60 protein-coding genes (2 of these 60 running past the window's edge) are annotated in these 55,063 nt (G+C 66.9%); 34 read left to right on the top strand and 26 right to left on the bottom strand.

Annotation, left to right across the window (positions count from 1 at the left end; translation table 11 throughout):
• The 3 genes in view from ispH to rnhA are tightly spaced (at most 9 nt apart) and all read left to right on the top strand, a layout consistent with a single transcriptional unit that may run on beyond the window.
• Positions 1-562, top strand: partial view of a 4-hydroxy-3-methylbut-2-enyl diphosphate reductase gene (ispH, locus tag IFT82_RS06205; RefSeq protein ID WP_192125450.1) — the 3' portion only. Its footprint begins 398 nt before the window's first position; the window shows 562 of its 960 coding nt (coding positions 399-960); the start codon falls outside the window, past its left edge; its stop codon occupies positions 560-562.
• 9 nt (positions 563-571) lie between these two features.
• Positions 572-1,528: a homoserine kinase gene (gene thrB / locus IFT82_RS06200; protein WP_192125449.1), complete on the top strand. Its 957-nt coding sequence runs from the start codon at positions 572-574 to the stop codon at positions 1,526-1,528.
• Positions 1,497-1,952, top strand: coding sequence for a ribonuclease HI (gene rnhA / locus IFT82_RS06195; protein ID WP_192125448.1), 456 nt, complete (start codon positions 1,497-1,499; stop codon positions 1,950-1,952). Before thrB ends, rnhA begins: the two co-directional genes overlap by 32 nt.
• Positions 1,953-2,067: 115 nt before the next feature.
• Here rnhA and IFT82_RS06190 read toward each other — a convergent pair whose 3' ends face one another.
• Positions 2,068-2,772: a DMP19 family protein gene (locus IFT82_RS06190; RefSeq protein WP_207105741.1), complete on the bottom strand. Its 705-nt coding sequence runs from the start codon at positions 2,770-2,772 to the stop codon at positions 2,068-2,070.
• A gap of 318 nt (positions 2,773-3,090) precedes the next feature.
• Complete coding sequence (locus IFT82_RS06185) at positions 3,091-4,173, bottom strand: NAD(P)/FAD-dependent oxidoreductase (RefSeq protein ID WP_192125446.1); 1,083 nt, start codon at positions 4,171-4,173, stop codon at positions 3,091-3,093.
• A gap of 98 nt (positions 4,174-4,271) precedes the next feature.
• Between IFT82_RS06185 and IFT82_RS06180 the strand changes: the two genes are divergently transcribed.
• Genes IFT82_RS06180 through IFT82_RS06145 form a run of 8 tightly spaced genes read left to right on the top strand, consistent with a single transcriptional unit; the run spans position 4,272 to position 11,658 of the window.
• Positions 4,272-4,736, top strand: coding sequence for an A24 family peptidase (locus IFT82_RS06180; protein WP_342355062.1), 465 nt, complete (start codon positions 4,272-4,274; stop codon positions 4,734-4,736).
• Positions 4,737-4,785: 49 nt separating this feature from the next.
• Positions 4,786-5,826, top strand: coding sequence for a Flp pilus assembly protein CpaB (gene cpaB, locus IFT82_RS06175; protein ID WP_192125445.1), 1,041 nt, complete (start codon positions 4,786-4,788; stop codon positions 5,824-5,826).
• 13 nt (positions 5,827-5,839) lie between these two features.
• On the top strand, positions 5,840-7,324 hold the full coding sequence (locus IFT82_RS06170; RefSeq protein WP_192125444.1) for a type II and III secretion system protein family protein: 1,485 nt from the start codon (positions 5,840-5,842) through the stop codon (positions 7,322-7,324).
• 23 nt (positions 7,325-7,347) lie between these two features.
• Positions 7,348-7,986 (top strand): CpaD family pilus assembly lipoprotein, encoded by a 639-nt coding sequence (locus IFT82_RS06165; RefSeq protein WP_192125443.1) that lies wholly within the window; start codon positions 7,348-7,350, stop codon positions 7,984-7,986.
• A gap of 1 nt (position 7,987) precedes the next feature.
• Positions 7,988-9,268 carry an AAA family ATPase gene (locus IFT82_RS06160; protein WP_192125442.1) on the top strand — a complete coding sequence of 427 codons (1,281 nt, stop codon included), beginning with the start codon at positions 7,988-7,990 and terminating at the stop codon, positions 9,266-9,268.
• Positions 9,269-9,276: 8 nt separating this feature from the next.
• Positions 9,277-10,242 carry a type II secretion system F family protein gene (locus IFT82_RS06155; protein WP_192125441.1) on the top strand — a complete coding sequence of 322 codons (966 nt, stop codon included), beginning with the start codon at positions 9,277-9,279 and terminating at the stop codon, positions 10,240-10,242.
• A 14-nt stretch (positions 10,243-10,256) separates the two neighbouring features.
• Positions 10,257-11,252 (top strand): type II secretion system F family protein, encoded by a 996-nt coding sequence (locus tag IFT82_RS06150; protein WP_192125440.1) that lies wholly within the window; start codon positions 10,257-10,259, stop codon positions 11,250-11,252.
• A gap of 43 nt (positions 11,253-11,295) precedes the next feature.
• Entirely contained in the window at positions 11,296-11,658 is a 363-nt protein-coding gene (locus IFT82_RS06145) for a hypothetical protein (protein ID WP_192125439.1), read from the top strand.
• A 61-nt stretch (positions 11,659-11,719) separates the two neighbouring features.
• Here the strand turns inward: IFT82_RS06145 and ppdK are convergent, their stop codons facing one another.
• The 4 genes from ppdK to IFT82_RS06125 form a co-directional block, all read right to left on the bottom strand.
• Positions 11,720-14,383, bottom strand: coding sequence for a pyruvate, phosphate dikinase (gene ppdK, locus IFT82_RS06140; RefSeq protein WP_192125438.1), 2,664 nt, complete (start codon positions 14,381-14,383; stop codon positions 11,720-11,722).
• 67 nt (positions 14,384-14,450) lie between these two features.
• Positions 14,451-16,691 carry a glycine--tRNA ligase subunit beta gene (glyS, locus tag IFT82_RS06135; protein ID WP_192125437.1) on the bottom strand — a complete coding sequence of 747 codons (2,241 nt, stop codon included), beginning with the start codon at positions 16,689-16,691 and terminating at the stop codon, positions 14,451-14,453.
• Positions 16,688-16,951 carry a hypothetical protein gene (locus IFT82_RS06130; RefSeq protein ID WP_192125436.1) on the bottom strand — a complete coding sequence of 88 codons (264 nt, stop codon included), beginning with the start codon at positions 16,949-16,951 and terminating at the stop codon, positions 16,688-16,690. The genes glyS and IFT82_RS06130 overlap by 4 nt, the downstream gene beginning before the upstream one ends.
• On the bottom strand, positions 16,921-17,817 hold the full coding sequence (locus IFT82_RS06125; protein ID WP_192125435.1) for a glycine--tRNA ligase subunit alpha: 897 nt from the start codon (positions 17,815-17,817) through the stop codon (positions 16,921-16,923). The genes IFT82_RS06130 and IFT82_RS06125 overlap by 31 nt, the downstream gene beginning before the upstream one ends.
• Positions 17,818-17,915: 98 nt before the next feature.
• Between IFT82_RS06125 and IFT82_RS06120 the strand changes: the two genes are divergently transcribed.
• The 4 genes from IFT82_RS06120 (at position 17,916) to IFT82_RS06105 (ending at position 20,610) form a co-directional block, all read left to right on the top strand.
• On the top strand, positions 17,916-18,797 hold the full coding sequence (locus IFT82_RS06120) for a TraB/GumN family protein (protein WP_244646540.1): 882 nt from the start codon (positions 17,916-17,918) through the stop codon (positions 18,795-18,797).
• A 120-nt stretch (positions 18,798-18,917) separates the two neighbouring features.
• Positions 18,918-19,607, top strand: a complete 690-nt coding sequence (locus tag IFT82_RS06115; protein WP_192125433.1) for a 50S ribosomal protein L25/general stress protein Ctc — start codon at positions 18,918-18,920, stop codon at positions 19,605-19,607.
• Between the two features lie 87 nt (positions 19,608-19,694).
• Positions 19,695-20,267: an aminoacyl-tRNA hydrolase gene (gene pth / locus IFT82_RS06110; protein ID WP_192125432.1), complete on the top strand. Its 573-nt coding sequence runs from the start codon at positions 19,695-19,697 to the stop codon at positions 20,265-20,267.
• A gap of 151 nt (positions 20,268-20,418) precedes the next feature.
• Positions 20,419-20,610: a hypothetical protein gene (locus IFT82_RS06105; protein WP_192125431.1), complete on the top strand. Its 192-nt coding sequence runs from the start codon at positions 20,419-20,421 to the stop codon at positions 20,608-20,610.
• A 294-nt stretch (positions 20,611-20,904) separates the two neighbouring features.
• Here IFT82_RS06105 and IFT82_RS06100 read toward each other — a convergent pair whose 3' ends face one another.
• Positions 20,905-21,207, bottom strand: coding sequence for a polyhydroxyalkanoic acid system family protein (locus IFT82_RS06100; RefSeq protein WP_192125430.1), 303 nt, complete (start codon positions 21,205-21,207; stop codon positions 20,905-20,907).
• 2 nt (positions 21,208-21,209) lie between these two features.
• On the bottom strand, positions 21,210-21,632 hold the full coding sequence (locus IFT82_RS06095; protein ID WP_192125429.1) for a VOC family protein: 423 nt from the start codon (positions 21,630-21,632) through the stop codon (positions 21,210-21,212).
• 98 nt (positions 21,633-21,730) lie between these two features.
• Here IFT82_RS06095 and lnt point away from each other — a divergent pair, with 98 nt between their 5' ends.
• The 7 genes from lnt (at position 21,731) to IFT82_RS06060 (ending at position 28,202) form a co-directional block, all read left to right on the top strand.
• Positions 21,731-23,254, top strand: a complete 1,524-nt coding sequence (gene lnt, locus IFT82_RS06090) for an apolipoprotein N-acyltransferase (protein WP_192125428.1) — start codon at positions 21,731-21,733, stop codon at positions 23,252-23,254.
• 40 nt (positions 23,255-23,294) lie between these two features.
• On the top strand, positions 23,295-24,515 hold the full coding sequence (metK, locus tag IFT82_RS06085) for a methionine adenosyltransferase (protein WP_192125427.1): 1,221 nt from the start codon (positions 23,295-23,297) through the stop codon (positions 24,513-24,515).
• Positions 24,516-24,682: 167 nt separating this feature from the next.
• Complete coding sequence (locus tag IFT82_RS06080; RefSeq protein ID WP_192125426.1) at positions 24,683-25,075, top strand: hypothetical protein; 393 nt, start codon at positions 24,683-24,685, stop codon at positions 25,073-25,075.
• A 47-nt stretch (positions 25,076-25,122) separates the two neighbouring features.
• Entirely contained in the window at positions 25,123-25,725 is a 603-nt protein-coding gene (locus tag IFT82_RS06075) for a TIGR02466 family protein (protein ID WP_192125425.1), read from the top strand.
• A gap of 90 nt (positions 25,726-25,815) precedes the next feature.
• Positions 25,816-26,916 (top strand): redox-regulated ATPase YchF, encoded by a 1,101-nt coding sequence (gene ychF, locus IFT82_RS06070; RefSeq protein ID WP_192125424.1) that lies wholly within the window; start codon positions 25,816-25,818, stop codon positions 26,914-26,916.
• A gap of 28 nt (positions 26,917-26,944) precedes the next feature.
• Positions 26,945-27,640, top strand: a complete 696-nt coding sequence (locus IFT82_RS06065) for an HAD family hydrolase (protein ID WP_192125423.1) — start codon at positions 26,945-26,947, stop codon at positions 27,638-27,640.
• Positions 27,641-27,749: 109 nt separating this feature from the next.
• A complete protein-coding gene (locus IFT82_RS06060; protein ID WP_192125422.1) occupies positions 27,750-28,202 on the top strand; it encodes a MaoC family dehydratase in 453 nt (150 codons plus the stop codon).
• A gap of 21 nt (positions 28,203-28,223) precedes the next feature.
• Here the strand turns inward: IFT82_RS06060 and IFT82_RS20765 are convergent, their stop codons facing one another.
• From IFT82_RS20765 to petA, 4 genes are all read right to left on the bottom strand, one after another.
• Positions 28,224-28,838, bottom strand: a complete 615-nt coding sequence (locus IFT82_RS20765) for a hypothetical protein (protein ID WP_244646539.1) — start codon at positions 28,836-28,838, stop codon at positions 28,224-28,226.
• Positions 28,839-29,026: 188 nt separating this feature from the next.
• Positions 29,027-29,875: a cytochrome c1 gene (locus tag IFT82_RS06050; protein ID WP_192125421.1), complete on the bottom strand. Its 849-nt coding sequence runs from the start codon at positions 29,873-29,875 to the stop codon at positions 29,027-29,029.
• A gap of 19 nt (positions 29,876-29,894) precedes the next feature.
• Complete coding sequence (locus IFT82_RS06045) at positions 29,895-31,181, bottom strand: cytochrome b (protein WP_192125420.1); 1,287 nt, start codon at positions 31,179-31,181, stop codon at positions 29,895-29,897.
• 11 nt (positions 31,182-31,192) lie between these two features.
• Positions 31,193-31,777 (bottom strand): ubiquinol-cytochrome c reductase iron-sulfur subunit, encoded by a 585-nt coding sequence (petA, locus tag IFT82_RS06040; RefSeq protein ID WP_192125419.1) that lies wholly within the window; start codon positions 31,775-31,777, stop codon positions 31,193-31,195.
• 165 nt (positions 31,778-31,942) lie between these two features.
• On the opposite strand from petA, the gene IFT82_RS06035 reads away from it, so the two are divergent.
• The 3 genes from IFT82_RS06035 (at position 31,943) to IFT82_RS06025 (ending at position 34,026) form a co-directional block, all read left to right on the top strand.
• Entirely contained in the window at positions 31,943-32,413 is a 471-nt protein-coding gene (locus tag IFT82_RS06035; protein ID WP_192125418.1) for a tRNA (cytidine(34)-2'-O)-methyltransferase, read from the top strand.
• A 76-nt stretch (positions 32,414-32,489) separates the two neighbouring features.
• Positions 32,490-33,347, top strand: a complete 858-nt coding sequence (hemF, locus tag IFT82_RS06030; RefSeq protein ID WP_192125417.1) for an oxygen-dependent coproporphyrinogen oxidase — start codon at positions 32,490-32,492, stop codon at positions 33,345-33,347.
• Positions 33,348-33,411: 64 nt separating this feature from the next.
• A complete protein-coding gene (locus IFT82_RS06025) occupies positions 33,412-34,026 on the top strand; it encodes a GNAT family N-acetyltransferase (protein WP_192125416.1) in 615 nt (204 codons plus the stop codon).
• Here the strand turns inward: IFT82_RS06025 and IFT82_RS06020 are convergent.
• On the bottom strand, positions 33,993-34,799 hold the full coding sequence (locus IFT82_RS06020) for a hypothetical protein (protein WP_192125415.1): 807 nt from the start codon (positions 34,797-34,799) through the stop codon (positions 33,993-33,995). The genes IFT82_RS06025 and IFT82_RS06020 overlap by 34 nt on opposite strands.
• Before the next feature lie 193 nt (positions 34,800-34,992).
• Between IFT82_RS06020 and lipB the strand changes: the two genes are divergently transcribed.
• The 3 genes from lipB (at position 34,993) to IFT82_RS06005 (ending at position 36,920) form a co-directional block, all read left to right on the top strand.
• The gene (gene lipB / locus IFT82_RS06015; protein ID WP_199860357.1) at positions 34,993-35,643 is read left to right on the top strand and encodes a lipoyl(octanoyl) transferase LipB; all 651 of its coding nucleotides are present in this window, start codon (positions 34,993-34,995) and stop codon (positions 35,641-35,643) included.
• A gap of 88 nt (positions 35,644-35,731) precedes the next feature.
• Positions 35,732-35,998 (top strand): hypothetical protein, encoded by a 267-nt coding sequence (locus IFT82_RS06010; RefSeq protein ID WP_192125413.1) that lies wholly within the window; start codon positions 35,732-35,734, stop codon positions 35,996-35,998.
• A 259-nt stretch (positions 35,999-36,257) separates the two neighbouring features.
• Positions 36,258-36,920 carry a hypothetical protein gene (locus IFT82_RS06005; RefSeq protein WP_244646538.1) on the top strand — a complete coding sequence of 221 codons (663 nt, stop codon included), beginning with the start codon at positions 36,258-36,260 and terminating at the stop codon, positions 36,918-36,920.
• 96 nt (positions 36,921-37,016) lie between these two features.
• Here IFT82_RS06005 and IFT82_RS06000 read toward each other — a convergent pair whose 3' ends face one another.
• Complete coding sequence (locus IFT82_RS06000; RefSeq protein WP_244646537.1) at positions 37,017-37,901, bottom strand: outer membrane protein; 885 nt, start codon at positions 37,899-37,901, stop codon at positions 37,017-37,019.
• Between the two features lie 156 nt (positions 37,902-38,057).
• Here IFT82_RS06000 and parE point away from each other — a divergent pair, with 156 nt between their 5' ends.
• Positions 38,058-40,037 (top strand): DNA topoisomerase IV subunit B, encoded by a 1,980-nt coding sequence (gene parE / locus IFT82_RS05995; RefSeq protein ID WP_192125412.1) that lies wholly within the window; start codon positions 38,058-38,060, stop codon positions 40,035-40,037.
• 152 nt (positions 40,038-40,189) lie between these two features.
• Here the strand turns inward: parE and queE are convergent, their stop codons facing one another.
• From queE to IFT82_RS05965, 6 genes are all read right to left on the bottom strand, one after another.
• Positions 40,190-40,822 carry a 7-carboxy-7-deazaguanine synthase gene (queE, locus tag IFT82_RS05990; protein ID WP_192125411.1) on the bottom strand — a complete coding sequence of 211 codons (633 nt, stop codon included), beginning with the start codon at positions 40,820-40,822 and terminating at the stop codon, positions 40,190-40,192.
• Positions 40,823-40,826: 4 nt separating this feature from the next.
• Complete coding sequence (gene queC, locus IFT82_RS05985; RefSeq protein WP_192125410.1) at positions 40,827-41,525, bottom strand: 7-cyano-7-deazaguanine synthase QueC; 699 nt, start codon at positions 41,523-41,525, stop codon at positions 40,827-40,829.
• Between the two features lie 152 nt (positions 41,526-41,677).
• The gene (hslO, locus tag IFT82_RS05980) at positions 41,678-42,598 is read right to left on the bottom strand and encodes an Hsp33 family molecular chaperone HslO (protein WP_192125409.1); all 921 of its coding nucleotides are present in this window, start codon (positions 42,596-42,598) and stop codon (positions 41,678-41,680) included.
• A gap of 112 nt (positions 42,599-42,710) precedes the next feature.
• Positions 42,711-43,628: an ornithine carbamoyltransferase gene (gene argF, locus IFT82_RS05975; RefSeq protein WP_192125408.1), complete on the bottom strand. Its 918-nt coding sequence runs from the start codon at positions 43,626-43,628 to the stop codon at positions 42,711-42,713.
• A 61-nt stretch (positions 43,629-43,689) separates the two neighbouring features.
• Complete coding sequence (locus IFT82_RS05970) at positions 43,690-44,880, bottom strand: aspartate aminotransferase family protein (RefSeq protein ID WP_192125407.1); 1,191 nt, start codon at positions 44,878-44,880, stop codon at positions 43,690-43,692.
• A 122-nt stretch (positions 44,881-45,002) separates the two neighbouring features.
• Positions 45,003-45,737, bottom strand: coding sequence for a GcrA family cell cycle regulator (locus IFT82_RS05965; RefSeq protein WP_192125406.1), 735 nt, complete (start codon positions 45,735-45,737; stop codon positions 45,003-45,005).
• Positions 45,738-45,800: 63 nt separating this feature from the next.
• On the opposite strand from IFT82_RS05965, the gene IFT82_RS05960 reads away from it, so the two are divergent.
• The 4 genes from IFT82_RS05960 (at position 45,801) to IFT82_RS20530 (ending at position 48,018) form a co-directional block, all read left to right on the top strand.
• The gene (locus tag IFT82_RS05960) at positions 45,801-46,652 is read left to right on the top strand and encodes an ABC transporter permease (RefSeq protein WP_192125405.1); all 852 of its coding nucleotides are present in this window, start codon (positions 45,801-45,803) and stop codon (positions 46,650-46,652) included.
• Positions 46,653-46,756: 104 nt separating this feature from the next.
• A complete protein-coding gene (locus IFT82_RS05955; RefSeq protein WP_192125404.1) occupies positions 46,757-46,975 on the top strand; it encodes a hypothetical protein in 219 nt (72 codons plus the stop codon).
• Positions 46,976-47,155: 180 nt separating this feature from the next.
• Positions 47,156-47,617 (top strand): hypothetical protein, encoded by a 462-nt coding sequence (locus IFT82_RS05950; protein WP_192125403.1) that lies wholly within the window; start codon positions 47,156-47,158, stop codon positions 47,615-47,617.
• Positions 47,618-47,622: 5 nt separating this feature from the next.
• The gene (locus IFT82_RS20530; protein ID WP_207105740.1) at positions 47,623-48,018 is read left to right on the top strand and encodes a hypothetical protein; all 396 of its coding nucleotides are present in this window, start codon (positions 47,623-47,625) and stop codon (positions 48,016-48,018) included.
• Positions 48,019-48,030: 12 nt separating this feature from the next.
• Here IFT82_RS20530 and IFT82_RS05940 read toward each other — a convergent pair whose 3' ends face one another.
• The 3 genes from IFT82_RS05940 to IFT82_RS05930 are packed head-to-tail and all read right to left on the bottom strand — an operon-like array spanning position 48,031 to position 50,434.
• Entirely contained in the window at positions 48,031-48,831 is an 801-nt protein-coding gene (locus tag IFT82_RS05940; protein ID WP_192125401.1) for a LysR family transcriptional regulator, read from the bottom strand.
• On the bottom strand, positions 48,828-49,226 hold the full coding sequence (gene apaG / locus IFT82_RS05935; protein ID WP_192125400.1) for a Co2+/Mg2+ efflux protein ApaG: 399 nt from the start codon (positions 49,224-49,226) through the stop codon (positions 48,828-48,830). Before apaG ends, IFT82_RS05940 begins: the two co-directional genes overlap by 4 nt.
• Complete coding sequence (locus tag IFT82_RS05930; protein ID WP_192125399.1) at positions 49,226-50,434, bottom strand: trans-sulfuration enzyme family protein; 1,209 nt, start codon at positions 50,432-50,434, stop codon at positions 49,226-49,228. Before IFT82_RS05930 ends, apaG begins: the two co-directional genes overlap by 1 nt.
• A gap of 109 nt (positions 50,435-50,543) precedes the next feature.
• Here IFT82_RS05930 and IFT82_RS05925 point away from each other — a divergent pair, with 109 nt between their 5' ends.
• A complete protein-coding gene (locus tag IFT82_RS05925; protein WP_192125398.1) occupies positions 50,544-51,779 on the top strand; it encodes a phospholipid carrier-dependent glycosyltransferase in 1,236 nt (411 codons plus the stop codon).
• A gap of 3 nt (positions 51,780-51,782) precedes the next feature.
• Here IFT82_RS05925 and leuB read toward each other — a convergent pair whose 3' ends face one another.
• The 3 genes in view from leuB to IFT82_RS05910 are tightly spaced (at most 30 nt apart) and all read right to left on the bottom strand, a layout consistent with a single transcriptional unit that may run on beyond the window.
• Positions 51,783-52,829 carry a 3-isopropylmalate dehydrogenase gene (gene leuB, locus IFT82_RS05920; protein WP_192125512.1) on the bottom strand — a complete coding sequence of 349 codons (1,047 nt, stop codon included), beginning with the start codon at positions 52,827-52,829 and terminating at the stop codon, positions 51,783-51,785.
• A gap of 28 nt (positions 52,830-52,857) precedes the next feature.
• The gene (gene recO, locus IFT82_RS05915) at positions 52,858-53,592 is read right to left on the bottom strand and encodes a DNA repair protein RecO (protein WP_192125397.1); all 735 of its coding nucleotides are present in this window, start codon (positions 53,590-53,592) and stop codon (positions 52,858-52,860) included.
• 30 nt (positions 53,593-53,622) lie between these two features.
• Positions 53,623-55,063, bottom strand: partial view of a DUF3857 domain-containing protein gene (locus IFT82_RS05910; protein WP_192125396.1) — the 3' portion only. Its footprint extends 1,358 nt past the window's final position; only the last 1,441 of its 2,799 coding nucleotides appear in the window; the start codon falls outside the window, past its right edge; its stop codon occupies positions 53,623-53,625.

Here is a 55,063-nt window from a genome sequence, read left to right as displayed (position 1 = left end):
TCCGGAGGTGATCGGCACCTTCGGGCAGGTGCCCGAGGGCGCGATGTCGCTGATCGAGACGGTGGCGGACGCCGAAAGCTTTATGCCACCCGATCCCGCCAACCTCGCCTTCCTGACGCAGACGACGCTGTCGGTCGACGATACCGCCGCGGTGGTCGCGACGTTGCAGCGCCGGTTTCCGCTGATGCAGCCACCGCGCGGCGAGGATATCTGCTATGCCACCTCCAACCGGCAGGCAGCGGTGAAGGCGATCGCCGCGCAGTGCGACGCGATCCTGGTGATCGGCGCGCCCAATTCATCCAACTCGGTCCGGCTGGTCGAGGTGGCGGAGCGCGAGGGCGTGCCGGCACGGCTGATACAGCGCGCGGTCGATCTGGACTGGGACTTTCTGACCGGGGTCGGCACGCTGGGTCTGACCGCGGGCGCCTCCGCCCCCGAACTGCTGGTCCGCGAACTGGTCGACCGGCTGTCCGAACGCTTCGCGGTGACCGAGCGCGAGGAGGAAACCACGCGCGAGACGATCGCCTTCAAGCTGCCACGCGGGCTAGACGCGGCGGCCTGAGGCACCCCTATGGCCGTCTATACGCAGGTGTCCGCCGAGGCGCTGACCGATTTCCTCGCCCGGTACGATCACGGCGCGCTTGTCTCCGCCAAGGGGATCGCGGAAGGGGTCGAGAACAGCAACTACATGGTCGACACCACCGCCGGCCGCTACATCCTGACCCTGTACGAGCGGCGCGTGGCGGCGGGCGACCTGCCGTTCTTCATGGCGATGCTGGATCATGTCGCGGCGGACGGTAACCTCGTGCCTCGCGCCTTCGCCGACCGCGATGGCCGCATCATCCAAGAACTGGAGGGGCGCCCCGCCTGCCTGATCGAGTTCCTGTCGGGCGTGTCGGTGACGCGACCGACTCCGTCACAGGCGCACGCCGCCGCCGCCGCGATGGGGCGGATGCACCACAGCCTCGCCAACTTTACCAGCCACCGCGCCAACACGCTGGGCGTGGACGACTGGCGGCCGTTGCTCGACCGCTGCGGCCGGTCGCTCGACACGATCCAGGCGGGGCTGTTCGACCGCGTCGACACCGCGCTGGCGGCGGTGGAGCGGGATTGGCCCCGCGACTTGGCCGTAAGCGTCATCCATGCCGACCTGTTTCCCGATAATGTGCTGATGCTGGACGACCGCGTCACCGGGTTGATCGACTTCTATTTCGCCTGCACCGATATCCGCGCCTATGATCTGGCGGTGATGCATTCGGCATGGGCGTTCGATCCGGCGGGCGAGCCGCTCGACCCTGCGGTCGGGCGGGCGCTGGTGGCGGGGTATGACGGCGCGTTCGGCCTGTCTGCGGCGGAACGGGCGGCGCTGCCGGTGCTGGCGCGGGGCGCGTGCCTGCGCTTCCTGCTGACGCGGGCATGGGACTGGCTGAACACCCCGGCCGATGCGCTGGTGACACGCAAGGACCCCTTGGCCTATGCGCGCCGGCTGGATTGGTATGAGCGGAGCGACGGATTTGACGCCGGTTGAGATTGCGACGGACGGGGCGTGCAAGGGTAATCCCGGCCCCGGCGGCTGGGGCGCGCTGATCCGCGCGGGCGGGCAGGAAAAGGAACTGTCGGGCGGCGAGAAGCTGACCACCAACAACCGCATGGAATTGATGGCGGCGATCGAGGCGCTGAACGCCCTCACCCGCCCCTGTCAGGTCACGCTGTCGACCGACAGCCGCTATGTGATGGACGGGCTGACCAAGTGGATTCACGGCTGGCAGAAAAACGGCTGGCGCACCGCGAGCCGGCAACCGGTGAAGAACGCCGAACTGTGGCAGGCGCTGCTGGCGGCGGCCAAGCCCCACAAGATCGACTGGAAATGGGTGAAGGGCCATGCCGGCCACCCGGACAACGAACGGGTCGACAAGCTGGCGAGCGATGCGGCGGTGGTGGCGGGGCGGTAGGGGTACTGCCTGATTGCGATCGATAGGATGGCGATATCTGGTGGTGAGCAGCCCATCTGCTTTGCAGTTGCGTGATTGGGATAGCTGCCGTCAGATCGGGCGCGATTCTCCGTCGTCAGATCGGCCGATAAAGCTGGTCGCGATGTCTCACGATAAATTCATGAACATAGAATGCCGATGCTGCCTTAGTATCGTCAGTGTAAAACCAGTCGTCGAACGCGTCAAACTCATCGCTGGGCGGTGAAACGAAGTCGAACAGGCGTTCGCCGCCGCTCCGCAACTCCCCAGAGGCCACCATCATTTGATACTTCAGTTCGACTTGCCACTCTGCGTCGAATCGTGCTTCGACAAAGGCAAGATCGCGCGCCGTGGTTGGCTGCCACCAGCGCTTGCCTCGACGCGCAAGGTAGCGAAGCAAACGCTTGCGACTTACCCGCCATTTCTCGGGATCGTCGCTGAGCGAAAGCGGCTGTAGCCGCCGGGGCTCGTCCGCATTACCCGCCTGTTCCGTCATCGCGCGCCTGAACCGCTCACGCAACTCGGCCCAATCCAGCGCGTCGACCGCAGCAAGCCCAGCCGCAAGGTCGTTGACGTAATTGTCACAGAATTGGTCGAAGCCGCCATTACTAACCTGCCCCACGACATCCGACCACATCATCAGGGTACGCTGCGCTGACGTGAGCAGCATATGCCCGGGATGACCGTAGAAGTTCCAACCCTCCACGTTCATGACCGATGGAACATGGATTAAGTTTTCGCCGGTCATCCACGATCTGTCATCCACATAGCTCGCGGCTTGCTCAAATTCGGCATCGGTCATAGTTGGACGGGTATCGGTCATATTCGCTCGAGATAGGCACTTAATCGCGTAACATGCCACATCCAAGGAGATTCTCAAAGTCCCGCAGGCACCTTACAATACTAAACAAACGAGCATTGGCTTTGAATAAGCATCGCGCCGCATCGGAACGCCGAATCCGGGTGCTTCCAGCACGCTCGCAAGCGTGAGCCTTTACAACGGCCTATATACCACAATGAAAAATTGACGAGATTTGATCAACACCACAGCTACATCATCCAAGTCGCAAATCTTCTGCCGCCCGCTGTCGCGATGGCTAAACCGTCAGCGCCATCCCCCCTACCTGAACCGCCCCGGCGCATAGCGATCGGCATCCACCCCCGTCACATCCGGCATCTGCCCCAGCACCAGCGCTGCCGCCATCGCCGCCGCCGCCGGGGCGGTCTGGATGCCGAAGCCGCCTTGGCCGGCGCACCAGAAGAAGCCCGGTTCCGCAAAGCCGTACACCGGCAGGCGATCTGGCGCGAAGCTGCGCAGGCCGGCCCAGCGCCGCTCGACTGCCGCGACGCGCCAGTCGAGCGCCTGTTCGAACCGGTCGATCGCCACTGCCACGTCGATCTCCTCCGGCGCGGCGTCGCACGGGTCGGTCGGAATTTCGTCGTGGGGCGACAGCCATAGCCGCCCACCCGCCTCCGGCTTGAAGTAGAAGCGGCCAGCGATATCGGCGACATGCGGCATGTCGGCGGGCGTGGGTGGATCGGTGCGCAACTGCACCATCGTCCGGCGATAGGGCCGGATACCGATCGGCCGCACCCCGCAGCGGATCGCCACCTCGTCCGCCCAGGCGCCTGCCGCGTTCACCAGCACGGTCGCGGCGAAACACCCGGCGGGCGTGTCGATCGTCCACCCGCCGTCCTGCCGCACCGCCGACTGGATACCGGCATCGGTGACGATCGTCGCGCCACCGGTTCGTGCGGTCTTCAGGTAATGGCCATGCAGCCCGGCGACATCGATATAGGCGCAGCTCGGCTCCATCACGCCGATGGTCCAGTCGGACCGCAATCCCGGAATACGGCTGGCCGGATCGATCCGCATCAGTTCCACCGCACTGTCCGCGAATTCGGCGAGGAAGGCGTCGGCCGCCGCCGCGTCCTCCTGCCGGCCGATATGCAGCGATCCCAACGGTTCGAGGAAGCCCCCGTCGCGCAGCGCCGCGCCCGAAGCGGTGGTGAGCGGCTGGATCGCCGGGCCACCATAGGTTTCCGACCAGAACGCCGCCGAGCGGCCGGTGGCGTGCAGGCCCGGCATCGCCTCCGCCTCCAGCACCACCACGCGGGCATGGGGAGCAAGCGCGGCGGCGAGGCTGGCGCCGGCGATGCCGCCACCCGCGATCGCGACGTCGTATCGGGCGGCACTGGTCATGGCAGCGGACGAGGCAGGGGAAAGGATCTGGTCATCGTGTCCGGCGGTTACGGTTTTGCAAGTCATGCTCCCTACAACGTCCGGCGATGGAATGGGACATGATGCGTATCGGCCTCGCGCTCGCCGCGGTGGCGCTGTTGCTGTCGGCGGGGATCGAGGATGCCCGCACGCGGCTGATCGCCAATCGCAAGAGCGTGGCGCTGGTGCTGCTCGCGCCTTTGTGGTGGTGGGCCAACGGCGCCTCGCTGTGGCCGGGGGTGGCGATGCAGCTGGCGCTGGCGATCGTGACGTTCGCGGTGTTCGCCGTGGCGTTCCATGTCGGCGCGATGGGCGGCGGCGATGTGAAGCTGATCGCGGCCCTGTCGCTGTGGCTGCCGCCGATGCTGCTGATGGCGATGCTGGTGACGATGTCGCTGGCGGGCGGCGTGGTGACGCTGGCGATGCTGGTCGACAAGCGCTGCCGCCGCGATGCCGGCCCGGTCGAGGTGCCGTATGGCGTGGCGATCGCGATCGCCGGCATCCTTACCCTGCGCGAACCCATCCTTAACCAGTTCGGGTCATGATTAATGCCTGATCCACCACGCGATTCGGCAAAAGGCGCAAGAACGAGCAATGGATAGTCGCAAGGTCATTCTGCTGATCGGCGCGCTGATGGTGGCGATCGTCACCGCCGTCATGGCCCGGTCGCTGATGGCGGGCAGCGCCGCCCCTGCCGCCGCCGCCGGCCCGCCGGTGCCGGTGATCGACGGGCCGGAGGTGCTGGTCGCCACCCGCGCGCTGCCGATCGGCACCATCCTCGACGCCTCCGCGCTGAAGTTCCAGCCCTGGCCCAAGGAACTGGTCGACGGCGCCTATTATCTGAAAGCGCAGACCAATCTGGCGAAGCTGCAGGGCACGGTGGTGCGCAACGCGATCACCGCCGGCCAGCCGGTGACGCAGGGCGCCCTGGTGAAGCCGGGGGATCGCGGTTTCCTGGCCGCCGCACTGGGGCCGGGGATGCGCGCGGTCACGGTGCCCGTATCGGCGCAGGCCGCCGTCGCCGGCTTCGTCTTTCCGGGGGATCGCATCGATCTGGTCCTGACCCAGTCGGTGACGGGCGGTGGCGACGGCCAGCCGCTGCACGTGTCGGAGACGATCCTGCGCAACCTGCGCGTTCTCGCCACCGACCAGCGCACCGACAATCTGGTCGGTGAAGACGGCAAGACCGTGGTCCGCACCTTCTCCAATGTGACGGTCGAGGCGACGCCGAAGATCGCCGAGCAGATGGCGGTCGCGCAGACGCTCGGCAGCCTGTCGTTGTCGCTGCGGTCGATCGCGGACAATTCGAGCGAGTTGGAGGAAGCGATCGCCAGCGGTGCGGTCAAGGTGCCGGATGGTGATCCCCGCATGGAAAAGGCGATGCTGCTGCGGCTCGCCGGACAGCCCCAGTCGGGCGCCACCGGTTCCACCACCGGTGCCGACGTCTCCCGCTACCAGCGGCGCAGCGTCCCCGGCCGGGGGCTGGATACCGGATCGGGCATGGTCGGCAACGGGCCGATGAATGCGATCGCCAACGTACCGGCCGGCAGCATCCCCGCGCCCGTGTCCACCGGGCCGCTCGTCCGGGTCGCCCGCGGCAACAACGTGACCGCCGTCGCGGTCGGGGGAAAGTGACATGCGACGTTCGATGATCGCCCTGATGCTGGCCGCTGCCGGCACACCACTGGCCGCCGAACCGATCCCCGCCAGGGTACCGGCCGCCGCCTCTGCCCCCGCGCCCGTCCCGGTCGGGGCGGTGGTGCAGGTCAACACCGGCCGCGGCCGGCTGGTGACGCTGCCGCAGCCGATGAGCGATCTGTTCATCGCCGACGACGGGATCGCCGACGTGCAGGTCCGCTCGCCCACCCAGCTGTATATCTTCGGCAAGAAGACCGGGGAGACGACCGTGTCCGCCACCACCAAGGGCGGTCAGGTGGTGTTCACCACCACCGTGCGGGTCGGCAACAATCTCGGGTCGGTCGGCGATATGCTGGCGCTCACGATGCCGGATGCGAAGATCGTCGCGACGCCGATGAACGGCATGATGCTGCTGACCGGCACCGTCGCCGCCCCCGCCGACGCGGCCGAAGCCGAACGGCTGGTGCAGCTGTTCGTCGGCGACGGCACCAAGGTGCTGAGCCGCCTGCGCACCGCCACGCCGATGCAGGTGAACCTGCAGGTACGGTTCGCGGAGGTGACCCGGGGCTTTTCCAAGAATATCGGCGTCAATCTGACCAGCCGTGGCAACGGCAGCAGCGGCCTACTTTTCGGGATCGGGCAAGGTCGCCAAGGCACTATCTCGACGGTACCGGGCGTCATCGGAGTACCCGGCGCACCGGTCGACGCCAATGGCGCTCGCCCTGGCGATACGCTGTACGGTTTTCCTTCGAACGGCCCGCTCGGCACGACATTGGGATTGGCAGGTTCGCTGCTTGGCATGGACCTGCTCGCAGCCATCGATCTCGGCGAGAACATCGGTCAGGTCACCACTCTCGCCAATCCGAATCTGACGGCAATATCCGGGGAGACGGGCAGCTTTCTCGCAGGTGGCGAAATCCCCATCCCATTGGCTCAGGGCTTTGGCACCGTATCGGTCGAGTTCAAGCAATACGGCATCAGCTTGGCCTATACGCCCACAGTATTGGCCGATGGTCGCATCTCCCTGCACGTCAAGCCAGAGGTGTCGCAACTCGATTACTCGAACGCCGTAGCAATGAACGGAACGCGGGTACCCGGAATCACTTCACGTCGGGCTGAGACAACGGTTGAGCTGGGATCGGGAGAAAGCCTGATGATTGCCGGCCTTCTTCAAAATACACGCAACAATTCGATCGACAAGGCGCCGGTCCTAAGCGATCTCCCCATTTTAGGGGCATTGTTTCGATCGAATGCGTGGCGTCGAAACGAAACCGAACTCGTCATCATCATTACCCCCTATCTGGTGAAGCCGACCAGCAGCCCGTCGCAGGTCGCATTGCCGACTGATGGTGACAAGGCGCCAACCGATGCTGAACGTGTCCTGCTCGGGAAACTCGGCAGCGGCAAATCTGGAGAGAAACGCCCGGTTCCAGTGCTGGCACCACCCGCCATCACCACCTCGCCACGCACCGCCAGCCCGGCGCTCCCCCGATGACCCCCGCCCGAGGAACCGTCGCCATGACCAAGCGACCGATGCTGCTCGCCTGCCTGATCCCCGCACTCACCTTCGCGCTCGCCGGTTGCGGGGGTACGCAGAACGCCGGCGTCGAATCGATTCACCAGCCGGTGGTGACCAAAACCGATCACGTTCTCGCTCTCGACGCGCCGGGCGGGCGGCTCGCGGTGGGCGAGCCGCAACGACTGGCCGGCTGGCTGGCGGGGCTGCATGTCGGCTATGGCGATCGAATCGCGATCGACGATGCGGCGGATGCCGACACGCGCGATGCCGTCGCCGCGATGATCGCCGGCTATGGCCTGTTGCTGGCGGACGGTGGCCCGGCCATCGCCGCCGCCACCCCGAACGACACCGTCCGCGTCGTCGTCAGCCGTGCCACCGCGCGGGTCCCTGGCTGCAACGACTGGTCGCGCGACAGTTCGGTCGACTACGCCCAGAACACCTCGTCCTTCTACGGCTGTTCGGTGAACGGCAACCTCGCCGCGATGGTCGCCAACCCGCGCGATCTGATCCGCGGCGCCAGCGGCGACGGGCTGAACGATCCCGCCGCGGTGTTCAAGGCGATCGACAGCTATCGCAAGGCCGCACCCGGTGGCGGCGGCGGTCAGACCGTCAAATCCGAATCGGCCGGAGGCAAGTGAGATGAACGCTCCCTGGAAACCCGCCGGCTCAGGCATACGCGACCCGTTCGTCGCCTATGTCTGCGACGACGCCACCGCCGATGCCCTGCGCCCCGTCGTCGCGGCGATGGGCTGGACCGCCGACAAGGTCCACAAGGGGGGCCTGCGCAGCGGCATCCAGACGCTGTCGGTCTCGGCCAGCCCGCAGATCCTGTTCGTCGACCTCGCCGAATCGGGCGATCCGCTCACCGATATCAACGCGCTGGCCGAGGTATGCGAGCCGGGCACGGTGGTGATCGCCACCGGCCAGATCAACGACGTGCGGCTGTACCGCAACCTGATCGCCAGCGGCATTCACGATTATATGCTGAAGCCGCTCAACCCCGATATGCTGCGCGATGCCTTTACGCAGGCGCAGGCGATGTTCCATGCCCCCAAGGTCGTCGATCACGCGGCGGAACGTCCGCACTGCTCGGTGGCGGTGGTGGGCGCGCGCGGCGGCGTCGGCGCCTCGACCATCGCGTCGTCGCTGGCATGGCTGCTGGCCGAACAGGACAAGAGGTCGACCGCGCTGCTCGATCTGGACGTCCACTTCGGCACCGGTGCGCTGGCGCTCGATCTGGAGCCGGGGCGCGGCCTGACCGACGCGATCGAGAATCCGAGCCGGATCGACGGACTGTTCATCGAACGCGCGATGGTCAAGGCGTCCGATAAGCTGTCGGTCCTGTCCGCGGAAACGCCGATCAATGCGCCGCTCGTCACCGACGGCAGTGCGTTCTGGCAGTTGCAGGAGGAAATGCGCGCCAGCTTCGAATGCACCGTGATCGATCTGCCGCGCGGCATGCTGGTGCAATATCCGCAGTTGATGGCCGATGTGCAGGCGGTGGTGATCGTCACCGAACTGACGCTGGCGGCGGCGCGCGACACGATCCGGCTGTTGTCATGGATGAAGACCCATGCCCCGCAGGCGCTGGTCCATGTCGTCGCCAACCGGATCGCAGCGGCGGGCCAGCCGGAGATCAACCGCAAGGATCTGGAAAGCTCGATCGAGCATCGCATCGACCATGCCGTCCCGTTCGATCCCAAACTTGCCTGTCTCGCGGCCAAATTGGGCAAGCCGATGGCTGAGGCCGGGCGCGGCGGCAAGACGGTCGCACCGCTGATCGACCTGATGAACACGGTCGTGGGCGCCGTCGCCGCAGGGAACGACGGCAAGATGCCCAAGCCGGGTTCGCTGGTCGGCAGGCTGGGCGAATTGAAGGGCCTGCTCGCGAAGCGCATGCCCAAAGCGAAGGCGAAATAGGCTCGCCGATGCTGCCGCTCGTCCTCATCCTGCTGGGATCCGCCGTCACGCTGGCGATGATGGTGCTGGCAATGTCGGGTCCATCCGCGTCGCGCGCCCAGTCGCGACGCATCGCCGCCTTGCGGGAACGCCACGGCAATGCGGCGTTGATCGTGAGCGGTCCGAGCCGGGGTATCGCCAACGTCCGCGATACCCGGATGGATCTGGCGTTCGGTCGCATCCTGCCCAATCGCGAACTTCTCGCCAAGCGGCTGGCGATGACCGGCAAGACCTGGACGGTCGGCCAGTATGGCATCGCCACCGCCGGACTGATCGTGACGTTGCTGATCGGATTGATCGTGATCGGCCTGCCGGTCGTGATGGCGGCGATGCTGGCGCTGGCGATCGGGGCGGGCTTGCCGCACATGGTCGTCGGGCGAACGATCGCGCGCCGGGTGGGCAAGTTCACGACGCGGTTCCCGGATGCGATCGAACTGCTCGTCCGTGGCCTGCGCTCGGGTCTGCCGATCAGCGAGACGATCGGTCTCGTCGGCCAGGAACTGGAAGGCCCGATCGGCGAGGAGTTTCGCGCCATCGCCGACAAGATGAAGATCGGCCGGACGATGGATGCCGCGTTGCAGGACACCGCCGACCGGCTGGGCACCCCCGAATTCCAGTTCTTCGTGATCACCATCGCCATCCAGCGCGAAACCGGCGGCAATCTGGCCGAAACACTCGCCAATCTGGCCGATGTGCTGCGCAAGCGCGCGCAGATGAAGCTGAAGATCCGGGCCATGTCGTCCGAATCCAAGGCGTCGGCCTATATCATCGGTTCGCTGCCGTTCATCGTGTTCGCGCTGATCTGGTTCGTCAACGGCGACTATATCGGCAAGTTCTTCGTCGACGAACGGTTGATGGTGACCGGCATGGGCGGAGTGCTGTGGATGGGCATCGGCGCGTTCATCATGTCCAAGATGATCAGTTTCGAGATCTGAGGGGGAACGGGGCCATGGGCGCAACCGCTGGGCCGACGCTGCTGGGCGTCGACGTGATCTGGGTGGCGACGATCCTGTCGGGGGTCACCGCACTGGCGGTGATGACCGCGATCTATGCCGTCACCACCGTGCGCGATCCGATGGCGCGGCGCGTGCGCGCGCTGAACGAGCGGCGCGAGCAGTTGAAGGCCGGCATCACCGCGTCCACCAAGCGTCGCGCCAAGTTGGTCCAGCGCAACGAGACGACCGACCGGCTGCGCAGCTTCCTCGGCTCGATGAAGATGCTGCAGGACAGCCAGTTGAAGGACGCGCAACTGAAGCTGCTTCAGGCGGGCATCCGCTCGAAGGAATGGGCCGTCGCGGTGATCTTCGGCCGGCTGATGCTGCCGATCCTGTTCGGCGGGTTCATGGCCTTCTGGGTTTACGGCACCGACAGCTTCGTCGAATGGTCCGCGCTGAAGCGGTACGGGCTGGTCGCGGGTACGCTGATCCTGTCGTACAAGGCGCCCGACCTTTTCCTGAAGAACAAGATCCAGAAGCGGTCCGACGCGATCCGCAAGGGGTTGCCCGACGCGCTCGACCTGCTCGTCATCTGCGCGGAGGCGGGGCTGACGGTGGACGCCGCCTTCCACCGCGTCGCGCGCGAACTGGGCCGGGCCTATCCCGAACTGGGTGAGGAATTCACGCTGACCGCGATCGAGCTCGGGTTCCTGACCGACCGGCGGCAGGCGTTCGAGAATCTGGCGACCCGCGTCGCGCTGGATGCGGTGAAGGGCGTCACCACCACCATGGTCCAGACCGAGAAATACGGCACCCCCCTCGCCTCCGCGCTCCGCGTGCTGTCGGCGGAATTCCGAAACGAGCGGATGATGCGGGCGGAGGAAAAGGCGGCGCGGTTGCCGGCGATCATGACGGTGCCGCTGATCTGCTTCATTCTGCCGGTGCTGTTCGTCGTGATCTTGGGGCCGGCGGCCTGCTCGATCAAGGATGCGATGCTCAGCGGAAACTAAGCGGCGCGGAAAATCGTTGATCCTCCGTAACAGGAGAGATTCGATGCTGTTTTCCACCCCGACCCAGTTCGCGGTATTGGTGCTGGTGCTGATCGCCGGCTGGCTGCTGGGGCTGGCCAGCCACCCCGGCGGCCGCAAGTGGAAGGACCGCTATGCCGCCGAGCGTGAGGCGCATGCCGCCACCCGACGCGACGCCGATACGCGCATCGCCGCTGCCGACGCCCGCGTGACGGAGGCGGAACGCGTTCATGCAGCACCGCTGGTCGAACGCGACATGGCGGTGGGCACGCGGACCGAAACGGTGACGACGCGACCCGCGGCATTGAGCGCCGCCCGCCCGGCCTATCCCGCCGGTGACCGTCGCGGCTGGTTCGACTGGGACAACCGCCCGACGACGGTGCGGTAAATACACCCTCCCTTCCCCGCCGATGCGACCACATCGGCAGGGATGGGGGCTATGACAGGCGTTACTGCGCCTTCAGTGCCGCCTGCGCCGCCGCCAGTCGCGCGATCGGCACGCGGTACGGCGAGGCCGAAACGTAATCGAGCCCGATCTTCTCACAAAACGCGATGCTCGCCGGGTCGCCGCCATGCTCGCCGCAGATGCCCAGCTTGATGTCGGGCCGGGTGGCGCGACCGCGCTCCACCGCCAGCTCGATCAGTTCACCAACACCCTCGACATCGATGCTGACGAACGGGTCCTTGGGATAGATGCCCTGTTCGACATAGGCGCCCAGGAAGCGCGCGGCGTCGTCGCGGCTGACGCCCAACGTCGTCTGCGTCAGGTCGTTGGTACCGAACGAGAAGAACTCGCCGCTCTCCGCGATCTCGCCCGCCTTCAGCGCGGCTCGCGGCAGTTCGATCATCGTGCCGACCAGATATTGCAGCGTCCGGCCGCGTTCCTCGAACACGGCCTTCGCCGCCTTGTCGACGACCGTCTTCATCAGGTCCAGTTCGCGCTTGGTGGCGACCAGCGGGATCATGACTTCGGGGATCGGTGCGTCGCCGGACTTTTCCGCTACGTCGATCGCCGCCTCGAAGATGGCACGCGCCTGCATCTCGTAGATTTCCGGATAGGTCACACCCAGCCGGCAACCACGATGGCCGAGCATCGGGTTGAATTCGTGGAGTTCGGCTGCCCGTGCCTTCAGCGTGTCGATATCGATCCCGGCCGCCTCGGCAACCTCCGCGAACTCGTTCTCCTCGTGCGGCAGGAATTCGTGCAGCGGCGGATCAAGCAGGCGGACGGTGACGGGCAGTCCCGCCATCACCTCGAAGATTTCGGCGAAGTCGCTGCGCTGTTCGGGCAGCAGCTTGTCGAGCGCGGCGCGACGCCCCTTCTCGTCCGACGCGAGGATCATCTGGCGGACCAGCGTGATTCGCGCACCCTCGAAGAACATATGCTCGGTACGGCACAGGCCGACGCCCTCCGCGCCGAATTCGCGCGCGGTGCGGCAATCCTGCGGGGTTTCGGCGTTGGCGCGCACCTTCAGCCGGCGCACCTCGTCCGCCCACACCATCAGCGTACCGAAATCACCCGCCAGTTCGGGCTGCACGGTCGCGACCAGACCGGCCATCACCTCGCCGGTGGTGCCGTCCAGCGTCAGCAGATCGCCTTCGCGCACCTCGCGCCCGCCGACGCGCATCACCTTGTCCTTGGCGGAGATCGAGATGCCGCCCGCGCCGGAGACGCAAGGGCGCCCCATGCCGCGCGCCACGACCGCGGCGTGGCTGGTCATGCCGCCACGCGCGGTCAGGATGCCCTTGGCCGCATGCATCCCGTGGATGTCTTCGGGGCTGGTTTCGGTGCGGATCAGGATCACCGCCTTGCTCTCCGCCGCCCAGCGTTCGGCGGTATCCGCGTCGAACACCGCCGCGCCCGACGCCGCGCCCGGCGATGCCGGCAGCCCCTTGGCGATCACGTCGCGATGCGCGCTGGGATCGAGCGTGGGGTGGAGCAACTGGTCGAGCGCCATCGGCTCGACGCGCAGGATCGCCTCCTCATGCGTGATGAGGCCCTCGTTCGCCATGTCGACCGCGATCTTCAGCGCCGCCTTGGCGGTGCGCTTGCCGCTGCGGGTCTGGAGCATCCACAATTTGGTACGCTCGACCGTGAACTCGATGTCCTGCATATCGCGGTAATGGTTTTCGAGCGTATCGAACACCGCCGCCAGTTCGCCGTACACCTCCGGCATCGCCTCTTCCATCGAGGCGGGCTTGGCGCCGGCTTCTTCGCGCGCGACCTTTGTCAGATATTGCGGCGTGCGAATGCCGGCGACGACATCCTCGCCCTGCGCGTTGATGAGGAATTCGCCGTAATAGGCGCGGTCGCCCTTCGACGGATCGCGGGTGAAGGCGACGCCCGTGGCCGACGTGTCGCCCATGTTGCCGAACACCATAGCCTGCACGTTGACCGCGGTGCCCCAGGTGGCGGGAATGTCGTTCAGCCGGCGATAGACCTTCGCCCGTTCCGACTGCCACGATCCGAACACCGCGCCGACCGCGCCCCACAACTGGTCGTGCACGTCCTGCGGGAAGGGCTTGCCCCACTCCTGCTCCACCAGCCCCTTATATTCGGTGACCAGCGCCTTCAGGTGATCGGCGGAAAGTTCGGTGTCGAGCGTGAAGCCATTGTCTTCCTTGGCGATCTCCAGCGCTTCCTCGAACGCGCCGTGATCCAGTTCGAGGACGACGTCGGCATACATCTGGATGAAGCGGCGATAGCTGTCCCACGCGAACCGCTCGTCGTCCGCCGCCTTGGCCAGCCCGACGACGGTTTCGTCGTTGAGGCCGAGGTTGAGGACGGTGTCCATCATGCCGGGCATCGACACGCGCGCGCCGGAGCGGACCGAAACCAGCAACGGATCGGCGGCGTTGCCGAACGTCTTGCCGGTGATCCCCTCGATATGCGCGATGCCGCCCGCGACCTCGTCCCGCACGCTTTGCGGAAACTGCTCGCCCTCTTCGTAATAGCGGGTGCACATCTCGGTCGAGATGGTGAAGCCGGGGGGCACGGGCAGGCCGATCGACGCCATTTCGGCAAGGTTCGCGCCCTTGCCGCCAAGCAGGTTGCGGTCGCCCGACCCGCCGTCCGAAACCCCGCCGCCGAATCGATAGACATACTGCGTCATGCCCGGTTCCCTCATTGCCCCCGCAGGGGAGATCATGGCGCCCTGTTAAACAAGTTAAACGCCCTAGTCAGCCCTCGATTTTGGAAAAGTCGGAGACCGTATGGACCGCCGCCCGGACCCGCATCAGCAGCGCGAGACGGGCCGTGCGTTTGCCGGGGTCGGCGTCGTTGACGGTCACCGTATCGAAGAACGCGTCGATCGGCGCGCGCAGGCTGGCAAGCGCGGCCATCGCCGCCTCGAAATCCTCACGCGCTACCGCCGCCGCCGCCGCCGGTTCCGCCCTGTCGAGCGCGGCGATCAGCGCCGCCTCGGCCGGTTCAGGGACATAGGCCGTCCCCTCGCCCGTCGACAACGATGCCGCCTCCTTCTTCAGGATGTTGGCGGCCCGCTTGTACCCGGCGAGGAGATTGGCCCCGTCCGCCGTCGTGACGAAGGATTGCAGCGCCCCGACGCGGGCGAGCAGGCTGACCAGATCGTCCTCGTCCCCCAGCGCGAACACCGCATCGATCAGGTCGTGGCGGACCCCGGCCTCGCGTTGCTGCACCTTCAACCGGTCGGCGAAGAACGCCAGCAGCGCGGGCGTCGCCCGGCCGGACGATTCGAGGAACGCGGAGACGACGGGGTTGTCGGCATGGACGCCGACACGCTCGTCATGCAGCAGGCTCTGAATCAGCTCGTGCGTGCCGGCGAGGTCGCGCGCCGACTTGTCGAACACCGTGGCGAGATCGCCGCCGATCCGCATCGCGATGGTGTAGCCGAACGACTGCGCGACCTCGCCGACCGCGAAATCGAACGCCTCGCGCAGGCGGAGGCGCAGCCCCGACCGCTGGATCGTCAGCAGGATGCCGAGCGCGGCGCGGCGCAGCGCGAACGGGTCCTTCGATCCGGTCGGCAATTCGCTGATCGCGAAGAAGGCCGCGACGGTATCCAGCTTGTCCGCCAGCGACACCGCCACCGTCACCGGATCGACCGGCACGTCGTCGCCCTGCCCGACCGGCTTGTAATGATCGCGGATCGCGGCGGCGACCGCCGGGTCCTCACCCTGCGCGGCGGCGTAATAGCCGCCCATCAGGCCCTGCAGTTCGGGAAATTCTCCGACCATCCCGGTGACGAGGTCCGCCTTGGCCAGCCGCGCGGCGCGTTCGGCGAGGTCGGCTAGGGCCGTCGTGCCGCCGGAATCCGCCCCCCCGACGATCCCCTCTTCCACCAGCCACCGCGCCAGCTTGGCGATACGGTCGACCTTGTCGGCGACGGTGCCGAGCTTGTCGTGGAAGACGATCTTTTCCAGCTTCGGGCGCAGATCGTCGAGCGGCACCTTCAGGTCGGTGTCGTAGAAGAAGCGCGCGTCGGACAGGCGGGCGGCCAGCACCTTGCGGTTGCCCTCGACGATGCGGACGCCGCCGTCGCTCGCGTCGATATTGGAGGTGCAGACGAAGGCATCGGCCAGCGCGCCGGCCCCGTCGCGGCACACGAAATATTTCTGGTTCACCCGCGCGGTCAGCTGGATCACCTCGGGCGGGACCGACAGGAACGCCGCGTCGAATCGGCCGAGCAGCGGCACCGGCCATTCGGTCAGCCCGGCATTCTCGGTCAGCAACCCCTCGTCGCGCACCAGCGTCAGCCCGGCCTTCGACGCCGCCATCGTCGCGCCCAGCGCGATGATCGAGCGGCGCTCGTCCTGATCGACGACGACGTGGCAGGCGCGCAGCTTCTCGACATAATCCATCGCCGAACCGATCGTAATCGGGCCGGGATGGTGGAACCGGTGGCCATAGGTGGTCGCGCCACTGGTGATGCCGGCGATCTCCACCGGCACGATCTCCTCGCCCCACAGCGCGACGATGCCGTGCAGCGGGCGGACCCAGCGCATCGATTCGGTCGAGGTCGAGGCGGCGCCCCAGCGCATCGACTTGGGCCAGGGGAAGGCGCGGACGATCGCCGGGATCGCCTCCGCCAACACCGCCGTCGTGGCGCGACCGGGGCGCGCGGTGACTGCGAAGAACACGCCGTCACGCTCGGTCAGTTGTTCGCGGGTCAGCCCGGTCTTGCGGAGGAAACCGTCCAGCGCCTGCGGCGGCGCGGCGGTCTTCGGCCCCTTCACCTCCTCCGACACCGCCTCGGTCTGCGCGGGCAGGCCGCGCGCGATCAACGCGAGGCGGCGGGGGGTGGCATAGGTGACGATCGCGCCGGCGACGAGGCCCGCCTTCGCCAGTTCGGCGGCGAACAGACGGGCGAGATCGTCGCGCGCCTTGTCCTGCATCCGCGCGGGGATTTCTTCGGAACGGAGTTCGAGAAGGAAGTCGGTCATCGTGTTTCGGCGCCGAAGAAGAAGGAAAGGATTTGTTCGCGCGGAGGCGCGGAGACGCGGAGAGGAAGGGGAGAACGGTCGGGCCGTGACCGTCGTTCTTCCGGACGCCGCAGGCGGCCTTCAGGGATCGAAGTGGGCTGGAAATGGACCACGGGCGTCGCGAACGCCGCCCCCTTCTCCGCATCGCCGCGTCGCCGCGCGAACATCCCTTCTGCCTTTGCCACGACCGTCACGCCGTCCACCCGTTCTTCGCCATCCATGCGCCGCACGCGCCCTTCGCCAGATCGCGGACGCGACCGATATAGGCCTGCCGCTCCGCGACCGAGATCACGCCGCGCGCCTGGAGCAGGTTGAAGGTGTGGCTGGCCTTGATCGCCTGTTCATAGGCCGGGATCGGCAGATCGCGGGACAGGCAGTTCTCGCATTCGGCCGCCGCCTTGCGAAACTGGTCGAACAGCGTGTCGGTGTCGGCCACCTCGAAATTCCACGTCGACATCTGTCGCTCGTTTTCTAGGAAGACGTCGCCATAGCTGACGCCCGCGTCGTTGAAGCGCAAGTCGTACACATTGTCGACGTTCTGGATGTACATCGCCAGCCGTTCCAGCCCGTAGGTCAGCTCTCCCGCCACCGGCTTCATGTCGAACCCGCCCATCTGCTGGAAATAGGTGAACTGCGTCACCTCCATCCCGTCGCACCAGACCTCCCAGCCCAGCCCCCATGCCCCCAGCGTCGGCGATTCCCAGTCGTCCTCCACGAAGCGGATGTCGTGCAGCGACGTGTCGATACCGATCGCGGCAAGGCTGCCGAGATACAGGTCCTGCAGGTCGGGCGGGCTGGGCTTCAGGATGACCTGATACTGATAATAATGCTGGAGCCGGTTGGGGTTCTCGCCATAGCGGCCGTCGGTCGGGCGGCGGCAGGGCTGGACGAAGGCGGCGTTCCACGTCTCCGGTCCCAGCGCGCGCAGCGTGGTGGCGGGGTGAAACGTGCCCGCACCCATCTCCATGTCGTAGGGCTGGAGGATCAGGCACCCCCGGTCGCTCCAGTAATCATGGAGCGTCAGGATCATCTTCTGGAACGACAGGGGCGAGGAAACCGGAGGTTGGGAAGCATCGGGTTGGGTCATGGCGGGCCAAGCCTGTGACGGATGGGGGCCGCTCTGGCAAGAAGGCGGCGACCCGCCTACATCCCGCCTTGATGACCTCGCCCTTTCGCACCACCCTCATGGCCCTCGCCCTCGCCCTGCCGCTTCCCGCCTGTGCGAAGGGGGCCTCTGCCCCGGCCGCCGCGGCGAAGGATGCCGATCCCGCGCTCTGGGTGGTGAAGGATGCGGACACTACCATCTACTTGTTCGGCACCATCCACGTCCTGAAACCCGGCATGACGTGGTTCGACGATGCGGTGAAGGCGGCGTTCGACCGGTCCGACGAGGTAAAGCTGGAGTTGGTGATGCCCGACCCCGCCACGATGCAGGGGCTGGTCCAGTCGACGGGCGTCGCGCCGCCGGGCACGCCGCCGCTGACGGAGCGCCTGCCGGTGGCGAAGCGCGCCGCATTCACCAAGGCGGTGGTCGATGCCGGCCTGCCCGCCGATGCGCTCGACAAGTACAAACCGTGGCTGGCGGCGACGCAGCTGTCGATCGCGCCGCTGTCGAAGCTGGGGTACGATGCGACCAACGGCCCCGAACAGGTCATCACTGCCGCGGCAAAGGCGGCGGGCAAACCGCTGACCGGGCTGGAGACGGCGGAACAGCAGCTCGGCTATTTCGGCGGCCTGTCCGATACGGCACAGATCAGCTTCCTGACCAGCACGATGGACGAACTGCCGACCGCCGCGACCACGATGAGCCAGATGGTGGACGACTGGGCGGCCGGCAGACCCGACCGGCTGGCCGAGGACATGAACGAAAGCCTGAAGGATTCGCCGGAGGTCGCGAAGGTCCTGCTGGTCGATCGCAACAAGCGCTGGGCATCGTGGATCAGGCAGCGGATGACGAAGCCGGGCACGGTGTTCATCGCGGTGGGCGCGGGCCACCTCGCCGGGCGCGACTCGGTGCAGGCGCAATTGGCGAAAGCGGGGGTGCAGGCCAGGCGGGTCGCCTACTGAGGGCCCCCGCTGCCTTGCCATTTGGCCGTCTTCCCGCTATGCGCGCCCGCTTCCGTCCATGGTCATCCCTGGAGGCGTGGACGGGATTCGCACAGGTTTTCATCGAAAAGGTATTTCTGCATGAGCGACACCATTACGCTCGCAGCCGAGACGCGCGACCGGGTTGGCAAGGGAGCCTCCCGGGCGCTGCGTCGTGACGGCCGCGTCCCCGCCGTGATCTATGGCCAGAACAAGGAGCCGACCTCGGTTCATCTGGAGGAAAAGGCGCTGACGAAGGCGCTGATGACCGGCCACTTCATGAACTCGGTCGTGATGGTCGGCGGCCAGCGCACGCTGCCCAAGGACGTGGCGTTCCATCCGGTCACCGACCGGCCGATCCATGTCGATTTCCTGCGCATCGGCGAGCACACCACCGTCACCGTCGCGGTGCCGATCGTGTTCACCGACGAGGATGAGGCCCCCGGCATCAAGCGCGGCAACGGCGTGCTGAACATCACCCGCCACGAGATCGAGCTGATCGTCGACGCCGCCGACATCCCCAGCGAGATCACCATCTCGCTCAAGGGTCGCGAGATCGGCGATTCGATCCACATCAGCGACGTGACGCTGCCGAAGGGCGCGACGCCCGCGATCGACGACCGCGACTTCGCGATTGCCACGATCGTGCCGCCGACCGTGCCGACCGCGGAAGACGAGCAGCTGGAGGCCGAGGTGGCCGAGGCACAGTCGGCCGAGGCGGAAGCCGCTGCCGCCGAGCCGAACGACGACGACAACGACGACGACAAGATCACGCCTCAGAAGAAGGACTGACGTCGGCTGCGTCGCCACGGCGGCGTATCGATCGGGGCAGGGTGGGCGCAGGCTCCCCCTGCCCTTTTTCGTTGAAGGGACACCAAGATGCAGATCTGGGCAGGGCTGGGCAATCCCGGCGCGCAATACGCCATGCAGCGGCATAACATCGGCTTCATGGCGGTCGATTCGATCGCCGCGCTGCATGGTTTCGGCCCGGTGAAGAAGCAGTTTCAGGGCTGGACGCAGGAAGGGCGGATCGGCGCGGCGAAAATTCTGCTACTGAAACCCGCGACCTTCATGAACGACAGCGGCCGTTCGATCGGCGAGGCGCTGCGCTTCTACAAGCTGGATACCGACGCACTGACCGTGTTCCACGACGAACTCGATCTGGCAGCGTTCAAGGTGAAGGTGAAGACCGGTGGCGGCGCGGCTGGGCATAACGGCCTGCGCTCGACCGATCAGCATCTGGGGCAGGACTATCGCCGCGTCCGGCTGGGTATCGGCCATCCGGGACACAAGGACCGCGTGACGGGCCATGTGCTGGGCAATTTCGCCAAGGTGGAGATCGACCCGCTGTCCGCCGCGCTGGGTGCGGTCGCGGCCGAAGCCCGGTGGCTGGCGGAGGGGGATGCGGTGCGCTTCATGAACGATGTCGCACTGCGTTTGTCCGACCTGTAAATGATAGTTGTTCGCAATTAATAATAGTTGATTGAGACTTATTCGCAGGTAGAGTGAGAGTTCATCGCAATAGTTGATTGTTGTTGTCGAGGGAACTTTGCAGGGTTACTTGGGGTTCAGACAACAACAATTGCCGCAACGGAGAACTTCCATGGCCCTCACGACCGCCGGCGCCGCAGCATGCGCCAAGTGCCGCTTCTTCGACACCGAAGCTTCGAGCGACTCGCTCGGCCTATGCCGTTACAACCCGCCGATCAGCCAGCCCAGCGGCGACACCGCCGGCGTATGGCCGAAGGTCGAGGCCAGCGACTGGTGCGGCCATTTCGAGCCTGCCGCCGCGTAATCGCGAGCGTACATCGCTGAAGACGACACCGGTCGCGACGATGGTCGCGGCCGGTGTCGTCGTTTTCGGGGGTGGTCGGCGTATCGTGTCCACCAATGGATGTCGCGTGATGCGCCGCTGAAGTGCGATGACAGAAAGCCCATCCCATCGTCATTGCGAACACAGCGAAGCAATCCAGGGCCCGGCGCGTGACGCTCTGGGCTGCTTCGCTATGCTCGCAACGACGGAATGGATCGAACTAATGTCTCGCGATCCGCGCCTTCACCGGGCACAGCTGCAATCGGGCAAGAAGCCCTATTTCAGCAGCTTGGGCGCCTCTTTCGCGATCGCGTCCCGTACCTTGCCGGCGAACAGGCCAAGGAATCCCGGCAAGTCGACGACCGCATGGACCTTCTCCTCGAAGATCGTGACGGTCGACGCGATCGTCTGCCCCAGCGCGGTGACGGTGAAATGCAGCACATCCCCCTCCCAGCGGTGCTGGACGGTGCCGCCGCCTGGAATCTTCTCGGTGATCCGCCCGATCCCGCCGTCGAGCCGCTGGCGAACGCCGTCCTTGCCAAGGCGATGGGGAATATCGAGGGCGATGGGCTGGCCCATGGTCAATCCTTGGCGAAGATGGCGGCGTCGTCACCGAACGCCTTGAATTCCAGCGCGTTGCCGCTGGGGTCGGAAAAGAACATCGTCGCCTGCTCGCCTGGCTGCCCCTTGAAGCGGACATGGGGTTCGATGCCGAACGTCACGCCCGCCGCGCGCACCCGCGCCGCCATCGCGTCCCAGTCCGCCATCGTCAGCACCACGCCGAAATGCGGGACCGGCACGTGATGGCCATCGACCGGATTCGCCACCGCGACGGGATTCGCCGCCGGATCGAGATGCGCGACGATCTGATGCCCATGCAGATCGAAATCGATCCACTGATCGCTCGACCGCCCCTCCGCACAGCCCAGCACCCCGCCGTAAAAGGCCCGCGCGGCGGCGAGATCGTGGACGGGAAAGGCGAGGTGGAACGGGCGCAGGGTCATCGTGCCACGCTACCTATCCCGTGCGCCCGCGGAAAGAGCCAGTTTCGCAGTCCTGCCAAGGATTGCGATGTGGCGGCCGCCCACCCATAGGCAGGGCGATGGTCCGTTTCCCCGCCCTCGCCTGCATCCTGCTCGGCGCCGTCGCCGCCTGCGGTTTCGCGCCGCTCGATCTGTGGCCGTTGACGATTGCCTGTCTGGCGATTTGGATGGCGCTGATCCATGCCGCGCCGACGTTCCGTACCGCCCTGTCGCGCGGCTGGCTGTTCGGGCTGGGGCACTTCACCGTCAACAACAACTGGTTCCAGCACGCGTTCGACTTCCAGGACGCGATGCCGCCGGTGCTGGGCTATTTCGCCGCGGTCGCGCTGGCGTTGTATCTCGCGATGTTTCCGATGGCGGCGGCCGGCATCGCCTGGGGGTTCCGCGGACGGGTGCCGGACATCGCCTATGTGCTGTTCTTCGCCGCCGCCTGGATCGCGACCGAGTATCTGCGCGCGGTACTGTTCACCGGCTATGCGTGGGACCCGCTGGGCGTCATGTGGCTGCCGGTGATCGGGGTCGCGCGGCTGTCGGCATGGATCGGCACCTATGCGCTGTCCGGGCTGACGATCGTCGTCGCCGGGGCGCTGTTGCAACTGGCGCGGCGGCGATGGCTGTTGCCGGCGATCGTCGTGCCCGCGACCGGCCTCGCCACCCTGTCGGCGCTGTGGACCGATGCGCCCGGCGCGGCGCCCGGCACGCCGCTCATCCGCATCGTCCAGCCCAATATCGGCAACGAGGAGCGCGAGGGAGCCGGCGAAGGGTCGCTGGCCGCGCTCATCCGCCTGTCGGGCAAGCCGGGACCAGTGCAGCGGCTGATCGTCTGGCCGGAAGGGCTGGTGCAGGACATGCTGGAAAGCGGCTATCCCGACTATGCCTATCTGGGCCGCCCCCCCTTCTGGCTGCGGACCCGCATCGCCGCGGTGCTGGGGCCTCGCGACAGGGTGATGACCAACGCGCCGCGACTCGCCTTCGACGCGGACGGCAATATCGTCGGCGCCGCCAATTCAGTGCTGGCGATCGGCCCCGATGCCCGCATCGTCGGGCGGTACGACAAGGCGCATCTGGTGCCCTATGGCGAGTATCTGCCGATGCCGTGGCTGTTGAAGCCACTGGGTCTGGCGCGGCTGGTGCCCGGCAGCATCGATTTCTCGCCGGGACCGGGGCCGCATGCGCTGGCTTGGCCGGGGTTCGGCGCGGTCGGTATCCAAATATGCTACGAGATCATCTTTTCGGGTGAGGTGGTCGATCCGGCCCTGCGCCCCCGCCTGATCTTCAACCCTTCCAACGATGCGTGGTTCGGCCGCTGGGGCCCGCCGCAGCATCTGGCGCAGGCCCGGATGCGGGCGATCGAGGAGGGACTGCCCATCGTCCGCGCCACCCCCACCGGCATCTCCGCGATCATCGCCGCCGATGGCCGCCTGCTCGCTACCGTCCCGCATGAGACGGCGGGTGCGATCGAGGCGCCGATCCCCCCCGCCCTGATCCCGACGCCGTTCGCCCGGATCGGCAACGCGTTGGCCGCTCTCGTCGCACTGCTGCTGGTCACGGCCGGCGTTGCCATTCGGCGCGGGGAACGATAAAGCCGATATAAAGCTATCTTTATATCTTTATGAGGCCCTCATGCGCTCTTCATATATCTTCACGTCCGAATCGGTGTCGGAGGGTCATCCCGACAAGGTCGCCGACCAGATCAGCGACACGATCGTCGACCTGTTCCTGTCCAAGGATGCCGAGGCGCGGATCGCGTGCGAGACGCTGACGACGACCAACCTCGTCGTCCTCGCCGGTGAAATCCGCTGCAAGGGCGTGTACGAGAATGGCGAGTGGGCAGAGGGCGCGCTGGCCGAGATCGAAGCTGCCGTGCGCGCGACGGTTCGCCGCATCGGCTACGAACAGTCCGGCTTCCACTGGGAAACCTTCACGTTCGAGAATAACCTCCACGGCCAGTCCGCCGAAATCGCGATGGGCGTCGACGAAGGCTCGAACAAGGACGAGGGTGCCGGCGACCAAGGCATCATGTTCGGCTATGCCACCGACGAGACGCCCGGCCTGATGCCGGCGACGCTCTATTACAGCCACAAGATCCTGGAGACGATGGCCGCCGATCGCCATTCCGGCCAGGCGCCGTTCCTGGAGCCCGACGCCAAGAGCCAGGTGACGCTGCAATACGAAAACGGCGTGCCGGTCGCCGCGGTGGCGCTGGTGGTGTCGACCCAGCACAAGGCGGGATATTGCCTGCAGGGCCAGAATGCCGACGCGGCGAAGTACGACGAACTGAAATCCTATGTCACCGGCGTGCTGACCAACACCCTGCCTGCCGGCTTCATCACCGATGCGACCAAGATCTACATCAACCCGACCGGTGCGTTCGAGATCGGCGGGCCGGACGGCGACGCCGGGCTGACCGGGCGCAAGATCATCGTCGATACGTACGGCGGTGCCGCCCCGCATGGCGGCGGCGCCTTCAGCGGCAAGGACCCGACCAAGGTCGACCGCTCCGCCGCCTATGTCGCGCGCTATCTGGCGAAGAACGTCGTCGCCGCCGGCCTCGCCAAGCGTTGCACGATCCAGCTGTCCTACGCGATCGGCATCGCCGAGCCGCTGTCGGTCTATGTCGATACGCACGGCACCGGCACGGTCGATGAAGCGACGCTGGAGCGGGTGCTGCCCCAGCTCGTCCGCCTGACGCCGAAGGGCATCCGTCAGCATCTCAAGCTGAACGCGCCGATCTACGTCAAGTCGGCCGCCTATGGTCATTTCGGCCGCGATCCCGAGGGTGATCTGTTCACCTGGGAAAAGACCGATCTGGTCGATCAACTCAAGGCCGCGGTCGCCGGCTGATCCCGGCTGCGCCTGCTCCGGCAGGCGGTACTATCCTGTCGTTGCGAACACCCGTCGAACCGGTCATCCGGTACGGCGGGTGTTCGCTTATGCGCTTCGTTTCGGTTGACCGTTACCCGCAAACAGCATAGTGAGAGGCATTCTCATTAGCGGGTAGAGCACGCCTGATGTATGACCTGATCGACCGTTCCGTCGCCGATCTGCCGCCGTTCGAGCGGTTCCTGCTCGATGCGACCCGCGCCTGGGTCCATGCGCTGACGCTGGCCGGATCGCCCGACACGATGACGGCGGGCGGATTCGCCGAGCATGGCGGCGCGGATGCCGCCGCGGCGTTCGACACGGCGATGCGGGTGCTCGATCGCGCATCGACCGAGACGCTGGTGTTCCAGCGGCCCTGCCATTCCACCGTCGAGGAAACCGAAGCGGTGGTGATCGCGCTGTGGCGCCTGATCCGCGACGACCGGATCGCCCCCGCCCGCGGTGCCGCCGCCGCGCTGGTCGGCGACGAAGCCGGTACGTTGGTGTCGGCAATGGTCCGCGCGGCGGTCCGGCTGGGGTGATCCTCAGCGGTTGACACCACCCCGTCATGCACCGCACGCCAGGGCGCATGACGGTACGACAGCTTTTCCCTACACTCCTCTACGAAGACCGGCTCGGCGACGATACGTTGATCGCCGATCTGGACCATTCGGTCCGCATATTGGCCGCCGAGGACGGGGCCGGTCGCCGCTGGTGCCGCGAGCATGGATATCGCGGCTATACCTCCTATGCGTCGCTCAACGACCTGCCGATCCGCGACCCCGTGTTCGCCGACCTGAAGCGCCTGCTCGACCGCCACGTCGCGCGTTTCGCGGATGCCTGTGCGTTCGATCTGGGTGGCAAGCGGCTGAAACTGGACAGCCTATGGGTCAACCTGCTGAAATCCGGCGGGCATCACGGCGCGCATCTGCATCCGCACAGCGTCGTCTCCGGCACGCTGTACGTGACGATGCCCGAGGGTGCGGGCGGGTTGAAGCTGGAGGACCCGCGCCTGCCGATGCTGATGGCTGCCCCGCCCCGCCGTGCCGATGCACCCGCAGGGATGGCGACGTTCCAGACCGTGCGGCCCGAACCCGGTACCGTGCTGCTGTGGGAAAGCTGGCTGCGGCACGAGGTCGTCACCAACGCCGCCAAGGGCGACCGCATCAGCATCAGCTTCAACTATCGCTGACGCCGCGCCGGGACCCGTCTTCCCGACATTGAGCATCATGCGTCGGCGCGCTAGAGGGAGGTCAACTCCCCCTTACCATCAGGAACGACCATGGGTTTCCGCTGCGGCATCGTGGGCCTGCCCAATGTGGGCAAGTCCACCCTTTTCAACGCCCTGACCGAGACGGCGGCGGCGCAGGCCGCCAATTATCCGTTCTGCACGATCGAGCCGAACGTTGGCAACGTGGCGGTTCCCGACCCCCGGCTGGAACAGCTCGCCGCGATCGCCGGCTCCGCCAAGATCATCGAGACCCAGCTCGCCTTCGTCGACATCGCCGGGCTGGTGCGCGGCGCGTCGAAGGGCGAAGGGCTGGGCAACCAGTTCCTCGGCAACATCCGCGAGGTGGACGCGATCGTCCACGTCCTGCGCTGTTTCGAGGATGGCGACATCACCCATGTCGAAGGCAAGGTCGATCCGATCGCCGATGCCGAGACGGTCGAGACCGAACTGATGCTGTCGGACCTCGAAAGCCTCGAAAAGCGGGTGCCGAACCTCGTCAAGAAGGGCCAGCAGGGCGACAAGGAAGCCAAGTCCGCCGCGGTCGTGCTGGGCCGCGCGCTCGACCTGCTGCGCGAGGGCAAGCCCGCACGGCTGACCGTGCCGGCCGATGCCGACGAGGAGAAGGCGTTCGCGCAGGCGCAGTTGCTCACCGCCAAGCCCGTGCTCTACGTCTGCAACGTCGACGAGGCGAATGCCGCCGACGGTAACGAATTCTCCGCGCGCGTCTTCGCCAAGGCAAAGGCGGAAGGGGCGGAGGCGGTCGTCGTCTCCGCCGCGATCGAGGCGGAGATCGCGACCATGCCGCCGGAGGAACGCGGCGAATTTCTCGGCGAACTGGGCCTGACCGAAACCGGTCTCGCCCGCGTGATCCGCGCCGGCTACAAGCTGCTCCACCTCCTCACCTTCTTCACGGTCGGGCCGAAGGAAGCCCGCGCATGGACCGTCGATGTCGGCGCCAAGGCACCACAGGCGGCAGGGGCGATCCATACCGATTTCGAGCGCGGCTTCATCCGGGCGGAGACGACCGCGTTCGACGATTACATCGCCTGCAAGGGGGAAACCGGCGCGCGTGATGCGGGCAAGCTGCGGCAGGAAGGCAAGGAATATGTCGTGCAGGACGGCGACGTGATGCTGTTCCGCTTCAACGTCTGACCGGTTGGCCACGGCGGGAGTACAACGCATGACGATCCGGCTGATCTGCCTCGATGCGGACGACACGCTGTGGCACAACATGCGTTTCTTCGACGAGACGCAGGCGGCGCTGGCGGCGATGCTGGTGCCATTCGCCGATGCCCCCGCCGCGCGGGCGGCACTGACGGCCTGCGAGATCCGCAACCTTCCGCATTATGGCTACGGCGCCAAGGGCTTTACGCTGTCGATGATCGAGACGGCGATCGAACTCGGCGGTGACCGGCTCCCGGTGGCGGTGATCGCCGATATCCTCGCCGCCGGCCGCCGGCTGATGGCGCATCCGGTCAAATTGCTGGAGGGGATCGCGGATACGCTGGACGCGCTCGGCCGTCGTGCCGCGCTCGTGCTGGTGACCAAGGGGGACCTGTTCCATCAGGAAGCCAAGCTTGCCGCTTCTGGCCTGGGCGACCGGTTTGCCGGCGTGGAGATCGTCAGCGACAAGACGCCTGATGTCTTCCGCCGCCTGTTCGCCCGGCACGGCGTCGCCCCTCATGAGGCGGTGATGGCAGGCGATTCGATGCGGTCGGATGTACTGCCGACGCTGGCGGCCGGCGGCTGGGCCGCGCATATCCCCCAGCCGCTGGCCTGGAGCCACGAACAGGCGGATACCCCGGCCGACCATCCCCGCTTCCGCCGTCTGGCGCGGCTGGCCGATCTGCCCGACTGGATCGATACGATCGCCTGACTGCGGTCGGCGCATGACCCTTCATACCAGACGAACCCGGTCGCATTCGTCCTGACCAAGGCTGGACGAAACCGCGGCATGGCCCGAAGGTATCGGTGAGGAGACGATCATGCGCTATTTCGAGGATGTGGAGGTCGGCAGCACGGCCGGCTTCGGGGATTATGCCGTCACCCGCGAAGAGGTGATCGACTTTGCCCGCCGGTACGATCCGCAACCGTTCCACCTGTCCGACGAGGCGGCAGCCGCGACGCATTTCGGGCGGTTGTCCGCTTCCGGCTGGCACACCTGCGCGATGACGATGGCGATGATCGTCGAGCAACTCGAGCGGCACGGCGAGGCGGGGTTGGGATCGCCGGGAATAGACGAACTTCGCTGGCTGAAACCCGTCTATCCCGGCGACCGGTTGCGCTGCGAAAGCGAGGTACTGGAGAAGCGACGTTCGGCCAGCCGTCCGGCCATGGGCATCTATCGCAGCCGGATGACGGTGTACAATCAGGACGACGTGGCGGTGATGGGGTTCATATCGAACAGCATGATCGCGACGCGGACGGCCGCTGGCTGACCGTCCGCGCCGAGCATCCGATCAGGGGGTGTTGGAGGTCGGACGACCACCGCTCCGTGGTCCTCGCCCGCCACCACTGAACGGACGATCGCCGCCCCGGCCACCCTGTCGCACCGTCCGATTTTCCTGCCGGGTTTCGCGCCAGGCACGGCGCACGTCCCCGCGATACTCACGTTGCGCCTGCTGCCTGCCGGCACGGGCCTGATTACGGTCGATCACGCCATTGCGGCGGGCCTGCCGGATATCGCGGACATCGCCGCGATAATCACGCCGTTCCCGACGCACGTCGCGTCGGAAATCGGCCCAATTGTTCCGCACCTGACCGTTGCGATAACCACCGCGGCGCCCCTCCCAATAGCGGCGCTGCCCGTCGTTCCAGACCTGGCGACGACGCTGGCGATCATAGACGTAGACGCCCGTGCCCGGATAATAATAGTCGCCGTACCAGCCATAATAGGGCGACGCATAGCCGCCGGCCAACCCCGCATAGCCATAATCCGGACCATAGGGATCGTAATAGCCCGCCGATCCGTAACCGACATTGACGCCCGAATAGCCATAGCCATCGGTGCATCCACCCAATCCCGCACCGATACCGACCAGCAGGCCGAGCAATCCGAACGTCCGTGCGAACATCACACCTCTCCCATACAACGGGTGACAGCAGGATAAGCGCTGTCAACAAGGGTCAACGTGGCTGTACCAACCTTCGTTCCCCTGACGTTCCCTGCCGGTGCATGGCTGAACCGGGGTTGAAGCGAGACGAAAAAAGGGCGGCTGGAGTTTCCCCCGCCGCCCCCGGATGCCGTTATGTGACGTGACCGTCAGTGTTTGATGTCGCGCCAGACGTTTTGATACGCGCCCCAGGCGAGGAAGCAGAAGATCAGCAGGAACACGACCGAGGCGAAGCCGGCGGCGTGGCGCGATTCCAGCTTGGGCTCGGCGGTCCAGGTCAGGAATGCCGCGACGTCACGCGACATCTGGTCATGCGTCGCGCGGGTGCCGTCGGTATAGGTCACCTGCCCATCCGCGGTCAGCGGCGGCGGCATCGCGATGTTCAGGTTCGCGAAATACGGATTGTAGTGCAGCCCTGGCGGCGTCTTCGATCCGGGGAACTCCTTCACCAGCTCGGCCGGCTGGTTGCGATAGGCACCCGGGCCGATCAGCGAATAGAGATAGTTCGGCCCGTCATGCCGTGCCTTGGTGATGAGCGACAGGTCGGGCGGCAGGGCGTTGTTGTTGGCGGCACGGGCGGCGACCTCGTTGGCGAAGGGCGACGGGAAGTGATCGCTCGGCACGTTCTTGCGCGTCGTCGCCTCGCCCGTGTCGGGATTCACCGACGGCGTCTCGATCACCCACTGGTTGGCGATCGCCTTCACCTCGGGCTCGGAATAGCCGATCTCTTCCAGATCGCGGAAGGCGACATATTTCAGGCTGTGGCAGGCGGCGCACACTTCCTTGTAGACCTGGAAGCCACGCTGCAACTGGCGGCGGTCGAACTTGCCGAAGAAACCGGCCGATGACAGCCCGGCGTCCTTCGGATGCAGGTGAAACTCATGCTCCGCGCTTTCGGGCGCGGGATCGGTGATCGCGGTGGACACAGTCCCCCAGAGCGCGAGCGCCAGCACGAACGTGAAGGCCGCGCCGACCAGCATTGCGATGAAACGAACCATGTTGCGTATCCGTCCCTTGTCAGTTCGCCAGCGCGGTCTGGGCGGGGCTGGTGCCCCCATGCTTGGTCAGCACCGCCTCCGTGATCGACCCCGGCAGCGCGCGCGGCCGTTCCGACCGCGACACCAGCGGCAGGATCACGAGGAAGTGGAGGAAGTAATAGGCCGATGCGATCTGCCCCAGCACGACGTTGCGCGCATTCGCCTCCGCCCCGCCGACATAGCCGAGCAGCAGCACGTCGAAGAGCAGCACGATCAGGAACGCCCGGTATTTCGGCCGGAAGTTGGACGAGCGCACCGGCGAACTGTCGAGCCACGGCAGGAAGAACAGCAGCAGGATCGACCCGAACATCGCCAGCACGCCCCACAGCTTGGCCGGGATGATGAAGTCCGCGGTGAAACTCTTCAGGATCGCGTAGAAGGGCAGGAAATACCATTCGGGCACGATGTGCGCGGGCGTCGAGAGCGGGTTCGCCTCGATATAATTATCCGGATGGCCCAGCAGGTTCGGGCTGAAGAAGATCAGCGCCGCGAAGATCAGCAGGAACACGCCCAACCCCACCGCATCCTTGGCGGTGTAATAGGGATGGAACGGCACCGTATCCTGTTCGCCCTTCACGTCCACGCCGGTCGGATTGTTCGAGCCGGGGATGTGCAGCGCCCAGATATGCAGGATGATGACGCCCGCGGTCACGAACGGCAGCAGGTAATGCAGCGAGAAGAAGCGGTTGAGCGCGGCATTGTCCGGCGCGAAGCCGCCCAGCAGCCAGACCCGGATCGTTTCGCCCACCAACGGTATCGCCGAGAAGAAGCCGGTGATGACCTGCGCACCCCAGAAGCTCATCTGCCCCCAGGGGAGGACATAGCCCATGAACGCGGTCGCCATCATCAGCAGGAAGATGACCACGCCGAGCAGCCACACCATCTCTCGCGGCGCCTTGTACGACCCGTAATACAGGCCACGCCCGATATGGATGTAGACGACCAGCAGGAACATCGACGCGCCGTTGGCGTGCGCATAGCGCAGGAACCAGCCGGCGTTCACGTCGCGCATGATGCTTTCGACCGAGCCGAAGGCGACGCCGGCATTGGCGGCATAATGCATCGCCAGCACGATGCCGGTGATGATCTGGATGCCCAGCGCCGCGCCCGCGAGCACGCCGAAATTCCAGAAATAGTTGAGGTTGCGCGGCACCGGATAACCGGCGCCGACCGCGTTGTAGACGAGGCGCGGGACGGGAAGCTTCTCGTCCAGCCACCGCATCAGCGGTTGCTTCGGCTCATAATGCTTGGCCCAGGGAAAGCTCATGTGCGGCTACCTCAACCCACCGTCACGACGGTGTCGGAATTGAACGTGTATTCGGGAACGTGCAGGTTGGTCGGTGCCGGTCCCTGCCGGATGCGCCCGGCGGTGTCGTAGGCCGAGCCGTGGCACGGGCAGAAATAGCCGCCGAACGGCCCCTTGTTCTCGCCCTCGCCCGCGCCCAGCGGCACGCAGCCGAGATGGGTGCAGACGCCCAGCGTGATGAGCCAGTTCTTCTTGCCCGCCTTCGTCCGTTCCTCCAGCGACTGGGGATCGCGCAGTTCGTTCAGCGACACCGCATCCGCTGCCGCGATCTCCGCGGGCGTCAGGTTGCGCACGAACAGCGGTTGCTTGCGGAACGAGGACTTGATCGCCTGACCGGGCGCGATCTTCGAGATGTCGATCTCGGTCGATGCCTGCGCCAGCACGTCGGCCGACGGGTTCATCTGGTTGACCAGCGGCAGCACGATCGCGATCGCGCCGACTCCGGCGAACGATACCGCGGCGATATTGATGAAGTCGCGACGGCGCGGATCGTGGACCTCTTCGTGAAGAAGCGCCGGGTCTTCGCCCGGGGGAAGCTGGTCTTCGACAATCGCCATGCAGTGTAACCCTCACCTGTATCGCGGATCGGCGCCATGAAACGGCACCCGCCCGCCAGCCTTCTGTTCCGTCCCCACGGCTGGCCGTCACCTGTGTTAGCCGCCGCGCCGCCGCTTTGCCAACAGCATTTTGCCGCGTCACCAAAGCCGCTAGGGACTGGCGCCATGAGGATCGCCCTTTATCAACCCGATATCGCCGGCAATGTCGGCGCCGTTCTGCGCACCGCCGCCTGTCTGGGGGCGGGTGTCGACCTGATCGAGCCGATGGGATTCCAGTGGGACGACCGACGCGTCGCGCGGGCGGGCATGGATTACATCGATCACGTCGCCCTGACCCGCCATGTCGATTGGCCGGCCTTCGCCGCGCAGGCGACCGGGCGACTGGTGCTGCTGACGACGCGCGGCGCGACACCGCTGCACGATTTCGCCTTCGCGCCCGACGATGTCCTGCTGTTCGGGCGGGAGAGCGCGGGCGTCCCCGACGAGGTCCACGCCCGCGCCGATGCCCGCGTGGTGATCCCGATGGCGCCGCCGCTACGCTCGCTCAACCTGTCGGTTTCCGCCGCGATCGTGCTGGCGGAGGCGCTGCGCCAGACCGGCGGCTGGCCGGGATCGCAGCCGGGATCGCGGCCATGATCGCGGCCATGATCGCGGCCATCGGGACATTTTGCCGCCTCGACGCGCGGCCTTGCCCGCCGCTACAGGCCCGCTGATGCAGCCGCTCGACGACGAACAGACCCAGGCCCGCCACTGGTTCGAACATCTCCGCACCCGCATCTGCACGGCGTTCGAGGATATCGAGCGGGAGGCGGGATCGGACGCCGCGTTCGATTACATCGCATGGGATCGCACCGATCCGTCGGGCGAACCCGGCGGCGGCGGGGTGCGCGGGGTGATGAAGGGCCGGGTGTTCGAGAAAGTGGGCGTCAACGTCTCCACCGTCGCGGGCACGTTCGAAGGCGATTTCGCGCGCACCATCAACGGCGCGGGTGAGGACCCGCGCTTCTTCGCCACCGGCATCAGCCTGGTCGCGCACATGGCCAATCCGCATGTGCCCGCAGTGCATATGAACACCCGGTTCCTGGTCACCACGAAACGCTGGTTCGGCGGCGGCGCCGACCTCAATCCGCCGCTGCCGATCGCCGAGGATACCGACGATTTCCATGCCGCGCTGAAAGCCGCATGCGATCGCCACGATCCCGATTGCCATGCCCGGTACAAGGCGTGGGCGGACGAGTATTTCTACATCCCCCATCGCCAGGTCCATCGCGGCGTCGGCGGCATCTTTTACGACCATCTGGAAACGGGGGGCGACGCGGCCGCATTCGATCGCGCCTTTGCCTTCACCCGCGGCGTCGGCGAGGCGTTCCTCGACGTCTATCCGCGCATCGTGCGGCGGCGGATGGCGATGCCCTTCACCGATGCCGACATGGCGGTGCAGCGCGCATGGCGCGGGCGCTATGTCGAATTCAACCTCGTCCACGATCGCGGCACGCTGTTCGGGCTGAAGACCGGCGGCAACGTCGATGCGATCCTGATGAGCCTGCCGCCGGTCGCGACATGGGATTGATCCCGAAGTTTCCCGCGGGAAACTTTCGTCGGCCGGCCGCTGGCGGAATAGCGGAGGCGCGCCGGTGGCGCTGACCGCCGTCGCCCCCGATCAGCTGGCAACGATCGTCACCACGCTGGAGATGCGCACCCGCCCGCCGCTTCGCCCGATGCCCGCATCGTCGTTCCGGCTGGTGCGCTGGGACCGGCCGGACAGCGAGCGCTATCGGGCGCTGTTCCGCCGGATCGGCGCGCGCTGGCTCTGGTTCTCACGATTGGTGATGCCGGATGCGGCGTTGCGGGCGATCCTCGACGATCCGGGGATCGCGGTGTTCGCGGCGGTCGACCGGGCCGGGATCGAGATCGGCATGCTAGAACTGGATGCCCGCACAGCCGGCACCTGCGAACTGTCCTATGTCGGACTGATCCCCGAACTGGCGGGCAAGGGCCATGGCGACTGGCTGATGGCGGAGGCGCTGGCGCGCGCCTGGACCAAGGGGATTACCCGCGTCTGGGTCCATACCTGCACGCTGGATCATCCCGCCGCGCTCGGCTTCTATCGCCGGCACGGCTTTATCCCGGTCGCGCGGACGGTGGAGACGTTCGCCGATCCCCGCGTGTCCGGCATCCTGCCCGCCGACGCCGCGCCGCAGATCCCGCTGCTCGCTCAGCCCTCGCGGTCGTCCACCACCGCGACGTAAAGCTGCGCGGTGAAGGCGGCGGCCACCACCGAGAACAGGCTGGTCACCGCCGCGCTTGCCACGCCGGCTAGGAACCCAATGGTGGGCACCGCATCCGCCCCCAGGATCAGCCGGGCGACCAGCCCCACCGCCGTCTGGACCGCCAGCATCGGCACCAGCAGCACGATCGCGAACAGGATCATCACCCCGATGATCTTCAGCGTCAGCCCCCGCGTCAGCCGGAAAGAACGCATCACCGCGCCCAGCCCGCGGCGTTCGTTCAGGATCACCGGGTTGAGCAGGATCAGGCGCGCACCCACCACGAAGGCGACGACCACCAGCACCATCGAATACAGGCCGATGAAGCCCGACACGCCCGCCGGCAGCGATTGCACCGCGACGTTGCCGCGCGTCAGGTCGATCCCGGCGTTCAGCATGGCAAACACCGGCGGCACCAGCGCCAGCGCGAACAGCACCCCCATCGCCAGGATCACCCCCAGCGCCGGCAACAGCCGCGCCGTCGCCTGTCGCCCGGCATCCGCACGGGTCGTGGCGGGATGCGTCGCCACCGCCAGCATCGCCAGCTGGCCCCAGATGTTCGCGAGCAGCACCGCCAGCGCGACCGCCACGCCCAGCAGCGCGATCGCCCCCGATCCGGTCGGGCCGAACGCGGCCAGCGCGGTGTTGGCGACCGACGGCAGGAACAGCGATGCCACCGCGATCGGCACCAGGATGTTCGCCCGCCCCTTCAGCACCTCTACCGTGCGGTCCCAGACCGTCCCAATCCTGACCATGATCGCAATTCCCCGTTTCGCCGATGTTCGCGATAGCCGAGTGAGGGCGTCCGCGCCAAGGGGCACGTCCCGATCGCGCGGCATCAGCCGGCATCAGGTTGCACCCGCGCAGCGGAGCCGCCAGATGAGGCATGTGACCACGCCCCACTCCCCTGCCGCCGCGCCCGGCCCCGCCCCCGTTTCCCACGGCGTCATGCCCGAATGGCGCCTGTCGCCCGGCCTGACCCCGTATGACGAGGCATTGGCGGCGATGGAGGCACGCGCGACCGCGATCGCCGCGCGGCAGGCGGACGAACTGATCTGGCTGCTCGAACATCCGCCCGTCTACACCGCCGGCACCAGCGCCGATCCGGCGGAACTGGTCGATCCGCGATTTCCCGTGGTGCCCGCCGGGCGGGGCGGACGCTACACCTATCACGGCCCGGGGCAGCGGGTCGGCTATACGATGCTCGATCTCAACACGCGTGGGCGTGACGTGCGCTGCTTCGTCCATGCGCTGGAGGGATGGGTGATCGCGGCGCTGGCGCAGGTCGGACTGGCATCGTTCCGCGCCCCCGGCCGCGTCGGTATCTGGACGCACGACGCCGCCGGACGGGAGGCCAAGATCGGCGCGATCGGCGTGCGGGTGCGGCGCTGGGTGACGCTGCACGGCTTTTCGGTCAACGTCGCGCCGGACATGTCCCATTTCGGCGGGATCGTGCCATGCGGGTTGCCGGACTATCCGGTGACCAGCCTCGCCGCGCTAAATCACGGTACGGACATGGAAACTTTCGACGCCGCACTCGCGTTCACCCGTCGAGGGTTTCTCGAAAGTCTTTCTGGTGACCGGCAAAACGGCACTTGAGGGGTGTGGGTTATCCGTTTAATGTCTACGTCGATTTGGGTGTTAACGGCGAGCAAGCCAACCAAATCCGCTATCTAGGGAGCTTCCAATGCGTGCACTCATCTCCAAGATTCTGACCGGTTCGATGATCGCCAGCGCGGCACTCGCCGTTGCGGCCTGCGGTCCCAAGACCGAGACGACGACCGACAACACCATGGTCACCGACATGAACTCCGCCGAGGGCATGGACACGATGACCGACAACATGACTGCCGTCGACGGCACCATGAACGGTGGCATGATGGCCAACGACACCATGATGGCGAACGACACGATGATGTCGAACGACACCATGATGACCAACAACATGATGTAATTCCTTCGGGATTACGTGATGGATCAGGGCCGCCCGGGCAACCGGGCGGCCCTTTTCGTTGGGACCGACCGGCCTTGGCCCCGTTACGCGATCGTTGCGCCTGCGACGGACGGTTGGCCGCATCGGATCAACGGTTGGGCTTCCACCCCTCGCGAAACCCCGTGTGCAACTCGTGGAAATGCTTTAGTTCCACCGACAGGAATTTCGGGGAGCCGGTGACGTGATGACGGGGTGGCGTGCAGCTTTCGCAGGAAGCGTGATGATGGCGGGGATGGCGGCATCCCCCGCCTCCGCGCAGTTTTTCCTTCAGAACTATGATTATGCGGGCACCGGACCGGCGGCGACGACCATGCCCCTGTCCGAGGCCCTGCCCGGTGCCACGGCGGACGAGACCAAGGCGGCGCTGGTATGGACGATGCGTTCCGCGCTCAACGTGGCGGCGTTGCAGTGCCAGTTCGAACCGACCCTGCTGGCGGTGGGCAACTACAATGCGATGCTGCTCGACCATAAGGACGAGCTGAAGACGAGTTGGGATCGGCTGAGCAAGTATTTCATCCGCACCGCCAAGAACCCCAAGGAGGGGCAGGCGACGCTCGACCGGTTCGGGACGCGCACCTATTCCAGTTTCGCGACGGTCGCGTCGCAATATGGTTTCTGCCGGACCGCGCATTCGATCGGTCGTGACGTGCTGTTCGCGCCGCGTGGCGAATTGGCGACGATCGCGCAATCGCGGATGCGCGAGTTGCGCAACAGCCTGATCCCCTATGGTGAACAGCGGTTCGCCCGTTACATCGGCTACAACGCGGTCACTGTGCCCCGGCTCGACGCCATCTGCTTCAACAAGAAGGCGGAGTGGCAGGTCAAGAAGTGCGGCACGATCGCATGGCCGCCTTCGGGTAACTCGGCGATGGCCGCGCAGTAACATCACCTGGCGACATCATGCCGGCGGACGATCGATCGTCCGCCGGCATAATCGGATATCGGCGGGGTGCGACGGTCGTCGCACCCCGTTTTTCGTTCAGAACCGGAACGCCGCGGTGGCGCGCAGGCTGTGCCAGCGGAACTTGTCGTCGCTGCGACGGAGGTCGGTGCCCGTCGCCGTGCCGCCATTGGTGGCGTTGGTGAACGGGGTGCCAGCCGGACCGGCGACGCGGACGCGGTAGTCGTTGTCCTGATACTGGTGATACATGTATTCCATGCCCACCGAGAAGTTGCGGCCGAGCTTCTGCTCGATGCCGCCGCCACCCAGGATGCCCCACTGGTTGCGGTCGCCGCGACCGGTGAAGGTGTTGGTGCTCTGCGACGACGAGAAGGAGCGGTCGATCCGGGCATAGCCAGCCCCGAACGTACCGTAGAACAGCGTCGTGTCGGCCGCGTAGCCGGCGCGGCCGCGAATCGACGACTCCCACTTCACGCTGCGGGTCATGACGTAATTGGCGGGCGTGCCGGAAAAGGCGCTGACGCTATCGTTGATCTCGGTCTTGCCGAACTCGCCGACCGCACCGACCACGATGTTGCCACGCTGCGTGTCGAAACCGACCCGACCATAATAGGCCCAGCCATCCTTGTCGTTGCGGCAGCCCAGACCACCGTTCTGCGGACCACGCCCCGCCGTCGCGGTGCCCGTGGCGGTGTTGACCGCACGACCGTTGCAGAAGCCGCCGGCGCCGAACGCGTTGCCGGCCGGATTGCCCGACAGCACGGTGTCGCCGAAGCGGCCGTCGAGGTTGCGGTCGAACAGGACGCTCGACCCGACATCGTTGGGCTGCACATCGTAACCGCCTGCCGCACCGACATAGATGCCCGAGAAGGGACGATCCTCGGTCGTTTCCTGCGCGAAGGCGGGCGAGGCGATCATCGCGATGGAAGCCAGACCGACGAGGCCGGCGGAGATTTTGGACATGAAGGCTCCGGTATCTTGAAGGGAGCCACAGGAACGGCCGGGTCGGGCGAGATATCCACCCACGATGCAGGTTGATGACGACTGTTGCATGCACGCAACAGCCGTGATGGCGGACCGGTGCTGGTAACGCGGCGATTGTCGGCCTATGTTCTTCCTATGTCCAAGGATCTGTTCGCGGCCCCGCCTGTTCCGGAGAGTTACGACGCCTCCTCGATCGAGGTGCTGGAGGGACTCGAGCCGGTCCGCCGCCGCCCGGGCATGTATGTCGGCGGCACCGACGAACGCGCGCTCCATCACCTCGCCGCCGAGGTGCTCGACAATGCGATGGACGAGGCGGTGGCGGGCCATGCCACCCGGATCGAGGTGATGCTGGAACCCGGCAACCGCCTGACGATCATCGACAATGGCCGTGGCATCCCGGTCGACCCGCATCCTAAGTTTCCCGACAAGTCGGCGCTGGAAGTGATCCTGTCGACGCTCCATTCGGGCGGCAAGTTCTCGGGCAAGGCCTATGCCACCTCGGGCGGTCTGCACGGCGTCGGCGTGTCGGTGGTCAACGCGCTGTCGTCGGACACGGTGGTGGAGGTCGCACGCGACCGGCAACTCTATCGGCAGCGATTCGCGCGTGGGCAGACGCTGGGGCCGCTGGAACAGGTCGGTGCCGCGCCCAACCGTCGGGGTACGTCGATCGCCTTCACTCCGGATACCGAGATCTTCGGCCCCGAACTGGGGTTCAAGCCGGCGCGGCTTTACAAGCTGGCGCGATCGAAGGCGTATCTGTTCGCGGGTGTCGAAATCCGCTGGCGGTGTGCGCCCGATCTGGTCGCGGGCACCGATATCCCGGCCGAGGCGGTGTTCCAGTTCCCCGGCGGCCTGGCCGATCACCTGCGCGAGCAACTGGGCGACCGCGAATGCGCGACTGCGGATTTCTTTGCCGGATCGCAGGATTTTCCCGGCGAACAGGGCCGGGTCGAATGGGCGGTGGCGTGGCCGTTGTGGAGCGACGGCAGCTTCAGCTGGTATTGCAACACCATCCCCACCCCCGATGGCGGCACGCACGAACAGGGCCTGCGGCAGGCGCTGGTCCGCGGCCTGCGCCATTTCGGCGAACTGGTGAACCAGAAGAAGGCGAAGGACATCACCGCCGACGACCTGATGGTCGGCAGCGAACTGATGCTGTCCGTCTTCATCCGCGAGCCGCAGTTCCAGAGCCAGACCAAGGACCGGCTGACCAGCCCGGAGGCGGCTGGCCTCGTCGAGCGGGCGATGCGCGACCATTTCGACCATTGGCTCGGCCACAACATGGACCGGGGCAAGGCGTTGCTCGGCTATGTGCTCGACCGGATGGACGAGCGGTTGCGGCGCAAGGCGGAGCGCGACGTCAAGCGCAAGACCGCGACCTCCGCGCGCAAGCTGCGCCTGCCGGGCAAATTGACCGACTGTTCCGCCAACGACCCCGCCGGCACCGAGCTGTTCATCGTCGAGGGTGATTCGGCCGGCGGTTCGGCCAAGCAGGCGCGCGACCGCAAGACGCAGGCGATCCTGCCGATCCGCGGCAAGATCCTGAACGTCGCCTCGGCCACCAGCGCCAAGATCGTCGCCAATCAGGAGATCGCCGACCTGATCCAGGCGCTGGGCTGCGGCACGCGCAAGGATTGCGTGGCGGACAATCTGCGTTACGAGCGTGTCGTCATCATGACCGACGCCGATGTCGACGGCGCGCATATCGCGACGCTGCTGATGACGTTCTTCTTTCAGGAGATGCCCGATCTGGTCCGGCGCGGGCACCTGTATCTGGCACAGCCACCGCTCTATCGCCTCACAGCCGGCGCGAAATCGCGCTACGCCCGCGACGACGCCCATCGCGCGGAGCTGGAACGCACCGCCTTCAAAGGCAAGAAGGTGGAAGTCGCGCGCTTCAAGGGGCTGGGCGAGATGAACCCGATGCAGTTGCGCGAAACCACGATGGACCCCGCCAGCCGATCGATGATCCGCATCACCCTGCCGCAGGAATATGAGGAGCGCGCGGGGGTGAAGGATCTGGTCGACCGGCTGATGGGCACCAATCCGGCACACCGCTTCGCGTTCATCCAGGAAAATGCGGCACGGCTGGACGAGGAGGCGCTGGACGCGTGAGGTTTCGCATGGCCCGGTCGTCGCGAGCAGGCCGGGAGACAATGGCCTGACTCATCCCTTCCCTACCCCGTCGTTGCGCGCGTAGCGAAGCAAGGGCGGACGAGTGGGTTTCACGTCATCCCGCCCCAGTCAGCACGAACGGTGCAATGGCCCTACCGCAGCCCCAGCGTCTTGTGCGCCTGCAACGACAGTCGCCATGCCGGGCGCGCCAGCACCAGATCGATGCACGCCTGCTGGTTGGCCGCGGCCCGCGGGTCGTCGAGCGGCTGGAGCAGATGATGGTCGAACGCCCAGTCCTCCAGCGGCACCGGATCGATCCCCGCCTGCGGCCAGACCAGTTTCAACTCGCTGCCACGGCGCTGTACCACCTCGCTGCCCGCCTTGGGGCTGATGCAGACCCAGTCGATGCCGGGATGCGTCGGCAGCGTGCCGTTGCTCTCGATCGCGATGACGAACCCGGCGGCGTGCAGCGCATCGATCAGCGCGTCGTCGACCTGCAACATCGGCTCGCCCCCGGTCAGCACGACGAAGCGGCGAGCACGGTCCGCCCCCCAGAAATCCGCCACCGCCGCGACCAGCGTGGCAGCATCGGCGAACTTGCCACCGCCCGCACCATCGGTGCCGACGAAATCGGTATCGCAGAACCGGCACACCGCGGTCGCGCGATCCTGCTCGCGCCCCGACCACAGGTTGCAGCCGGCGAACCGCACGAACACCGCCCGGCGACCGGCATGGACCCCCTCCCCCTGCAGGGTCAGGAACATCTCCTTGACGGCATAGCTCATCGCGTCAGGCGTGCGCGGCGTAGCGGGTGGGATCGGCCACGCCAGCGTCCTCGAACCCCTTGGACCGCAGCCGGCAACTGTCGCACAGCCCGCAGTGCAGGCCGCCCGGCGCCGGATCGTAGCACGACCAGCTAAGGCCCATGTCCAGCCCGAGCCGTGCGCCCTCACGGACGATATCGGCCTTGGTCATATGCTGGAGCGGGGCGCGGATGCGGAAGGGTTCGCCCTCCACCCCGGCCTTGGTCGCGATCTCGGCCAGCCCCTCGAACGCGGCGATGAATTCGGGGCGGCAGTCGGGATAACCCGAATAATCGAGCGCGTTGACCCCGATGAACAGATCGCGCGCACCCGCCGCCTCCGCCCATCCCAGCGCGAGACTGAGGAAGATCGTGTTGCGCGCCGGGACATAGGTGACCGGGATGCCGCCGGCATCATCGGTGCCGGCCCCGTCCTTGGGTACCGCGATGTCGTCGGTCAGCGCCGATCCGCCGAAGGCGGACAGGTCCATCGGCATCACGACATGGCGTTCCGCACCCAGTTCGTTCGCGATGCGCCGCGCCGCCGCCAGTTCGACGCGATGCCGCTGATTATAGTCGATCGACAGCGCGAGCAGCCGGTAACCCGCCTCCCGCGCGAGCGCGGCGGACACCATCGAGTCGAGGCCGCCCGAGACGAGCGCCACCGCAAAGGACGAAGTGGTCATGATCTCCCGGCTGCTACGCCAGACACGGCCAAAAAGAAAGGGCCGCGCGATGCCGCACGGCCCGAAGGTTGATGGGGGTAACCCACCGAAGGGGAGAAAACGTGCTGAACGACGGCACGCATCCTCCTACCCCGACAGTGGTGAAGAAATGGTTAACGAACCGGGGTAAGGTCTTCGGCAAGCACCGGAAATTTCGTCGAACAGAAGGCGCAGTCGACCGCGATCACCCCCGCCTCGTCCGCCATCTCGCGCCGGTCCTCGACCGGAAACTTCGCGAGCACCCCCATGATATGTTCGGGCGTGCAGCGACAGCCGCGCGACAACGGGGTGGAGGCGAGCACGCGCACCTCGCTTTCCTCGTTGAACAGCCGCCACACCAGTGTCTCCAGCGGCAGCGCGGGATCGGCCAGTTCGTCCGCCCCCATCGTGTTGCCCAGCGCGGCGACATGCTCCCATTCGGGATGGTCGAGCCGGGTGTGCAGACGTTCCCTTCCCACCTCGCCTTCGGGCAGATGCTGGAGCAACAGCCCGCCCGCGACCCGCCGCCCGGCGGCATCGCGGCCCAGTCCGACCCGCACCAGCGTCGGTATCTGTTCGGACTGGACGAAATAGCTTTGCGCCGCCTCCGCCAGCCGATCGCCGTCGAGCGGGACGATGCCCTGATAACGCTCGCCCGTGGTGGCGAGGTCGAAGGTGATCGCCAGATAGCCCTTGCCGAACAGCGCGAACAGCGTGGGGTCTTCCGGCGCCTCGGCCAGCCGGTCGGCATCATATTGCACGTAGCCGCGCAATTCGCCGCCACGATAGTCGCACACCAGCAGTTCGACCACGCCCGATTCGGTACGGGTCTGGATGGTCAGTTGCCCCGCCTCGTCCTTCAGCGTCGATCCCATCAGCGCGCACAGCGTCAGCGCCTCCGCCAGCAGTGCCTCGATCGCGGGGGGATAGGCATGGGCGGACAGGATCGCGTCCAGCGCCGGCCCGACCCGCACGACGCGGCCCCGCGCGCTGCGGGCGGGTATCGTAAAACCGAGCGTGCGGTCGATATCGATGATGGCGTCAGGGTCGTTCATGCTGGTCCGTCACCCCGGCTGGTACCGGGGCCTCAATGCCCGCGCGGGCGCGGAGGGAAGGAAATCCCGGCGACCGCCGGGACGACGGATATGGGAACGACGCCCGCCGACCTCAACCGATCTGGCCGAAGCACCAGCGCAGCACCGATTTCTGCGCATGAAGCCGGTTCTCCGCCTCCTGCCAGATCAGGGACTGCGGGCCGTCGATCACCGCGGTCGCCACCTCCTCGCCCCGGTGCGCGGGCAGGCAGTGGAGGAACTTCGCATCGGGCTTGGCCAGCGCCATCAGGTCGGGCGTGACCTGATAGGGGCCGAGCGCGGCCAGCTTGGTGTCGGCATGGGCCTGCCCCATCGATATCCACGTATCGGTGACGATGATGTCCGCGCCCTCCGCCGCCTCGCGCGGATCGGCGACGACGCGGGCGCGACCGGAGGCGGCGACGATCGCCTCCTCCTCCGGCGCGAACCCTTGCGGACAGGCGGCGATCACGTCGAACTTCATCAGCCCCGCCGCCTCGACGATCGAGGCGAGGACGTTGTTGCCGTCGCCCAGCCACGCCACCTTCAGGCCGGGCAGCGGCTTGCCGGCTTCGATGATGGTCAGCAGGTCGGCCATGATCTGGCAGGGATGCGACGCGTCGGTCAGGCCGTTGATGACGGGGACGGAGGCGTAATGCGCCATCTCCTCCACCTTGGCGTGATCGTCGGTGCGGATCATGATCGCATCGGCATAGCCCGACAGCACCCGCGCGGTATCCGCCACGCTTTCGCCGCGCCCCAGTTGCATCGTACCGGCGTCCATCACGATCGAACTGCCGCCGAGCTGGCGGATCGCCATGTCGAACGACACGCGGGTGCGCGTCGAATTCTTCTCGAACACCATCGCCAGCGCATGGCCGGCAAGCGGCGCATCCGCATCGACGCGGCCCTTCGCCCAGCCGGCGCGCGCCGCCTTGCGGTCGATCGCATCGGCCAGCATCGCGGCGATCCCGTCCGCTCCGGCATCCGACAGGTTCAGGAAATGGCGCATCTTCGGTCCCCCTCCACCATGCATCGCATGGTTTCCCTCCCCGTGCCGGGGAGGATCGTCGTCAATCGTCGGCGACCGGCACGTACACCCGTGCCGCCTCGCTCAGCTTCTGGGTGAATTCGGCGATATGGCTCTCGTCGATCACCAGCGGCGGCAGGATGCGGACGACGTTGTCGCCCGCCGCCACCGTCAACAGCCCGTGGTTGTCGCGGCAATGGGCGACGAAGCGGCGGCTGTCGCTCTTCAGTTTCAGCCCCAGCATCAGCCCGCGTCCGCGCACCTCGTGGAACAGGTGATCGTGATTGGGAATCATCTGCTCCAGCGATGACCGCAGCCGCTCACCCATCGCGGCGACATGATCCAGGAAACCATCGCCCTGCATCACGTCCAAGACCGCCGTCCCCGCCGCCATCGCCAGCGGATTGCCGCCATAGGTGGAGCCGTGGGTGCCGAACACCATGCCCTTGGCGGCATGTTCCGTCGCCAGACAGGCACCGAGCGGGAAGCCGCCGCCGATCCCCTTCGCCACCGCCATGATGTCGGGGACGATGCCGTAGAGTTCGTGCGCGAAGAACCTGCCGGTCCGGCCATAGCCGCACTGCACCTCGTCCAGCACCAGCAACAGGCCGTGTTCGTCGCAGGCGGCGCGCAATCCCTTCAGGAATTCGTCGGTGCCGGTCATCAACCCGCCCTCGCCCTGGATCGGCTCGACCAGGAAACCCGCGGTGTTGTCGTCGATCAGCGCGAGCGCGCCGTCCAGATCGTTGAAATCGGCATATTTGAATCCCGGCAGCAGCGGTTCGAACCCGTCGCGCATCTTGGCCTGATTGGTGGCGGAGATGGTGCCGAGCGTGCGGCCGTGGAACGCGTTGTTGAAACAGATCAGGTCGTGGCGCTGCGGATTGCCCTCCGCATGGTGGAACCGGCGCGCGGTCTTGATCGCGCATTCCACCGCTTCCGCGCCCGAATTGGTGAAGAACACCGTGTCGGCGAAGGTCGCATCCACCAGCCGCTTCGCCAGCGCCTCGCCCTGCGGGCTGCCATACAGGTTCGACACGTGCATCAGCGTCGCCGCCTGATCGGCGATCGCCTTCACCAGCGCGGGATGGCCATGGCCCAGCGCGTTGACCGCGATGCCGCTGGCAAAATCGAGATAACGCTCGCCATCCTCACCGAACAGGTACGCCCCCTCGCCTCGCACCGGACGCACCCCGCACCGTGGGTAGACGGGCATGAGCGCGGGCGTAGACATCGCGGCTTCCTTACAACGAGAAAAGGCGGCCCACCGGGACCGCCCGAAGCGCCTGATACCGGGAGTGCGCCGACCGGGTCAACCGGTCGATTGATCCGATCGGCGCACGTCCCGGTTCAACCTTAGCGGACGCGCGGGCCGCCGAACGGCAGCGGCGGCGGCGGACGGCGATCGCGGCGGGGCAGCTGTGCCTGATAGGCGTGGCCGCAATGATCGACGCAATAGGGGAAGCCGGGGTTCACCTTGTCGCCGCAGAAGTGGAAGTCGGGCTCGCCGGGATGACCGAGCGGCCATTTGCAGATGCGGTCGTTCAGATCGAGCAGCCCGGTCTTGCCGGCGATTTCCGCCGACGGCTTGGCAGGGACCAGCCGGCGCGGCGGGGCGGGGGCGATCGGCGGCTGCTGCTCACCGGGCGCCTGGCGCAGAAAACCGCCGGGACCGACGGAGCGCAGGATCGGCTGGGGCGGACGCGCGGGGGCGGGCGCCACGGCAACCTCATCCTCCTCTTCCTCGTCGTCGCTTTCGGCCTCCACCGGCACGGGGGCCGGTTCGGGCGTGGGGGGTGGCGGCGGGGCGGCGGCCACGACCGGCTCGGGCGCGATCGTAACGGGTTCTGGTGCAGCCGCGACCGGTACGGGAGCCGATACCGGTGCCAGAACGGGAGCCGGATCGGCGGCAACCGCTGCCTCGCCATGGCTCTTCACCGGCGAGGGGCGCGCCTGCAACCCCAGGCGGTGCGCCTTGCCGATCACCGCGTTACGGCTGACCTCACCCAGCGCTTCGGCGATCTGGCTGGCGGTCTGCCCGCCTTCCCACATCGTCTTGAGCGTCTGGATACGCTCGTCGGTCCAGGACATTGGTCGTTCCTTCGCAATACGGCCGGTTGCGGGCGGCAGCGGCAGCGAGTAACCGCTCGGGCCATGAGCAGCCAGCCCCCAATCGGCGAAATTCAATCCTTGGTTCGGAATGCCCCAGGCGTGCCCGTCATCCGGAGCATCAACTGGGGCGGCCTACGCACGCTCTATATCAAGGAGGTGCGCCGGTTCTTCAAGGTCCAGCTCCAGACGATCTGGGCACCGGCGATCACGACCCTGTTGTTCCTCGTGATATTTTCCGTCGCGCTGGGCGGGCGCCATGCGGTGCGGGTCGGCGGGATGGATATCCCGTTCGCCGATTTCATCGCGCCCGGACTGATCGTGATGGGGATGCTGCAGAACGCGTTCGCCAATGCCAGCTTCTCGCTGCTGGTCGGCAAGATCCAGGGGACGATCGTCGATTACCTGATGCCGCCGCTGTCGACCGCCGAACTGCTGGCGGCCCTGGTCGGCGGCGCGGTGACACGGGCGGTGCTGGTCGGTTGCGCGGTATCGCTGGCGATGGCGTTGTGGCCGGGCGTGCATGTGACCCCGCATGCGCCGCTGGCGATCCTGTGGTTCGGGATTGGCGGGTCGGCGTTCCTTGCGCTGCTCGGCGTGCTGACCTCGATCTGGGCGGAGAAGTTCGACCATGCCGCCGCGGTGACCAACTTCGTCGTCGCGCCGCTGTCGCTGCTGTCGGGCACCTTCTATTCGGTCGATTCGCTGGCACCGGTTTGGCGCGCGATCAGCCATGCCAACCCGTTCTTCTACATCATCTCCGGGTTCCGTTACGGGTTCCTCGGCGTGGCCGATTCGCCGGTGTGGTCCGGCGCGATCGTCGTGCTGGCGATCGACGTGGTGCTGGGGCTGCTGTGCTACACGCTGCTGCGACGCGGGTGGCGGTTGAAGAACTGAGGCTGTTGCCGCGGGGCGATCGTGCCGGTTCCGGCCAGGGGATCAACCCCCTTGCCGACGGGTATCAAAGGTCTACGATCGACCCTGGCTGAGGGGTTCACCGGATGAAGCTGACCAGACATTATCCGCGCTACGATGCGATGCTGGATACCGATGGATGCTCCGGGCGCAGCAATGCCGACCTGACATTGACGATGAGAATGGGGTTCAGGCAGATAAATCCCGCCGGTGGTGCGGATACCGGCACCTATCACGATTATGGTCGATCGTCCGCACCATCACGCAAGATCGTCAAATGGACCCCGAGAGACTGGGCTGCGTAGAAGGTTAACTTCTGCAGTTCGGCACAGGCTTTCTGGGACGGCAAGTTCTGGATCGACAATCGTCGGGGCGCATTCGCCGTCCGCAGTGGCCGGGACGTCTTCATACCCAATGCCTTCTGCCGCTTTCGCCTGATCGGCAGCGATGCGGGATCGGGTCCGCAGCATCACGTCATCGAAGTCGTGCGTCTGGCTGCGGACGAAACGTGGTTCGGATCCCATGCCAACCTCTATGACAGTCGCGATACGGATCTGGTCGCCAAGGGCCGGGACGGCGCCGGCAACGCCATCATGCAACGGGCGCACGTCCATGAAGTAGGGCATCTTCTTGGATTGGGGCATGTCGCCATCGGCCAGCCGGGTTGCCCACCATCCGGCGATACCAATATCTCGGCATGTTACGGCGTCACCGATGCGGACAAGAATTCCGTGATGGGCGGCGGGATGCGCAGGGACAAGGTCCATGGCAAGGCATGGAACGACGCGTTCGAGGCATTCGTGGGCGAACAACCCCGCTCTGCGCTATATACGCCACCGCCGGCGAAAGTTCGGCCGGCCATGGTGACGATGAACCGGATTTATCCAAGAACGATCGCCGAATTCGAAGCAGGCGCCGTTTTGACGACTTTGGCTCCGGGAAGGTAAACGGCATGATCCCGCAATCGTCATACGCCAGATCACTTGGTCATCTGGTTTTCCTCGCCGCATTGTCGGGAACGGCATGTTCCGACACCGATGCCGCCCAGCGACGGGCATCGGCACCACCGTCCTCAACCGCCAAGAGAAATGTCATGACCGAAGCGAAATGTGCCGCCGATCAGGTAAGTCGGTCGGTCTGTATGATCCGCATCATTCTGGATGATGTGCAGCGGCGAAACGGCGGAATCGACGGAGGCGGAATCTCGGAGATCAAGGCGACGTCTTCCACCACCTTTGTCGTGTCGCTACCCCGCGAAGAGCGGATCGAGCAATTGACGTACGAATTCGGCTATGCGGCCGGGATGGTCACCCTCAAGAAGAGGACGGAAAACGCACAGGGGTTCTGACCTCCACAGCTCCTACCCCGCCAGCGCCTCGACCAGCAGCCGTACCTTTTTCTGCCGCCATTGCGGGGTCGGCGCGACCAGCCAGTAGCCCTGTCGTGACGGCAGCGGATCGCCGATCGCGATGACGCGGCCGGTGGCGAGGTCGGTGGCGGCCAGCAGTTCGGGCACCGTGGCACGGCCCAGGCCGGCGGCGGCGGCGTCGAGCGCGAGGCCGGCATCGGCGACGCGGACGGTGATGGCATCCGGTGCGATGTCGGTGGCGGGACCACCGACCCAGACGATCGTCGCGGGCGACGGATCGCCGGGCGCGGCGACCATCACCATGCCGTCCGATTCCAGCGCCTCGCCCTCATGCTCGCCCGGCCCCTCGCCCCAGCGGATCGCGAGGTCGAGATTGGCCTGGGTGAAATCCACTCCCTCCTCGGTGCCGAGCAGCACGAAGCGAAGTTCGCCGTCCGCCGCCGCGATCTTCGCGAGGCGCGGCATCAGCCATTTCTCGGTCAGATCGCGCGGGGCGGCGATGGTCAGCGACTTGGAGGACTGGCCCGCCTGCATCGCGCGCACCGCTTCCTCGAACTGGAGGAACCCGTCGCGAAGCGGGGCGAGGCCCGCCTCACCCTCCGGCGTCAGTTCCAGGCCACGCGTGGTGCGGCGGAACAGGACAACGCCCAGCGTATCCTCCAGCGCGCGGATCTGCTGACCCACGGCGGCCGGGGTGACGGCGAGTTCGTCGGCAGCGCGGGTGAAGGACAGATGGCGTGCGGCGGCGTCGAGCACGCGCAGGCCGTTCAACGGCAGGTGGGTGCGTTTCATGACGTCACCGCCGGTGCGTGGAGCGGGAAGCGGGGGATGTCCGCGTCGAAGGTTTCGCCATCCGCCGCGATCATCCGGTAGCTGCCCTGCATCGCGCCGGTGGGCGTGGAGAGGGGACAGCCCGACACGTAATCGAAGCTGCCGCCGGGTTCGATCAGCGGCTGTTCGCCGACCACGCCCTCACCCTCCACCGAATGGCGCGCACCGCGCCCGTCGGTGATGACCCAGTGCCGGGTCAGCAGCTGCACCGCCTGCGTGCCCTCATTCTCCAGCCGGATATGATAGGCCCAGAACCAGCGGCCGCGCGCCGGCTCCGACTGTTCGGGCAGGTAGCTGACCGAGACGCGCACCGTCACCCCGTGCGTGGTCGCCGCGTGGGGAAACAGCGCCTTCATCAAAGGCCGACCCGGCGCAGCGCCTGATCGAGATCGGCGATCACGTCGTCCGGGTCTTCCAGCCCGACGTTCAGGCGCAGCATCCCCTCGCCGATCCCCATCGTCTCGCGCACCTCGGCGCTGACGCCGGCATGGGTGGTGGAGGCGGGATGCGTCATCAGCGAGCGCGAATCGCCGATGTTGTTCGAGATATCGACCAGTTCCAGCCCATCGAGCAGGCCGTGCGCCTGTTCGCGGCCGCCATCCAGTTCCAATGCGAAGATCGCGCCGGCGGCGGCCATCTGACGCATCGCCAGTTCGTGCTGCGGGTGGCTGGGCAGCCCCGGATGCAGCACGCGCGGCACCCGGCCTTCGAGGAAGGTGCCGACCTTCACGGCATTCTCCGACTGGCGACGGATACGCAGGTCCAGCGTCTCCAGCCCCTTCAGCACCACCCACGCATTGAACGGCGACAGCGTCGGCCCGGTGTTGCGGGTGAAGGGCAGCAGCGTGTTGTCGATCCAGTCCTGCGTGCCGCACACCGCGCCGGCCAGCACCCGGCCCTGCCCGTCCATCATCTTGGTGGCGGAATAGGCGACCACGTCCGCGCCGAAATCCATCGGGCGTTGCAGCGCGGGGGTGGCGAAGGCGTTGTCGACGACCGTCACGATGCCGCGTTCGCGCGCGATCGCGCAGACCGCGGCCAGATCGACCACGTCCATCGTGGGATTGGCGGGGGTTTCGAAGAAGAAGACCTTGGTCTCCGGCTTCAGCGCATCGACGAACGCCTGCGGATCGCGGGCATCGACGACGGTGGTGGCGATCCCGAACTTGGGCAGCAGCGTGTCGGTCAGCCAGCGGCACGATCCGAACGCGGCGCGGCCGCCGACCAGGTGGTCGCCCGCCTGCAACTGGCACAGCAAGGCCGCGGTCATCGCCGCCATGCCGCTCGCCATCGTGCGGCACGCCTCCGCCCCTTCGAGCAGGGCGATGCGTTCCTCCAGCATCTGCACGGTCGGGTTCTGGAGCCGGGAATAGGTCATCCCGACCTGTTCGCCCGCGAAGCGCGCGGCGGCATCGCCCGCGCAATCATAGGCGTAGCCGGAGGTGAGGAACAACGCCTCCGACGTTTCGCCCCATTCGGAACGGGCGGTGCCGCCACGGATCGCCTGCGTCGCGGGCTTCCAGGTGGAGGTGATGGTGCGGTCCTGGCCGGTCTTGCGCTTCATGCCCTGCGCTTTGCCCCCTGCGGGGGTCTGTTGCAAGCGGGCCGGGGTGGCTGGCCGGCCGGGCGGGGTCGCTTGCCAGCGGCGGGCGGAGCGGCGACAACGCGGGCCGATGCCCGCCCTTCTCCGCCGCCCCCTGCCCGTCGCCCTGTCGATCGCGATCGTGGCGCAGATCCTGTTCCTATGGCGGCTGACCGTGCCGGGCATCCTGATGTTCGACGAGATCCATTACGTGCCCGCCGCGCGGCGGCTGCTGGCATTGGACGGGCCGGCGAACGTCGAGCATCCGCTGTTCGCCAAGACGCTGATCGCGGGCGGGATCGCGCTGTTCGGCGACAATGCGCTGGGCTGGCGACTGTTCTCGACCCTGGCGGCGACCGCGGTGGTGACGGGCGTGTTCGCGCTGCTGTGGCTGGGCACGCGACGATTGCGGCCGGCGGTGACCGGTTCGCTGTGCGCGCTGCTGGGCTTCACCGTCTTCGTGCAGGCGCGGATCGCGATGCTCGACGGGTATATGGCGGCGTTCGTGGTGACGGGGGCGGCATGTCTGTTATGGGCGATGCACGGTCGCCCCGCACAAGTGCGGCGGCGGTGGATTGCCGGCGCGGTGTTGCTGGGGCTGGCGACGGGGTGCAAGTGGACGGCGGCGCCCTATGTCGCGTTCGCCGGGATCGCGCTGATCCTGCTGAAGCGCGGGCGGCCCGACCGGTGGCGGGGGATGGCAACGATCCCGGCGTTGCTGCTGCTGGGCGGGGTGAGCGTCGTGACCTATTTCGCTACCTTCGCGCCGGCGTTCTTCTATGCGCGCGAGCCGCTGACGCTGGCGACGATCCTGCCGTTCCAGCTCCATATGTACGGGCAGCAGACGCAGGTGCTGCCGGCGCACACCTATCAGTCGTCATGGTGGAGCTGGCCGCTCGACCTGCGGCCGATCTGGTATCTGTACGAACCCGTCGACGGCGCGCAGCGCGGGGTGCTGATGATCGGCAATCCGGCGGTGCTGTGGGGCGGGCTGGTCGCGGTGGCGGCGTGCGCGATCGGCTGGTGGCGAACACGCGACGTGCGGACGGGCGCGGCGGCGATGTTATGGATCGCCGGCTTCGCGATCTGGGCGATCATCCCGAAATCGCTGGGCTTCTTCTATTATTACTATCTGCCGAGCATCTGGCTGTGCATCGCGATCGCGGTCGCGTTCGACCATTGGCGCGCGCGGGTGGCGGGATGGGACGAGGCGTATCTGCTGCTGGTGGCGGGACTGTTCGTCCACTTCCACCCGATCCTGTCCGCCGCCGCGCTGTCCAGCCCGCGCGCCTTCACGCGCTGGATGTGGCTGCCCGGCTGGGCATGACGGCTATCCCAGTTGCGCCATGATCGCGTCGCCCATCGCCTCGGTCGACATCGCGCCGCCCAGATCGGCGGTGCGGGCACCGGCGAGGATCGCGGCGGCGACCGCGGCCTCGATCCGGTCGGCGGGTTCCGGCCGGGCGAGCGAGTGGCGCAGCAGCATCGCCGCCGACAGGATCGCGGCGCACGGGTTCGCCTTGCCCTGCCCGGCGATATCGGGCGCGGAACCGTGGATCGGTTCGTACATGCCCAGCGTGCCGCTGCCCAGCGCGGCGGAGGGCAGCATCCCGATCGAGCCGGCGCACATCGACGCCTGATCCGACAGGATGTCGCCGAACAGGTTGCCCGTCACGATCGTGTCGAACTGGCCGGGATCGCGCACCAACTGCATCGCGGCATTGTCGACATACATGTGGCCAAGCTCGACATCGCGGAAATCCCGCGCGACCTCGTTCACCACGTCGCGCCACAATTGCGAGGTGTCGAGCACGTTGGCCTTGTCCACCGACAATAGCTTGCCACGACGGGTACGCGCGGTCTCGAACCCGACGCGGGCGATGCGGGCGACCTCCACCTCGTCATATCGCATCAGGTCGTGGCCCTCGCGCAGGCCGGTGCTGGTCAGGCGGCGGCCCTTGTCGCCGAAATAGACGTCGCCGGTCAGCTCGCGCACGATGACGAGATCGATGCGGCGCGCGATCTCCGGCTTCAGCGCGGACGCGTCCTCCAGCCCCGCGAACAGCTTGGCGGGCCGCAGGTTGGCGAACAGGCCCAGCCCCTTGCGCAGGCCCAGGATCGCCTGTTCCGGCCGCATCGCCCGTTCCAGCGCGTCGAAGGCGGGATCGCCGACCGCGCCGAACAGCACCGCGTCCGATCGCTTCGCCAGCGCCAGCGTCTCGGGCGGCAGCGGGTGGCCCTGTGCGCGATAGGCGGCACCGCCGACCAGCCCTTCCTCGAAGATCAGGTCGGGGGCGAGCGCGATCAGCACGCGGCGGGCCTGTGCGGTGACTTCGGGGCCGATGCCGTCGCCGGCGAGAATAGCGATCAGGGTCATGGTGCCGCCCTTGCCGGGCGAGGCGGCGTCACGCAACCGCTCTCTTGATCCGGTCGACCAGCCGCTCGCGCGCCGCGAGCGGGGCGGCGGCGCGATCGACCAGGATATCGCGCGCGATGAAATGGCCGGTCAGGCGCAGCCCGTCGAGCAGATCGGACCAGCCGGGCATCGCGCCGCCGCCGTCCAGAAACGCGGGCATCGGCAACAGGCGCTCCTCATAGCCCTTCGCCGCCCCGACACTGACCGCCGCACCGCTCCGGGGACTGACCCAGGCGAGGTCGGCGGTCGCGCCGGTGACGATGCAGCGATCCAGACCGAGCCCGAAGCCGAGCTGCCCCAGCAGCAGCAGTTCGTACCGCACCACCGCCACCGACCACCCCCGCGCGCCCGGTGCGGCGAGCAGCGCGGCGAGGACACCGTTCAGCCCGTCGTACAGCTGCGGATAGGGCTGCGCCTCCGGCAGGGAGGCGGCGGTGAGCGCGGTGATCCAGTCCAGTGCGGCGGCGGCGAGCGGTTCCCCGTGCAGCATCGCGGCGCTCTCGGTCAGTTCCAGCGTCAGCGCAGGCAGTTGCTCCGCCGTCCGCGCACGCCATTCGCCGACGACACGGTTGCCCGCCTGCAACACCGGCCGCAGCAGCCTCGACCGCCCTCCCCGGACATAACCGGGCTGCACGCCGTCGTCGCGGGTCAGCGCCCGCACGATGCTGCCATGCTCGCCATGCGGGCGGGCGGACAGCAGGATGGCGGGGGCATTCAGGTGCATCGTTGCACCGCCGCCGCATCGCGGGGCCGATCAGGCGGTGATGCCATAGCGTTTGAATTCGGCATCGATGCTGGGCTGGATCAGCCGCGCATCGCCAAGGTCGATCGCCGCGGCCGCGGCCTTGCCCATCTTCGCCTTGATGATGCCGCGCAGGAACAGCGATCCGGGTGAAGTGGGCCAGACCGCCAGGGCGGCATCGACATCGACCAGCGCCTCCGCCAGCCGGCCGAGCCGGAAGAACACCAGCGAGCGGCTGTCGAGCGCGCCCGCACCGTTGCCGAGTTCGATCGCGCGGGTGCAATCGGCCAGCGCCGAATCGAGGGCATGGTTGCCCGTCCCCTTCACCCAGCAGCGCATGTTGAGCAGGTACGGATCGGCAGGCTTTTCCGCGACGGCGGCATCGATCGTGGCGATGGCGGCAACGGTATCGCCGGTGTTGCGCTGAATGAACGCCTTTTCCGCGATCGCCTTGAAGCGCTCCTCGCCGCCGGTATCGATCCGTGCATCGAGCAGCTTCAGCGCGCCGGCGGTGTCCCCGTCCATCGCCATCAGATCGGCTTGCTGGGTCAGCGCGAATTCCTGCGACGGATCCAGACCATAGGCGGCGGCATAATCGGCGATGGCCTTGGCCCGGGCGCCCAGCGCGGCGTGATACCAGGCGCGCCGGCCGAGCAGTTCGGCCGTCTCCTGCGTGGCGATCGCCTTGCTGACATCGGCGATTGCGCCGGCATAGTCATAGATGCCGGCACGGAAACTGGCCCGGCTGACATAGCCGCTCATGTCCTCCGGATCGTCCGCCGCCGCGGCGATCGCCTGCGCAAAGGCGGTTTCGATCGGCGTGAAGCGCCCTGCCTTGCGACCGGTGCGCACCGTTTCGACCCGGCTCGGCAGCGTCGCGGGCGCCACGATCCGCAACAGCCGGCCCTGCGCCGCCGCCAGCTTCGCGCGCTCGGCGGCGATCGCGGCGGGGGCGATCTCCGGTTCGATCAGGTCGACCCGGTCCTCGATGGTGACGGTGTCGCCGGCCATCGCGGTCGTCCGCGACAATCGCCGCCCGGCGATCGTGCCGGTCAGCGTCTGGTCCCCCTCCAACGTGTAGCCGGTGACGCCGGCGGGCAGCTTCACGACGGTGCGTATCAGCGCGCTGTCGGGCACGCCGGTCGCGACGGGAATGTCGCGCCATGCCGCACGCGATCGATCCGGCGCGAACGCGATCGAGCCGATCGCGCGGTCGAGCGACTGGCGCCAGCGCCGATCGTCGCGCTGCCAGCGCGTGGTCCCCAGCCCCGCGGCGGTGACGGTGGCGGTCGCGGTGTCGGGATCATAGGCGATGGCGTGGCTGCTCATTTGCACATCGCCCAGTTCGCCGGAGACGACCGACTGGATCAGTGCCGCCTTCTGCCGGGCATCAGCCTGGCCGACCGCGGCATTCAGCCCCTGCGCCGCCGCGCCGCGGATCGTGACCGTGGCG

The organism is Sphingomonas sp. CFBP 8760, from assembly GCF_014841615.1.
Taxonomy (GTDB): domain Bacteria; phylum Pseudomonadota; class Alphaproteobacteria; order Sphingomonadales; family Sphingomonadaceae; genus Sphingomonas.
Note: the sequence above shows the minus strand (reverse complement) of the source record. Positions and strands in the feature narration are given on the sequence as shown.

Coding starts and splice junctions, on each gene's coding strand:
- pth (WP_192125432.1), top strand. CDS start 19,695: ATGCAGATCTGGGCAGGGCTGGGCAATCCCGGCGCGCAATACGCCATG.
- parE (WP_192125412.1), top strand. CDS start 38,058: ATGTCCAAGGATCTGTTCGCGGCCCCGCCTGTTCCGGAGAGTTACGAC.
- IFT82_RS06170 (WP_192125444.1), top strand. CDS start 5,840: ATGATCGCCCTGATGCTGGCCGCTGCCGGCACACCACTGGCCGCCGAA.
- lnt (WP_192125428.1), top strand. CDS start 21,731: ATGGTCCGTTTCCCCGCCCTCGCCTGCATCCTGCTCGGCGCCGTCGCC.
- IFT82_RS06180 (WP_342355062.1), top strand. CDS start 4,272: ATGATGCGTATCGGCCTCGCGCTCGCCGCGGTGGCGCTGTTGCTGTCG.
- hemF (WP_192125417.1), top strand. CDS start 32,490: ATGCAGCCGCTCGACGACGAACAGACCCAGGCCCGCCACTGGTTCGAA.
- IFT82_RS06045 (WP_192125420.1), bottom strand. CDS start 31,181: ATGAGCTTTCCCTGGGCCAAGCATTATGAGCCGAAGCAACCGCTGATG.
- queE (WP_192125411.1), bottom strand. CDS start 40,822: ATGAGCTATGCCGTCAAGGAGATGTTCCTGACCCTGCAGGGGGAGGGG.
- IFT82_RS06000 (WP_244646537.1), bottom strand. CDS start 37,901: ATGTCCAAAATCTCCGCCGGCCTCGTCGGTCTGGCTTCCATCGCGATG.
- recO (WP_192125397.1), bottom strand. CDS start 53,592: ATGCACCTGAATGCCCCCGCCATCCTGCTGTCCGCCCGCCCGCATGGC.
- IFT82_RS06115 (WP_192125433.1), top strand. CDS start 18,918: ATGAGCGACACCATTACGCTCGCAGCCGAGACGCGCGACCGGGTTGGC.
- IFT82_RS06035 (WP_192125418.1), top strand. CDS start 31,943: ATGAGGATCGCCCTTTATCAACCCGATATCGCCGGCAATGTCGGCGCC.
- IFT82_RS06080 (WP_192125426.1), top strand. CDS start 24,683: ATGTATGACCTGATCGACCGTTCCGTCGCCGATCTGCCGCCGTTCGAG.
- petA (WP_192125419.1), bottom strand. CDS start 31,777: ATGGCGATTGTCGAAGACCAGCTTCCCCCGGGCGAAGACCCGGCGCTT.
- IFT82_RS06020 (WP_192125415.1), bottom strand. CDS start 34,799: ATGGTCAGGATTGGGACGGTCTGGGACCGCACGGTAGAGGTGCTGAAG.
- glyS (WP_192125437.1), bottom strand. CDS start 16,691: ATGACCGACTTCCTTCTCGAACTCCGTTCCGAAGAAATCCCCGCGCGG.
- argF (WP_192125408.1), bottom strand. CDS start 43,628: ATGCGCCATTTCCTGAACCTGTCGGATGCCGGAGCGGACGGGATCGCC.
- leuB (WP_192125512.1), bottom strand. CDS start 52,829: ATGACCCTGATCGCTATTCTCGCCGGCGACGGCATCGGCCCCGAAGTC.
- IFT82_RS05955 (WP_192125404.1), top strand. CDS start 46,757: ATGAAGCTGACCAGACATTATCCGCGCTACGATGCGATGCTGGATACC.
- IFT82_RS06075 (WP_192125425.1), top strand. CDS start 25,123: ATGACGGTACGACAGCTTTTCCCTACACTCCTCTACGAAGACCGGCTC.
- queC (WP_192125410.1), bottom strand. CDS start 41,525: ATGACCACTTCGTCCTTTGCGGTGGCGCTCGTCTCGGGCGGCCTCGAC.
- lipB (WP_199860357.1), top strand. CDS start 34,993: ATGCCCGAATGGCGCCTGTCGCCCGGCCTGACCCCGTATGACGAGGCA.
- IFT82_RS06065 (WP_192125423.1), top strand. CDS start 26,945: ATGACGATCCGGCTGATCTGCCTCGATGCGGACGACACGCTGTGGCAC.
- apaG (WP_192125400.1), bottom strand. CDS start 49,226: ATGAAGGCGCTGTTTCCCCACGCGGCGACCACGCACGGGGTGACGGTG.
- IFT82_RS06095 (WP_192125429.1), bottom strand. CDS start 21,632: ATGACCCTGCGCCCGTTCCACCTCGCCTTTCCCGTCCACGATCTCGCC.
- IFT82_RS05960 (WP_192125405.1), top strand. CDS start 45,801: ATGAGCAGCCAGCCCCCAATCGGCGAAATTCAATCCTTGGTTCGGAAT.
- ppdK (WP_192125438.1), bottom strand. CDS start 14,383: ATGACGCAGTATGTCTATCGATTCGGCGGCGGGGTTTCGGACGGCGGG.
- IFT82_RS05925 (WP_192125398.1), top strand. CDS start 50,544: ATGCCCGCCCTTCTCCGCCGCCCCCTGCCCGTCGCCCTGTCGATCGCG.
- IFT82_RS06060 (WP_192125422.1), top strand. CDS start 27,750: ATGCGCTATTTCGAGGATGTGGAGGTCGGCAGCACGGCCGGCTTCGGG.
- cpaB (WP_192125445.1), top strand. CDS start 4,786: ATGGATAGTCGCAAGGTCATTCTGCTGATCGGCGCGCTGATGGTGGCG.
- IFT82_RS20765 (WP_244646539.1), bottom strand. CDS start 28,838: ATGTTCGCACGGACGTTCGGATTGCTCGGCCTGCTGGTCGGTATCGGT.
- IFT82_RS06185 (WP_192125446.1), bottom strand. CDS start 4,173: ATGACCAGTGCCGCCCGATACGACGTCGCGATCGCGGGTGGCGGCATC.
- hslO (WP_192125409.1), bottom strand. CDS start 42,598: ATGAACGACCCTGACGCCATCATCGATATCGACCGCACGCTCGGTTTT.
- rnhA (WP_192125448.1), top strand. CDS start 1,497: ATGAGCGGAGCGACGGATTTGACGCCGGTTGAGATTGCGACGGACGGG.
- IFT82_RS06120 (WP_244646540.1), top strand. CDS start 17,916: ATGGCCCTCGCCCTCGCCCTGCCGCTTCCCGCCTGTGCGAAGGGGGCC.
- IFT82_RS20530 (WP_207105740.1), top strand. CDS start 47,623: ATGATCCCGCAATCGTCATACGCCAGATCACTTGGTCATCTGGTTTTC.
- IFT82_RS06100 (WP_192125430.1), bottom strand. CDS start 21,207: ATGGGCCAGCCCATCGCCCTCGATATTCCCCATCGCCTTGGCAAGGAC.
- IFT82_RS06010 (WP_192125413.1), top strand. CDS start 35,732: ATGCGTGCACTCATCTCCAAGATTCTGACCGGTTCGATGATCGCCAGC.
- IFT82_RS06105 (WP_192125431.1), top strand. CDS start 20,419: ATGGCCCTCACGACCGCCGGCGCCGCAGCATGCGCCAAGTGCCGCTTC.
- IFT82_RS06050 (WP_192125421.1), bottom strand. CDS start 29,875: ATGGTTCGTTTCATCGCAATGCTGGTCGGCGCGGCCTTCACGTTCGTG.
- IFT82_RS06165 (WP_192125443.1), top strand. CDS start 7,348: ATGACCAAGCGACCGATGCTGCTCGCCTGCCTGATCCCCGCACTCACC.
- IFT82_RS06145 (WP_192125439.1), top strand. CDS start 11,296: ATGCTGTTTTCCACCCCGACCCAGTTCGCGGTATTGGTGCTGGTGCTG.
- IFT82_RS05965 (WP_192125406.1), bottom strand. CDS start 45,737: ATGTCCTGGACCGACGAGCGTATCCAGACGCTCAAGACGATGTGGGAA.
- thrB (WP_192125449.1), top strand. CDS start 572: ATGGCCGTCTATACGCAGGTGTCCGCCGAGGCGCTGACCGATTTCCTC.
- IFT82_RS06005 (WP_244646538.1), top strand. CDS start 36,258: ATGATGGCGGGGATGGCGGCATCCCCCGCCTCCGCGCAGTTTTTCCTT.
- IFT82_RS06155 (WP_192125441.1), top strand. CDS start 9,277: ATGCTGCCGCTCGTCCTCATCCTGCTGGGATCCGCCGTCACGCTGGCG.
- IFT82_RS06125 (WP_192125435.1), bottom strand. CDS start 17,817: ATGACCCAACCCGATGCTTCCCAACCTCCGGTTTCCTCGCCCCTGTCG.
- IFT82_RS06160 (WP_192125442.1), top strand. CDS start 7,988: ATGAACGCTCCCTGGAAACCCGCCGGCTCAGGCATACGCGACCCGTTC.
- ychF (WP_192125424.1), top strand. CDS start 25,816: ATGGGTTTCCGCTGCGGCATCGTGGGCCTGCCCAATGTGGGCAAGTCC.
- IFT82_RS05930 (WP_192125399.1), bottom strand. CDS start 50,434: ATGAAGCGCAAGACCGGCCAGGACCGCACCATCACCTCCACCTGGAAG.
- IFT82_RS06150 (WP_192125440.1), top strand. CDS start 10,257: ATGGGCGCAACCGCTGGGCCGACGCTGCTGGGCGTCGACGTGATCTGG.
- metK (WP_192125427.1), top strand. CDS start 23,295: ATGCGCTCTTCATATATCTTCACGTCCGAATCGGTGTCGGAGGGTCAT.
- IFT82_RS05970 (WP_192125407.1), bottom strand. CDS start 44,880: ATGTCTACGCCCGCGCTCATGCCCGTCTACCCACGGTGCGGGGTGCGT.
- IFT82_RS06190 (WP_207105741.1), bottom strand. CDS start 2,772: ATGACCGATGCCGAATTTGAGCAAGCCGCGAGCTATGTGGATGACAGA.
- IFT82_RS06130 (WP_192125436.1), bottom strand. CDS start 16,951: ATGGATGGCGAAGAACGGGTGGACGGCGTGACGGTCGTGGCAAAGGCA.
- IFT82_RS05940 (WP_192125401.1), bottom strand. CDS start 48,831: ATGAAACGCACCCACCTGCCGTTGAACGGCCTGCGCGTGCTCGACGCC.